The 56435-nt window shown below is 51.2% G+C and carries 62 protein-coding genes and 1 tRNA gene (2 of these 63 running past the window's edge); 14 read left to right on the plus strand and 49 right to left on the minus strand.

From position 1 onward, the window contains the following. Nucleotides 1-387, plus strand: partial view of an L-methionine/branched-chain amino acid transporter gene (yjeH, locus tag KO1_RS15835; protein ID WP_004117327.1) — the 3' portion only. The gene continues 873 nt to the left of window position 1, outside the view; the window shows 387 of its 1260 coding nt (coding positions 874-1260); the start codon falls outside the window, past its left edge; it ends in the stop codon at nucleotides 385-387. Between the two features lie 22 nt (nucleotides 388-409). Here the strand turns inward: yjeH and KO1_RS15840 are convergent, their stop codons facing one another. Then, a complete protein-coding gene (locus tag KO1_RS15840; RefSeq protein WP_004109245.1) occupies nucleotides 410-886 on the minus strand; it encodes an FxsA family protein in 477 nt (158 codons plus the stop codon). A 338-nt stretch (nucleotides 887-1224) separates the two neighbouring features. Here KO1_RS15840 and aspA point away from each other — a divergent pair, with 338 nt between their 5' ends. The 7 genes from aspA (at nucleotide 1225) to KO1_RS15875 (ending at nucleotide 9202) form a co-directional block, all read left to right on the plus strand. Next, complete coding sequence (gene aspA / locus KO1_RS15845) at nucleotides 1225-2661, plus strand: aspartate ammonia-lyase (RefSeq protein ID WP_004109248.1); 1437 nt, start codon at nucleotides 1225-1227, stop codon at nucleotides 2659-2661. Between the two features lie 118 nt (nucleotides 2662-2779). Then, nucleotides 2780-4081, plus strand: coding sequence for an anaerobic C4-dicarboxylate transporter (locus KO1_RS15850; RefSeq protein ID WP_004109251.1), 1302 nt, complete (start codon nucleotides 2780-2782; stop codon nucleotides 4079-4081). A gap of 94 nt (nucleotides 4082-4175) precedes the next feature. Next, nucleotides 4176-4499, plus strand: a complete 324-nt coding sequence (gene cutA, locus KO1_RS15855) for a divalent cation tolerance protein CutA (protein ID WP_004109254.1) — start codon at nucleotides 4176-4178, stop codon at nucleotides 4497-4499. Then, nucleotides 4475-6235 (plus strand): protein-disulfide reductase DsbD, encoded by a 1761-nt coding sequence (locus KO1_RS15860; RefSeq protein WP_064356155.1) that lies wholly within the window; start codon nucleotides 4475-4477, stop codon nucleotides 6233-6235. The genes cutA and KO1_RS15860 overlap by 25 nt, the downstream gene beginning before the upstream one ends. A gap of 41 nt (nucleotides 6236-6276) precedes the next feature. Continuing rightward, entirely contained in the window at nucleotides 6277-6852 is a 576-nt protein-coding gene (locus KO1_RS15865) for a transcriptional regulator (RefSeq protein ID WP_048257700.1), read from the plus strand. 68 nt (nucleotides 6853-6920) lie between these two features. Then, a complete protein-coding gene (locus KO1_RS15870; RefSeq protein ID WP_049593768.1) occupies nucleotides 6921-9011 on the plus strand; it encodes a DUF1176 domain-containing protein in 2091 nt (696 codons plus the stop codon). Between the two features lie 115 nt (nucleotides 9012-9126). Continuing rightward, nucleotides 9127-9202: transfer RNA gene (locus KO1_RS15875), tRNA-Phe, on the plus strand. Nucleotides 9203-9423: 221 nt separating this feature from the next. Here KO1_RS15875 and KO1_RS15880 read toward each other — a convergent pair. The 12 genes from KO1_RS15880 to KO1_RS15925 all read right to left on the minus strand — a co-directional run bounded on the left by KO1_RS15880 (nucleotide 9424) and on the right by KO1_RS15925 (nucleotide 18089). Next, on the minus strand, nucleotides 9424-10386 hold the full coding sequence (locus KO1_RS15880; RefSeq protein ID WP_064407001.1) for a tyrosine-type recombinase/integrase: 963 nt from the start codon (nucleotides 10384-10386) through the stop codon (nucleotides 9424-9426). A gap of 10 nt (nucleotides 10387-10396) precedes the next feature. Next, complete coding sequence (locus KO1_RS15885; RefSeq protein ID WP_064407002.1) at nucleotides 10397-11788, minus strand: TraI domain-containing protein; 1392 nt, start codon at nucleotides 11786-11788, stop codon at nucleotides 10397-10399. A 95-nt stretch (nucleotides 11789-11883) separates the two neighbouring features. Next, the gene (locus tag KO1_RS15890) at nucleotides 11884-12753 is read right to left on the minus strand and encodes a hypothetical protein (RefSeq protein WP_045857036.1); all 870 of its coding nucleotides are present in this window, start codon (nucleotides 12751-12753) and stop codon (nucleotides 11884-11886) included. A gap of 9 nt (nucleotides 12754-12762) precedes the next feature. Continuing rightward, a complete protein-coding gene (locus tag KO1_RS27360) occupies nucleotides 12763-12987 on the minus strand; it encodes a hypothetical protein (RefSeq protein ID WP_073971817.1) in 225 nt (74 codons plus the stop codon). 131 nt (nucleotides 12988-13118) lie between these two features. After that, nucleotides 13119-13961: a 3'-5' exonuclease gene (locus KO1_RS15895; RefSeq protein WP_064407043.1), complete on the minus strand. Its 843-nt coding sequence runs from the start codon at nucleotides 13959-13961 to the stop codon at nucleotides 13119-13121. A gap of 233 nt (nucleotides 13962-14194) precedes the next feature. Then, complete coding sequence (locus KO1_RS15900) at nucleotides 14195-15130, minus strand: ArdC family protein (RefSeq protein WP_064407003.1); 936 nt, start codon at nucleotides 15128-15130, stop codon at nucleotides 14195-14197. A gap of 76 nt (nucleotides 15131-15206) precedes the next feature. Continuing rightward, nucleotides 15207-15545 (minus strand): hypothetical protein, encoded by a 339-nt coding sequence (locus KO1_RS15905; protein ID WP_064407004.1) that lies wholly within the window; start codon nucleotides 15543-15545, stop codon nucleotides 15207-15209. A gap of 121 nt (nucleotides 15546-15666) precedes the next feature. Then, nucleotides 15667-16065, minus strand: a complete 399-nt coding sequence (locus KO1_RS15910) for an antirestriction protein (protein ID WP_064407005.1) — start codon at nucleotides 16063-16065, stop codon at nucleotides 15667-15669. Beyond that, on the minus strand, nucleotides 16058-16330 hold the full coding sequence (locus KO1_RS27365; protein ID WP_224227102.1) for a hypothetical protein: 273 nt from the start codon (nucleotides 16328-16330) through the stop codon (nucleotides 16058-16060). Before KO1_RS27365 ends, KO1_RS15910 begins: the two co-directional genes overlap by 8 nt. A 75-nt stretch (nucleotides 16331-16405) precedes the next feature. After that, nucleotides 16406-16600 (minus strand): DUF7706 family protein, encoded by a 195-nt coding sequence (locus KO1_RS29005; RefSeq protein WP_064407006.1) that lies wholly within the window; start codon nucleotides 16598-16600, stop codon nucleotides 16406-16408. A 3-nt stretch (nucleotides 16601-16603) separates the two neighbouring features. Next, nucleotides 16604-16885 (minus strand): hypothetical protein, encoded by a 282-nt coding sequence (locus KO1_RS15920; protein WP_064407007.1) that lies wholly within the window; start codon nucleotides 16883-16885, stop codon nucleotides 16604-16606. A gap of 313 nt (nucleotides 16886-17198) precedes the next feature. Next, a complete protein-coding gene (locus KO1_RS15925) occupies nucleotides 17199-18089 on the minus strand; it encodes an integrase domain-containing protein (RefSeq protein WP_064407008.1) in 891 nt (296 codons plus the stop codon). A 1031-nt stretch (nucleotides 18090-19120) separates the two neighbouring features. On the opposite strand from KO1_RS15925, the gene KO1_RS15930 reads away from it, so the two are divergent. Beyond that, nucleotides 19121-19627, plus strand: a complete 507-nt coding sequence (locus tag KO1_RS15930; protein ID WP_077265625.1) for a cold shock domain-containing protein — start codon at nucleotides 19121-19123, stop codon at nucleotides 19625-19627. A 22-nt stretch (nucleotides 19628-19649) separates the two neighbouring features. Then, complete coding sequence (locus KO1_RS15935; RefSeq protein WP_073971815.1) at nucleotides 19650-19898, plus strand: hypothetical protein; 249 nt, start codon at nucleotides 19650-19652, stop codon at nucleotides 19896-19898. A 34-nt stretch (nucleotides 19899-19932) separates the two neighbouring features. On the opposite strand, the gene KO1_RS15940 is transcribed toward KO1_RS15935, so the two are convergent. Genes KO1_RS15940 through KO1_RS15960 form a run of 5 tightly spaced genes read right to left on the minus strand, consistent with a single transcriptional unit; the run spans nucleotide 19933 to nucleotide 24577 of the window. Then, nucleotides 19933-21465, minus strand: a complete 1533-nt coding sequence (locus tag KO1_RS15940) for a conjugal transfer protein TraG N-terminal domain-containing protein (RefSeq protein ID WP_064407009.1) — start codon at nucleotides 21463-21465, stop codon at nucleotides 19933-19935. Continuing rightward, the gene (locus tag KO1_RS15945) at nucleotides 21465-21797 is read right to left on the minus strand and encodes a hypothetical protein (protein ID WP_064407010.1); all 333 of its coding nucleotides are present in this window, start codon (nucleotides 21795-21797) and stop codon (nucleotides 21465-21467) included. Before KO1_RS15945 ends, KO1_RS15940 begins: the two co-directional genes overlap by 1 nt. Nucleotide 21798: 1 nt before the next feature. Then, entirely contained in the window at nucleotides 21799-23214 is a 1416-nt protein-coding gene (locus KO1_RS15950) for an integrating conjugative element protein (RefSeq protein ID WP_064407011.1), read from the minus strand. Nucleotides 23215-23228: 14 nt separating this feature from the next. After that, nucleotides 23229-24182, minus strand: coding sequence for a TIGR03756 family integrating conjugative element protein (locus tag KO1_RS15955; protein ID WP_064407012.1), 954 nt, complete (start codon nucleotides 24180-24182; stop codon nucleotides 23229-23231). Beyond that, nucleotides 24179-24577 (minus strand): TIGR03757 family integrating conjugative element protein, encoded by a 399-nt coding sequence (locus KO1_RS15960; protein ID WP_064407013.1) that lies wholly within the window; start codon nucleotides 24575-24577, stop codon nucleotides 24179-24181. Before KO1_RS15960 ends, KO1_RS15955 begins: the two co-directional genes overlap by 4 nt. A 145-nt stretch (nucleotides 24578-24722) precedes the next feature. Between KO1_RS15960 and KO1_RS15965 the strand changes: the two genes are divergently transcribed. Continuing rightward, nucleotides 24723-25772, plus strand: coding sequence for an SIR2 family protein (locus KO1_RS15965; RefSeq protein ID WP_224227101.1), 1050 nt, complete (start codon nucleotides 24723-24725; stop codon nucleotides 25770-25772). Next, nucleotides 25772-26800, plus strand: a complete 1029-nt coding sequence (locus KO1_RS15970; protein WP_064407014.1) for a DUF262 domain-containing protein — start codon at nucleotides 25772-25774, stop codon at nucleotides 26798-26800. Before KO1_RS15965 ends, KO1_RS15970 begins: the two co-directional genes overlap by 1 nt. A 44-nt stretch (nucleotides 26801-26844) precedes the next feature. Here the strand turns inward: KO1_RS15970 and KO1_RS15975 are convergent, their stop codons facing one another. Genes KO1_RS15975 through KO1_RS16020 form a run of 10 tightly spaced genes read right to left on the minus strand, consistent with a single transcriptional unit; the run spans nucleotide 26845 to nucleotide 34737 of the window. Further along, entirely contained in the window at nucleotides 26845-27246 is a 402-nt protein-coding gene (locus KO1_RS15975; RefSeq protein WP_064407015.1) for a hypothetical protein, read from the minus strand. Next, the gene (locus KO1_RS15980) at nucleotides 27243-30014 is read right to left on the minus strand and encodes a conjugative transfer ATPase (RefSeq protein WP_168421981.1); all 2772 of its coding nucleotides are present in this window, start codon (nucleotides 30012-30014) and stop codon (nucleotides 27243-27245) included. The genes KO1_RS15975 and KO1_RS15980 overlap by 4 nt, the downstream gene beginning before the upstream one ends. Then, entirely contained in the window at nucleotides 30011-30412 is a 402-nt protein-coding gene (locus KO1_RS15985; protein ID WP_064407017.1) for a TIGR03751 family conjugal transfer lipoprotein, read from the minus strand. The genes KO1_RS15980 and KO1_RS15985 overlap by 4 nt, the downstream gene beginning before the upstream one ends. Nucleotides 30413-30421: 9 nt before the next feature. Further along, nucleotides 30422-31888, minus strand: a complete 1467-nt coding sequence (locus tag KO1_RS15990) for a TIGR03752 family integrating conjugative element protein (protein WP_064407018.1) — start codon at nucleotides 31886-31888, stop codon at nucleotides 30422-30424. Continuing rightward, nucleotides 31878-32753 carry a TIGR03749 family integrating conjugative element protein gene (locus KO1_RS15995; protein WP_064407019.1) on the minus strand — a complete coding sequence of 292 codons (876 nt, stop codon included), beginning with the start codon at nucleotides 32751-32753 and terminating at the stop codon, nucleotides 31878-31880. Before KO1_RS15995 ends, KO1_RS15990 begins: the two co-directional genes overlap by 11 nt. Beyond that, nucleotides 32753-33409, minus strand: a complete 657-nt coding sequence (locus tag KO1_RS16000; protein WP_064407020.1) for a PFL_4703 family integrating conjugative element protein — start codon at nucleotides 33407-33409, stop codon at nucleotides 32753-32755. The genes KO1_RS15995 and KO1_RS16000 overlap by 1 nt, the downstream gene beginning before the upstream one ends. Next, nucleotides 33402-33782 carry a TIGR03750 family conjugal transfer protein gene (locus KO1_RS16005; protein ID WP_064407021.1) on the minus strand — a complete coding sequence of 127 codons (381 nt, stop codon included), beginning with the start codon at nucleotides 33780-33782 and terminating at the stop codon, nucleotides 33402-33404. The genes KO1_RS16000 and KO1_RS16005 overlap by 8 nt, the downstream gene beginning before the upstream one ends. A gap of 9 nt (nucleotides 33783-33791) precedes the next feature. Next, nucleotides 33792-34163 (minus strand): TIGR03745 family integrating conjugative element membrane protein, encoded by a 372-nt coding sequence (locus KO1_RS16010; protein ID WP_064407022.1) that lies wholly within the window; start codon nucleotides 34161-34163, stop codon nucleotides 33792-33794. Between the two features lie 29 nt (nucleotides 34164-34192). After that, nucleotides 34193-34429, minus strand: coding sequence for a TIGR03758 family integrating conjugative element protein (locus KO1_RS16015; protein ID WP_064407023.1), 237 nt, complete (start codon nucleotides 34427-34429; stop codon nucleotides 34193-34195). Then, nucleotides 34426-34737: an integrative conjugative element protein, RAQPRD family gene (locus KO1_RS16020; RefSeq protein ID WP_023218694.1), complete on the minus strand. Its 312-nt coding sequence runs from the start codon at nucleotides 34735-34737 to the stop codon at nucleotides 34426-34428. The genes KO1_RS16015 and KO1_RS16020 overlap by 4 nt, the downstream gene beginning before the upstream one ends. A 437-nt stretch (nucleotides 34738-35174) precedes the next feature. Between KO1_RS16020 and KO1_RS28750 the strand changes: the two genes are divergently transcribed. Further along, on the plus strand, nucleotides 35175-35324 hold the full coding sequence (locus tag KO1_RS28750) for a DUF5431 family protein (protein WP_224227100.1): 150 nt from the start codon (nucleotides 35175-35177) through the stop codon (nucleotides 35322-35324). After that, complete coding sequence (locus KO1_RS27380) at nucleotides 35269-35388, plus strand: type I toxin-antitoxin system Hok family toxin (RefSeq protein WP_224227104.1); 120 nt, start codon at nucleotides 35269-35271, stop codon at nucleotides 35386-35388. Before KO1_RS28750 ends, KO1_RS27380 begins: the two co-directional genes overlap by 56 nt. Nucleotides 35389-35502: 114 nt before the next feature. Here the strand turns inward: KO1_RS27380 and KO1_RS16025 are convergent, their stop codons facing one another. The 21 genes from KO1_RS16025 to KO1_RS16120 all read right to left on the minus strand — a co-directional run. Further along, nucleotides 35503-36267, minus strand: coding sequence for a TIGR03747 family integrating conjugative element membrane protein (locus tag KO1_RS16025; protein ID WP_064407024.1), 765 nt, complete (start codon nucleotides 36265-36267; stop codon nucleotides 35503-35505). A 9-nt stretch (nucleotides 36268-36276) separates the two neighbouring features. After that, nucleotides 36277-36549 (minus strand): hypothetical protein, encoded by a 273-nt coding sequence (locus KO1_RS16030; RefSeq protein ID WP_224227099.1) that lies wholly within the window; start codon nucleotides 36547-36549, stop codon nucleotides 36277-36279. A 10-nt stretch (nucleotides 36550-36559) separates the two neighbouring features. Then, a complete protein-coding gene (traD, locus tag KO1_RS16035) occupies nucleotides 36560-38644 on the minus strand; it encodes a type IV conjugative transfer system coupling protein TraD (RefSeq protein ID WP_064407026.1) in 2085 nt (694 codons plus the stop codon). Nucleotides 38645-38747: 103 nt separating this feature from the next. Next, nucleotides 38748-39248 (minus strand): integrating conjugative element protein, encoded by a 501-nt coding sequence (locus KO1_RS16040; protein ID WP_064407027.1) that lies wholly within the window; start codon nucleotides 39246-39248, stop codon nucleotides 38748-38750. Then, nucleotides 39245-39793: a transglycosylase SLT domain-containing protein gene (locus KO1_RS16045; protein ID WP_406565086.1), complete on the minus strand. Its 549-nt coding sequence runs from the start codon at nucleotides 39791-39793 to the stop codon at nucleotides 39245-39247. Before KO1_RS16045 ends, KO1_RS16040 begins: the two co-directional genes overlap by 4 nt. Next, nucleotides 39793-40392: a TIGR03759 family integrating conjugative element protein gene (locus tag KO1_RS16050; RefSeq protein ID WP_406565087.1), complete on the minus strand. Its 600-nt coding sequence runs from the start codon at nucleotides 40390-40392 to the stop codon at nucleotides 39793-39795. Before KO1_RS16050 ends, KO1_RS16045 begins: the two co-directional genes overlap by 1 nt. 115 nt (nucleotides 40393-40507) lie before the next feature. After that, nucleotides 40508-41227, minus strand: a complete 720-nt coding sequence (locus tag KO1_RS16055; protein ID WP_064407030.1) for a hypothetical protein — start codon at nucleotides 41225-41227, stop codon at nucleotides 40508-40510. Next, on the minus strand, nucleotides 41224-41820 hold the full coding sequence (gene pilL2 / locus KO1_RS16060) for a PFGI-1 class ICE element type IV pilus protein PilL2 (protein ID WP_064407031.1): 597 nt from the start codon (nucleotides 41818-41820) through the stop codon (nucleotides 41224-41226). Before pilL2 ends, KO1_RS16055 begins: the two co-directional genes overlap by 4 nt. 161 nt (nucleotides 41821-41981) lie before the next feature. Next, entirely contained in the window at nucleotides 41982-42518 is a 537-nt protein-coding gene (locus KO1_RS16065; protein WP_073971816.1) for an STY4534 family ICE replication protein, read from the minus strand. A 636-nt stretch (nucleotides 42519-43154) separates the two neighbouring features. Beyond that, the gene (locus KO1_RS28220) at nucleotides 43155-43844 is read right to left on the minus strand and encodes a hypothetical protein (protein WP_126468327.1); all 690 of its coding nucleotides are present in this window, start codon (nucleotides 43842-43844) and stop codon (nucleotides 43155-43157) included. A 638-nt stretch (nucleotides 43845-44482) separates the two neighbouring features. Further along, nucleotides 44483-46486, minus strand: coding sequence for a DNA topoisomerase III (locus tag KO1_RS16070; protein ID WP_064407032.1), 2004 nt, complete (start codon nucleotides 46484-46486; stop codon nucleotides 44483-44485). Further along, complete coding sequence (locus tag KO1_RS16075; protein ID WP_064407033.1) at nucleotides 46483-47046, minus strand: hypothetical protein; 564 nt, start codon at nucleotides 47044-47046, stop codon at nucleotides 46483-46485. Before KO1_RS16075 ends, KO1_RS16070 begins: the two co-directional genes overlap by 4 nt. Continuing rightward, on the minus strand, nucleotides 47033-47785 hold the full coding sequence (locus KO1_RS16080) for a PFL_4669 family integrating conjugative element protein (RefSeq protein WP_064407034.1): 753 nt from the start codon (nucleotides 47783-47785) through the stop codon (nucleotides 47033-47035). The genes KO1_RS16075 and KO1_RS16080 overlap by 14 nt, the downstream gene beginning before the upstream one ends. Before the next feature lie 142 nt (nucleotides 47786-47927). Continuing rightward, entirely contained in the window at nucleotides 47928-48650 is a 723-nt protein-coding gene (locus tag KO1_RS16085) for a DUF2290 domain-containing protein (RefSeq protein ID WP_064407035.1), read from the minus strand. Between the two features lie 2 nt (nucleotides 48651-48652). Further along, the gene (locus KO1_RS16090) at nucleotides 48653-50734 is read right to left on the minus strand and encodes a DEAD/DEAH box helicase (RefSeq protein ID WP_064407036.1); all 2082 of its coding nucleotides are present in this window, start codon (nucleotides 50732-50734) and stop codon (nucleotides 48653-48655) included. A gap of 456 nt (nucleotides 50735-51190) precedes the next feature. Further along, the gene (locus tag KO1_RS16095; protein WP_064407037.1) at nucleotides 51191-52390 is read right to left on the minus strand and encodes an STY4528 family pathogenicity island replication protein; all 1200 of its coding nucleotides are present in this window, start codon (nucleotides 52388-52390) and stop codon (nucleotides 51191-51193) included. Next, nucleotides 52390-52914 carry a DUF2857 domain-containing protein gene (locus tag KO1_RS16100; protein WP_064407038.1) on the minus strand — a complete coding sequence of 175 codons (525 nt, stop codon included), beginning with the start codon at nucleotides 52912-52914 and terminating at the stop codon, nucleotides 52390-52392. Before KO1_RS16100 ends, KO1_RS16095 begins: the two co-directional genes overlap by 1 nt. Nucleotides 52915-52995: 81 nt before the next feature. Further along, on the minus strand, nucleotides 52996-53238 hold the full coding sequence (locus tag KO1_RS16105; RefSeq protein WP_000642590.1) for a TraR/DksA C4-type zinc finger protein: 243 nt from the start codon (nucleotides 53236-53238) through the stop codon (nucleotides 52996-52998). Further along, the gene (locus KO1_RS16110) at nucleotides 53235-54845 is read right to left on the minus strand and encodes a ParB family protein (protein WP_064407039.1); all 1611 of its coding nucleotides are present in this window, start codon (nucleotides 54843-54845) and stop codon (nucleotides 53235-53237) included. The genes KO1_RS16105 and KO1_RS16110 overlap by 4 nt, the downstream gene beginning before the upstream one ends. Then, on the minus strand, nucleotides 54835-56187 hold the full coding sequence (gene dnaB-PI, locus KO1_RS16115) for an SPI-7-type island replicative DNA helicase (protein ID WP_064407040.1): 1353 nt from the start codon (nucleotides 56185-56187) through the stop codon (nucleotides 54835-54837). Before dnaB-PI ends, KO1_RS16110 begins: the two co-directional genes overlap by 11 nt. Beyond that, nucleotides 56180-56435: the 3' portion of a hypothetical protein gene (locus KO1_RS16120; RefSeq protein ID WP_064407041.1), read on the minus strand. 134 nt of this gene lie beyond the right edge of the window; the window shows 256 of its 390 coding nt (coding positions 135-390); its start codon lies off the right edge, out of view; its stop codon occupies nucleotides 56180-56182. Before KO1_RS16120 ends, dnaB-PI begins: the two co-directional genes overlap by 8 nt.

Genomic DNA, 56435 nt, shown 5'->3' on the forward strand with positions numbered 1-56435 from the left:
CGCCTGGTGTGGTCGCAGGCGCAGCATAAGCCTGCGAGCTATCTGGCCCGCCTGTCGCCGCGACAAATTCCGCGCAATGCGCTGAACGCGGTACTCGGCTGCTGCGTGATTAGCGCCTTGTGCATTTACGCGCTCAATATCAACCTGGACGCCCTGATCGTCTACGCCAACGGCATTTTTATTATGATCTATCTGCTGTGTATGCTGGCGGGCTGCCGTTTGCTGCATGGGCGTTATCGCGTGTTAGCGGCGTTTGGCAGCGTGCTGTGCCTGCTGCTGCTGGCGATGGTGGGCTGGAAGAGCCTGTACGCGTTTATCATGCTGGCGGTACTGTGGCTGTTTTTACCAAAGCGCAGGCTCGCGGAGAGAGTCACCAGGCCGGAGTGACCGGCCCGGACAATGCTAAATGTTAATCACGACGATCGTCTTTATGTTCGAGGCGGTCGCGCTCGTCATCTTTGCGCTGATATTCACCTTCAAAGGTATCGCCGCCACCGGTTCCGGCGCTAAACCCGCCGCCCGGCATCCGACTAAAGCGCAAATGCGGCATCAGCTTTAAGGTCAGGTGCTTCTGCACCGGAGGCAGCAGCAGCAGCAGCCCCAGGAAATCGGTAAAGAATCCCGGCAGAAGCAGCAGCAAACCGGCGATGATCAGCGACACGCTTTTGATCATTTCAGCGGCCGGGCTCTCTCCCGCCGCCATCTTCTGCTGCATCAGCATGAGGTTTTTAAAGCCCTGGTTTTTTACCAGCGATATCCCCACGACCGAGCTAAAGATCACCAGAATCAGCGTCAGCAGGACGCCAAGCACGTGGGCGACCTGGATAAAGATCGATATCTCAATGTAAACGTATAAAAAAACGGCAATTAACGGAATCCAACGCACCGGCGTCTCCTTCATTAACAGGCGCCAGCGTCGGCGCCCGTAGTCATAGATATGCTATTCGCATCGAAAAGATGTTGGGCCAAAACGTCACTTTTCAATCGTAAAAAAAGCTTATTTTTTTCAAGAATAGAAAACCGGTGACTCATTTCACAGATTAATAATTCTTATAGGATTCACTACATAATAAGTGATCAGGGTGACTGATATTCGCTATTATCAGCATATGATCGTGGGCACCGGGCCGATTAAGGAAATAATCTGCGGCCAGAAAATGCGCGAGATCCCATAAATTCTGCGTATTTGGTGAATTCATAGGCAGCTTGAAAGAGAAGGTTCACATGTTAAACAACATTCGTATCGAAGAAGATCTGTTGGGCACCAGGGAAGTTCCAGCTGACGCTTACTACGGCGTCCATACTCTGAGAGCGATTGAAAACTTCTACATCAGCAACAACAAAATCAGCGACATTCCTGAATTTGTCCGCGGAATGGTGATGGTGAAGAAGGCCGCTGCGCAGGCTAACAAAGAGCTGCAAACTATCCCTAAAAGCATCGCCAACGCCATTATTGCCGCCTGCGATGAGGTGTTGAATAACGGCAAGTGCATGGACCAGTTCCCGGTTGATGTGTTCCAGGGCGGGGCAGGCACCTCCGTTAACATGAACACCAACGAAGTCCTGGCGAACATCGGCCTTGAGCTGATGGGCCATCAGAAAGGCGAATATCAGTATCTCAACCCCAACGACCACGTTAACAAATGTCAGTCCACTAACGATGCTTACCCGACCGGTTTCCGCATCGCGGTCTACGCCTCCATTCTCAAACTGATCGATGCAATCAACCAGCTTGGCGAAGGTTTCCAGCAAAAGGCCGTTGAGTTCCAGGACATTCTGAAAATGGGTCGTACCCAGCTGCAGGACGCGGTGCCGATGACCCTGGGGCAGGAGTTCCACGCGTTTAACGTTCTGCTTAACGAAGAGACCAAATGCATTCTGCGCACCGCTGAGCTGCTGCTGGAGGTAAACCTCGGCGCGACCGCTATCGGCACCCGCCTGAACACTCCGGATGGTTATCAGCAGCTGGCAGTTCAAAAACTGGCGGAAGTCAGCAACCTGCCGGTTGTGCCAGCCGAAGACCTGATCGAAGCCACCTCCGACTGCGGCGCCTACGTGATGGTCCACAGCTCTCTGAAGCGGCTGGCGGTAAAACTGTCCAAAATCTGTAACGACCTGCGCCTGCTCTCTTCCGGCCCGCGCGCCGGCCTGAACGAAATTAACCTGCCCGAACTGCAGGCGGGCTCTTCGATTATGCCAGCCAAGGTAAACCCGGTGGTCCCCGAGGTCGTCAATCAGGTGTGCTTCAAAGTGATTGGTAACGATACAACCGTCACCATGGCTTCCGAAGCGGGGCAGCTGCAGCTGAACGTGATGGAGCCGGTGATTGGCCAGGCGATGTTTGAATCTATCCATATTCTGACTAACGCCTGCTACAACCTGCTGGAAAAATGCGTGAGCGGCATCACCGCCAACAAAGCGGTATGCGAAAGCTACGTCTACAACTCCATTGGCATCGTCACCTACCTCAACCCGTATATCGGCCACCACAATGGCGATATCGTCGGCAAGATTTGCGCCGAAACGGGCAAGAGCGTCAGAGACGTGGTGCTTGAGCGCGGGCTGCTGACCGCAGCGGAGCTGGACGATATCTTCTCCGCGCAAAACCTGATGCATCCGGCCTATAAAGCGAAGCGGTATACTGATGAAAGCGAACAGTAAAGTTTCAGGTTAAACTAATCACGGGCATGTCAGCGATGACATGCCTTTTTTGTTCTTATTGATCTACTAAATTACAACAATCCAATATCAACTTGTTAATAAAACAAGGAAGGCATATATGTTTGGTGCAGAACTCGTTATTGTCCTGCTGGCTATTTATCTGGGAGCCAGACTCGGGGGTATCGGCATCGGTTTCGCCGGTGGCCTGGGCGTCCTCGTCCTGACCCTCTTTTTTCAAATTAAACCCGGCGCGATCCCCTTCGACGTCATCGAAATCATTATGGCGGTTATCGCCGCTATTGCCGCCATGCAGGTCGCCGGAGGGATGGACTACCTGGTCAGTCTCGCCGAACGTATGCTGCGACGTCACCCCAAATACATCACCTTTCTCGCCCCGCTGGTCACCTGGTTTATGACCATACTGGCCGGAACCGGACACACTGCTTTCTCTACGCTTCCGGTGATCACCGAAGTAGCGAAAGAGCAGGGTATTCGTCCCTCGCGCCCTCTTTCCATCGCCGTGGTCGCCTCACAGATTGCGATCACCGCCTCGCCGATTTCCGCTGCGGTGGTCTTTTTTGCCGGCATCCTTGAACCGCTGGGCGTCAGCTACCTGACTCTGCTGGCAATCTGTATTCCGGTTACCCTGATTGCCGTGATGCTCACCGCCATCGTCTGTAACTTCCTCGGCTGTGAGCTAAAAGACGATCCGATTTATCAGGAGCGGCTGGCGAAAGGGGAAGTCAAGCTGCGCGGCAGCCAGGTTTTCGAGCTTAAGCCGCACGCCAGACGCTCTGTGCTGCTGTTCCTGATTGGTATCGTCGCGGTAATGTTTTACGCCACCGCCATCAGCGACACCGTCGGCCTGATTAAAGATCCGGTTCTGCCGCGCAACGAAGCGATCGTGGTATTTATGCTGACTATCGCGACATTGATCAGCATCACCTGCAAAATCGACACCGGTGAAGTACTCAACGCCAGCACGTTTAAATCCGGCATGAGCGCCTGCGTTTGCGTTCTCGGCGTCGCATGGCTGGGGGATACTTTCGTTAAAGCCCACATCAGCGATATCCAGACGGTAGCAGGCGACCTGCTGCACAACTATCCGTGGCTGCTGGCGGTCGTGCTATTCTTCGCCGCAACCCTGCTCTATTCCCAGGCAGCCACCACCAAGGCGCTGATGCCCGCCGCGCTAATGCTGGGCGTAAGCCCTCTCACCGCCATCGCCTCATTTGCCGCCGTCTCTGCGCTGTTCGTTCTGCCAACCTACCCAACCCTGCTGGCGGCGGTCGAAATGGATGACACCGGCTCCACCCGCATCGGTAAATACGTCTTCAACCACGCCTTCCTGATCCCCGGCGTCATCGCCATTACGCTATGCGTGATCCTCGGGTTTATTTTTGGCGGCATCATGCTGTAAATCTCTTCAAATTCGGGCCAGATCCTGGCCCGTTTCGTTAATCCTCCCTATCTTGCGTGCTATAGTGCCTCTTTTCGCTGATACGAGGTTCACGATGACTACGCCTGATGCTGTTGTTGTACTCTGTACCGCGCCGGATGAAGCGACCGCCCAGGACCTGGCGGCCAAAGCATTGGCGGAAAAACTCGCCGCCTGCGCCACGCTCCTGCCGGGAGCGACGTCGCTCTATTACTGGGAAGGAAAACTGGAGCAGGAGTATGAAGTGCAAATGCTGCTGAAAACCGACCTTGCCCATCAGCAGGCGCTGCTGGACTGTCTGAAGTCCCATCACCCGTATCAAACCCCTGAACTTTTGGTTCTGCCCGTTATTCACGGAGACAATGATTACCTCTCATGGCTCAACGCATCATTACGCTGATCCTGCTGCTTTGCAGCACATCGGCCATTGCCGGCCTGTTCGACGCCCCCGGTCGTTCGAACTTTGTTCCTGCTGACCAGGCTTTTGCCTTCGATTTTCAGCAGAATCAACACGATCTCAATCTGACCTGGCAAATCAAGGAGGGTTACTATCTTTACCGCAAACAGATTAAGCTGACCTCCGCCGATGCGACGTTTATCGAACCCTCGCTGCCGTCAGGCGAATGGCATGAGGACGAGTTTTACGGTAAAAGTGAAATTTACCGCCAGCGCCTGACCGTCCCGGTCACTCTGACGCACGCCGCCGCTGGCGCAACCCTTACCGTCACCTGGCAGGGCTGCGCGGATGCGGGTTTTTGCTATCCGCCAGAAACCAAAATCGTGCCGCTTGGCAAAGCGCTGGCGCGCTCCAGTAACGATGCGCACGCCGGGCAACCCAGGCTGAACCCGCCGCTGCCGCTGGAAACGCGCCCGGCGCTGCCGGTCGAGTCGCCCGACCTTTCTTCTCCCGTCGCGGACAACCACAGCGCCGATCTCCCCTTTAGCGCGCTTTGGGCGCTATTAATTGGTATCGGCATCGCCTTTACCCCCTGCGTTCTGCCGATGTATCCGCTGATTTCCGGCATCGTGCTGGGCGGTCAAAAACGCCTCTCCACCGCCCGTGCGCTGCTGCTGGCCTTTATCTACGTTCAGGGAATGGCGTTAACCTACACCGCGCTGGGTCTGGTCGTCGCCGCTGCGGGCCTGCAGTTCCAGGCAGCGCTGCAACACCCTTATGTGCTGATCGGCCTGTCGGTCGTGTTTATCCTGCTGGCACTGTCGATGTTTGGTCTGTTTACGCTCCAGCTGCCTTCGTCGCTGCAAACGCGTCTGACGCTGATGAGCAATAAACGCCAGGGCGGTTCACCCGGCGGCGTATTCGCCATGGGGGCAATTGCCGGATTAATCTGCTCGCCCTGTACCACCGCGCCGCTGAGCGCCATTCTGCTGTATATCGCCCAGAGCGGTAATCTGTGGCTGGGCGGTGGAACCCTGTACCTCTACGCGATCGGAATGGGGCTGCCGCTGATCCTGGTGACCGTATTTGGCAACCGCCTGCTGCCGAAAAGCGGCCCGTGGATGGCTCACGTGAAAACCGCCTTTGGCTTCGTGATCCTCGCGCTGCCGGTATTTTTACTGGAACGCATCCTGGGAGACCTGTGGGGCCTGCGGCTTTGGTCGCTGCTTGGCGTCGCCTTTTTTAGCTGGGCGTTTATCACCTCGCTGGGCGGCACGCGCCCCTGGCTGCGTCTCGTACAAATCGCCATGCTCGGCGCCGCGCTGGTCAGCGCCCGTCCGCTGCAGGACTGGGCTTTCGATGCGCCGGTCGTGCAACGGCAGTCCCATCTCCAGTTTTCCCGTATCCATAGCGTCGATGAGCTCAATCAGGCGCTGGCGCAGGCGAAAGGCAAACCGGTGATGCTCGATCTTTACGCCGACTGGTGCGTGGCCTGCAAAGAGTTCGAGAAATACACCTTTACCTCACCTGAGGTTCAACAGGCCCTGAAAGAGACCGTTCTGCTACAAGTGGATGTCACGAAAAATAGCGCACAAGACGCGGCGCTGCTGAAGCACCTCAGGGTGCTTGGCCTCCCCACGATTCTGTTCTTCAACGAACAGGGCGAGGAGCAGCCCGCGCAGCGGGTCACCGGGTTTATGGATGCCGCGGCATTCAGCGCCCATTTGCGCGATCGATAACCGTGAGCGACACTTTAGGAGGGAAAATGGAGGAGAAGACCGTGCAACGTGAAGAAGTCCTGGGTGAAGCCATCCAAATCCTCGAAATCGAGGGTATCGCTAACACCACGCTGGAAATGGTCGCCGAGCGCGTGGCTTACCCGCTCAATGACCTCAAACGTTTCTGGCCCGATCGCGAGGCGCTGCTTTATGACGCGCTTCGCCATCTTAGCCATCAGGTCGATGCCTGGCGCCGTCAGCTTTTACTCGACGAGTCGCTAAGCGCAGAGCAGAAACTGCTGGCCCGCTACGCCGCGCTGACCACCTGCGTTAGCAACCATCGTTATCCCGGCTGCCTGTTTATCGCCGCCTGTACTTTTTACCCGGACGCTCAGCACCCGATCCATCAGTTGGCCGAGCAGCAGAAGCAGGCTTCTCTGGCCTATACCCACGAACTGCTTAGCCAGCTGGAGGTTGACGATCCGGCGATGGTCGCGAAGCAGATGGAGCTGATCATCGAAGGTTGCCTGAGCCGCCTGCTGATCAAACGTAGCCAGACTGACGTCGATACCGCACGTCGCCTGGCAGAAGATATTTTGCGTTTTGCCCAGTGCCGGATGGGCGGTGCGCTGACCTGATTCCGATATCTTAACCGATTCATCGCGCATATAATTCCCCACTCATCGATATGCTGACAGGGTTTGATATGCGCTCTCTTCTTTGGGCTGCCATTATGGGGCTGTGTTCGACACCGCTTCTGGCAGCCTCTCCGCAAGGTTTCTCTTTCGCGCATAAAGACTGGGAGCTCGCCTGCGACAACACCGGCACCTGCCGGGCCGCAGGCTATGGCGTCACCATGGGCGAAGTCAGCGTTCTGCTGACCCGCAATGCGGGCGCGGCGCAGCACGTCGTCGCCGTTGCGACCTTCGCGCAAACCGAACGCGATATTCCGCCCGACGCCACGGTCACTCTGTTCATCGACGATCGCGACAACGGCGCCCTCGAAGCCGTCGACGAGAGCCATTTTCGCTTTGATGATAGCCAGACGTCGGCCCTGATTCAGGCCCTGGAGCATAACGGCAAAATTGAGCTGGCGATTAACGGCGAGCGCAAGGTGCTGTCCAGCGCAGGCAGCAGCGCCGCATTTCTGAAAATGGATGAGTTCCAGCAGCGCCTGGGCACCGCCGATGCGCTGATGCGTCAAGGAGATGCCGGCGATGACAACGTTTTGCCGGCGGCGCCCGCGCCGGAAATCATCGCCGCGCCGGTCATTAACAATGCCGCTGCCGCGACGCTGACGGCAAAACAGCGGCAGAAGCTTCTTCCGCAGCTAACCCCCGTGCTTAACAGCCATTGCGACGACTGGCAAAACGCCGACATCCCGGCCTCCGAGCGTCAGCTCACCGCCACCCCGCTGGATAAAAACCACACCTTGATTCAGGCCCTTTGCTGGCGCGCGGCCTACAACGACGGCTACGCCATATGGGTGGTCGACAAAGCATTTATGACTCAGCCTCAGCTGATCGCTACCGACGCCTCCAGCTATGGCGATGGCGTGCTTACCTTTTTCAACAAGGGCCGCGGTATTGCCGACTGTATCAGCGGAGAAGAGCGCGTGTGGGACGGCCGGACCTTTGTTCAGAGCCTGAAATACACCACCGGCGACTGCCGGGAAATCGCCCCCGGCGGCGCATGGATGTTGCCCACTTTCGTCAGTCAGGTTATCCCCAGGCAGCAAAAAGAAGCCGATAATAATGCGCTGAAAGCGCTGTATAACGCCGTGTTAAAAGAGCAGAAGGTCAACCCTGAACTGGATCTGAATAAGATCGCCGAACAGTTTCCCCTCAGCGGCAAGGTCAGCCATTTTACGCTGACCTACGCGGACGACTCTCTGGTCTCGACGAGCAAACCTTCCGCCGATATCAGCGATGATGAGTGGCAGGCGTTTCTCCAGTCTGATATCAGCGCCGACTCCGAAAACGGCAAAGTCAGCTTCACCCTGGTGGATCTCGACGGTGACGGCAGACGCGATTTAATTATCGATAGCTACGTCGGCGGCACCGGACTCTTTAGCTATACCGGAGTCTTAAAACGCAACGACGACGCTTTCGAAACGGTCAACAGCGACGATAGCGGCAACGGCGATGATTTTGACGCAGGGGTTCCCGGCGCGCTTTTTTCCCTTAACGGCCGCGGCGCCAACCAGTGGAGCCAGTGGGTACGCATTAATGGCCAGGTTTATGCCCTCTGGTACAACGGTCAGTTTGGCGAAGATAATCTCTATTTATTGCGTCCGTTTGCCCCCTCGGGCAGTAGCGCGCCCGCGGTGACGATCCGCTATCGCTACACTCTCAATGACATCCGCTCGCCGGAAAAAGGCCAGCCGCTGACGCCCGCGTTAAGCGACGGGGAAAAAACGGATCTGCTGAAGTCGCTGGAGGTGATGCAGAGCAGCCTGCTTAAGGATAAGCCGCAGAGCGACGGCGAAGCCCCAATCTGCCCTATTCCTCCGGGCACGTCGGCCGACGATGCGGAAAGTTACTATAGCGGCGTGGCGTCTAACTATATTTATGAAACCGTCGCCTATATTCCGGTCTGGCTGAATGATAAATGTTTTATCGGCACCATCTTTAGCCACCACGGCGCATACCGTCACGGCGTCGACGCGGAAATTACCATCAGCTCGCCGCGCGATGACGAAGACGTCGTCGGCGACTACGCGATCTCCGGACTTCGCCACGCGATCTCAGTGACCAGCGGCTGGAAGAACCGCGAAGGCGATAACGGCATGATGTAATTTCCCGCAGAATAGCGCGCTCAGACGCAGAATTGCCGCAAAGTTAAGCAACCGGTAGATAAATCGAGAAATTTGATTGACGGAGCGTACGGATTACGGTTTAATGCGCCCCGTTGCCCGGATAGCTCAGTCGGTAGAGCAGGGGATTGAAAATCCCCGTGTCCTTGGTTCGATTCCGAGTCCGGGCACCACTATTCAAAGCCGGTTGGTCAGATTTGCAAGATGCAATCCTGACGGACACGAAGGCGAGCCAGTAAAAACACGATGTAACGCTGTTACTTGTGGTTGAAAAAAGGCTCTTGGAAAACAGACTTGCTCCAACAAGTCTGTTTTTTCGCGTCTGATATTTACAAGAAATCTTTTCAATGTCAAATAATGTAAGTATTTGACGCCATTCCTGAAGCCTTCCTCACTACATCAATTCGGTTTCCAGTATATCCCGCAGGCTATCAACACTTTCATCAATGTATTCCAGCGTTGATGTGATGCTGACATGACCCAGCAGTTTCTTCACCGCATACAAATTGCGCTCAGGTGATTTCATCATGTGGGTTGCCACCGTATGGCGGAACCGGTGTGGCGTGATCGTAAACTTACATTCCCGGGATAAACGGCGAAAGAACGCTCTCAGCGGGTACTCGTTCATCACCTCCGGATACTTACTCTTTCTCATCAGGTCGAACCAGCCCACATTGAACACCTGATCGTCCGACTCCATCCCAGCCTCACCGGCTTTTCTCACCAGTTCCTCCAGCGACGGATACAATGACGAGACGATCGGAACCCGGTGTTCACGATGGTTTTTCGCCCCCTCGATGTTCAGGTCAATCCACCGTTCCTCAAGATTAATGTCGCCCAGCCGGATATGCAGAAGCTGATTTTGTCGGATAGCGGTATAACGAAACACATTCACCACCGTCAGCCAGAACCACGCCGGGAGTAGCGCATTTCTGCGACAGTTGAACATACTGCTGTTCCCCTGCCTTCCCTCTGTTTCCAAATACTGCTCCATCAGCCGGTACATCGCGTCCATTTGCGTCTGTGTCAGCGTCTTCTTCTTTTTCGTGCCCGGGCGAACAACCGCGCCGTTAAAAGGATTTTCGGCCTGCGGCAACAATCCCTGCTTAATGCCGAAATTAAACAGCGCCCTCATATGCGCAACTTTGTTGTTCCACGTCCGGGTCGCACAATTCTGGTCGTTCAGCACCGTATGACGCCATTTCAACACCGTCAGGTGATCGATCTTAGTCGGGTTAAACGATGTGAACCCTTCAAATGAGCGAACCACTTTCTGGTAGCTCCACTCCGTCGCCGGTCGTAATGATTTGCTGTAAAAATACTGTTCAGTAAGAAGCCCAAAGGAGACATCATTCATTAGAATATCCTTATATAACAATCAGTAACGGGTTATCCCCAGGATTGTTATCGCCCGTAAAAATCTTACTGGCAAGTATCAGATAGCCACTCAGTTTCTGAAAGCGCCCTTCCCGTTGTTCATTCTGGTACAACTGGCAGGTATACATCGTGCCATTGTCCTGCCGATGATGCCCCAGTCTCTCAAATGCTTTCTGAAGCCTGGCTTTATCCTCTCCTGGCGCGTTCGTCTCCGTCAGATACTGGTGAAAAATCCCCGGCGCACGCAGAAACACGTAACCGGCGACCAGATGAATCCGCCCTTCAGGCTTGTTCGGAATCAGACTACCGGAACGGCATCCCGTGACCAGCCATTGCCAGAATACCTCTCCGGGATCGTTCAACTCGGCCGATGGCGGGATTTCTCCGATTTCTGCTGCATCAACGCTGGCGAAGCCCATCATTGCCAGCAACGCGTCAGTATCATCCGGCTCTTGCTGCTCATCCGGGAATATCAGGTCAGCATCCGACACAGGAGCAGGTTCCGCTACCGAAAGGATTTCCTCTTCGGAATACGACGCAACCAGCTCCGTCGTATCATCAGATAGCCCGGACAGCAACGTGCCACCCTGCAATGGTTCAGCCTGAACCGGAACTATTGTGGCCGGTGCAACCAGTGCCTCACTTTCTGGCGCTCCGGCAGTGAGGCGAATAGCTTCCGTTACAATAGCGTTGACCACACCCGACTGCGCCCGGAAGCCAGTCAGGTACGTTGACAGGGTCTTGATGGCCTCTGGCCAGCTGCTCAGCCAGACAATCGCTTCAGGAGGAATAACCTTCCATGCCAGCATGGCACCAAAACTCTGCAACCGTTCCGGAGACGGTTCCGGCGCAAAACGAAAGCGATAAGGTTCCGGAGGCGTATCCAGTAGCGGAAACCAGCGTTTGCCGTTCTCCAGCTCGACGTGAAGATGGCAAAGATATTCAAGCGAATGCAACATTGCCGCATAGACCACCACCGCATTCCAGGCCGCGCTTTGCGCCGCCTGTTCTTCTGGCGGTGCGCCAACCGGCAACATGTAACTTTTCGACAATCGCGCCGCATACGACACCGTTTCCAGCATATAGTCAGCCATCCCTCCGGGACGGGCATACGGCCCACTTTCCGTAAGAGGAAATTGCTGCATCAGCGCCATGCAATGCTCCAGCGGAGCAAGGTAATACTGTCGATACATGTCTTTCGGCAGGGAGGAATAATCCCAGAGCGATTGCAGCCACTGCTGACGCCGGGTTGTCACCAGCAGTTCGCTGGCAGTCATGGGCAGAAAGTAGCCAGGAGGCAAAGAGGGTTCTATCGCCTTAACGGTCGGCGGAGCATCCGGGCGTGAACGCCCCGGACGGAGAAAAGATTTCAGATTCAACATAGCAGAAGCCTGTTAAGTGGAAATTCCGCTACGTTAAACGCTGGTTCTCATTGGGCAATCAACAACTCACAATTCGATTTCGAACTTTTAACCTGTCAGGCCAGCACGCTTCTGGCAAGATCAACAAGGTTCATTTTCCTGTTAGCTTCATTTTTACTGTTTATCAGTTTCAGGAAATAGTCGTGTTCAAAAATAATTTCCCTTTTGCATACCGTTTCCTGTTTTGAGTTCGCAATATTGAACTCAATACTTTCAGACAACGTATGTTGATCAACATGGCGACGATGTCTGATGAAACTAAAACTCAAATCGCAGAATTTTTTATCGTCCTTAATATCAATTTGCCCATTGGCATTCCAGGTTAAATCTGGTCGTCTGGTTAAGAGTTCTTCGGTAAATTTTGCATCGAAAAATATCCGTCCTCTCAACCGCTTAGCCTGCATCATGTATGCAAATACCCAAGGTATATTCTGCCGTGTTGCTCCCCTGTAGCGCCAGCCTTCAGCCGCACGGTATTCTTCAAGCATCTGTTTCGCCAGGGCAAATGAGATCCTCATTCCAGTTCCCTTTTCTAACAGGTAAATAACCCGGTCAAATTGCTCAATTAAGGTTTGTTTTATCAATACAGCAAGTTCACTACCCGCCGCTCGCCGATCATCTTTCGTTAGATGCTTATTCTTGCTGGCATATGGGCACCACTCATATTCTTCCTTATCAACACGACCTTTCAACGGTACAGCCACGGCACCGGCAGTCGGGAAGAAGTGCTTCCCATACGGCGCATCACGCTCAAGCATTCCTATAATCTGGATCGGGTTGTCACAAGCCGGGCAAACCGCAAACCATCCCTGGTGACCATTAATTGGCTGATACCAGGGAGCCTGCTTTTTCGTAACCTGATCAAAGTTCTCCTGGGTAATCTTGTGAACCTGCTGTGTATCAACGGAAATTTTGAATACATCCATTGTTATGCCTCATGACGGGTATCCCAGCGCAGTATGGTTAGCGATAAGACACCACCAGTCCGCGCCAATTTCAGGTACATGGCCGTGCTCCTCTGCCACCTTCAGACATGAGAGTATCGTTTCAAGGGAAACGGCGAAATGATCATGACCATTATCAAGCACAAAAACTGCACTGCTGTCACAGCAGTCAACATCAATATGAGTACGCGTTACAGCAAGAGTGTTATCTTTCATCAGTAAGACCTTTTTATTGGATAAAAACGAAAACATATCCCGATGAGCTAAGTGAACAATCAAAAACTCTATCCCCAAAAATGAAAAATGCCCCCGCAGGAGCATTTCAGGTAAAAAGTGAACCGTTCCCCCTAAAACTCTCGCATTTCACACTGCAACTGAGAGTAATATTCAGCAATGGCATTCACGACTTGTGCCGTCATTACAGCGTCGGTCACGGCAGAATGTGCCAGCCCGGTCCAGGTCAAGCCAGCCTGACTGGCCGCATTGGCTAGTGATATGGTGCCGTAACGGTTGGTAGCACCATAGTACCTGGCAGAAAGCATCATTGCGCAGTGAGTTGTCAGGGAACCCAGCCAGTGAGCAGGATCGTTGTGCGCTGCCGCCGTCTGCTTCAAGATACGTATATCAAAACTAGCATTGAAAATTACCAACGGTCGCTGGCCGATATGGAATTGCAGTCGTTCTGCCACATCAGACCAACAGGGAGCATCGACCAGTGCTACGTCATCAATTCCATGCACTGCTGAGGCTTCCGGACTGATACTCACGGTAGGTTTCAAGCGGGTCTCATATACTACGCAGCCCAAAGCATCTACCAGGCCGATTTCCAGCGCCTCAGCCTTAGCATCGAGTCCTGTTGTTTCGGTATCAAGAAAAAGAGGCTCCTGACTGAGCCAGTTATGTGCCTGTACGGCGCATCGCCCTCTTTCGCTTTTCAGTTTGGCCTGTATCGCCAACCGGGCACTCGCCTGCTGCTGTTTTTCTGTTTGGGGGCGTTTTTCGCGCATGGGGATGCAATCAGATATTTTGTAAACTCCATATTTACCGCCATAACTGCTTTTATACCATTTTACCGGCACTGCCCCGGGAGCGGGTTTCATCCTGAATTCATCACGAAGCCGTCCTTTAGTGAAACATTTATTCTCCACCAGAGCCGCATTTCGACGGTCTTTTAAATCATCATTATTCATCATCCCTGACCTCTGTTTGTTTAAATGAACGTTGTTTTTGCTGCCCAAGGCCCCGGACTACCTTGTATCGGCAGTGATAACGCGCAGTCTGGTTAAACAAAAAGATAAATTCCGCTATATGCGAATTGTGGTTTTCCATAAGGATGTTTCCGTAAATAAAGAGGAAACATCCCTCAGGGGAATGTTTCCCCTGAGAGGTGACGGGTCGATTAAATCAACGTTGGTAAAGTTGGTTACGCTGCCAGCGCCTGCTCCCGCAACACCAGGTATTCAAATGCTTCCCGGGCAAAGCGAGCGGCACGAAATACAGCGCGGTTGTCTTCCTTCAGCGTTTGCAGCCACGAGGCAATATAGCTCTCATGTTGCAGGTCGCCATGAATGCCAAGTTCAGCACACAGAAATGCCGATCCCATCTCCGCTATCAGCTCCTCAAATCCATAAACCGGATCGCCGAACTTCTTCGAAGTGGAAACAATGCCTTCACGCGCCAGTCGCGAAGCGTGCCCGGTGGAATGCACCAGTTCATGCAACAGCGTACTGTAGTAGTCTTCCGCCGAATCAAACTGAGCGGCTTCCGGCATCATAATGTGGTCAACACCCGGGCGGTAATAGGCACGATCCTGATGACGATGTATCACAGATACGCCGCTACAGGCTGCTATCTGTTCTGCCCGGGTGATACGCTTCACGTCGGGCAAAAACGGTATTTCCGGATAAAGATTGTCGGGCAGGTTTTCACACTGCTCAACGTTGAAGAGGTGGAAGCTGGTCATAAAACAGCGATCCCGCATGACCACCTCGCCGTTCTCATCAAACACCGGCTGGCCGCTGTCATCCGTTGCCTCTTTCTGGAACGGTTTAAACAGTGTCACCAGCGTCGATTTTTCACCTTTCCGGACATGACCACCGGCATCCAGCGCCTGTTTGAACGTCAGCCAGCGATTGGAATAAAATCCCTTATCGGCAGCATCGATCCATAACAGCATCACGTTAATACCGCTGTAGTTCCGACCAGTGATGGCATTAGCAGGCAAACCCTCTTTTCCGGTTTGCCATGCTTTACGCCAGGGCGTCGTCCCGTTCTCCAGCGCCGTAATAATCTTATCGGTTACGGTCTGGAATAAATCCTGCCGTGGGGCAGATTTACGGTGAGTTGTTTTCTTCGTCATATGCCATTCCCGTCAATAAAAAAACGGGGATGGCTCCCGAACGGGGAACAATCCCCGTTTGGGTTAAAGTAAAAAGTCAGTCCATCGCAGCCATAGCTAACGATTCATCCAGGCCAACCTTGAAAAAATGATCCCAGGTTCCCGGGCACACTGTTCTGGCAAGCTCCATAACCTCATCGAAAAGAGCCTTGCATGAAGGGTGCGCATAACGCGGCAAATCGCCAACACATCCCCGTGCAAAAGTTCGGGCCAGACTGGCAATCGTCCACTGATTATCCGTGAAGTTATCCTCATCCGGTTGTGTTCCGATATCCAGACGTTCGAATGCGGCCACAACCAACAAATCACCTTCAAGTTTTGCCAGCTCGCATAAATCTTCAGCAGAAAATACGCTATTTGTCTGGTCTGTCATCATGGTCAGTTCCTCAATAATTAAAAAGGAACCGTCCTCCCCACCGGGAAACGAGTTCCCTGTAGGGGCGATATGGATTGATGTAATCAGGCAGAAAAATCCCTGCACGGGCTAAAGTAAAAAATCAGTCTATCGCGGCCATAATCTCGACCGATTCAGAGTGATCCAACGCGTAATCACGTAAAGCGTGGTAAAGCAGGATATCGCTGTCCTCTTCCGTCGTATTGGCGATCTGCCCGAGGGCAAACAACGACAGCGTGATGCCAAAAGCCTCTGCCGTCATGGTGCCTTCATAGCCATTCCCAGCCACGCTGACGCCATAAGTCAGACGGGAGTTGGGGACAAGATAGAATCCGTTGTTTGACAACGCCCGACCTTCCCACCGGCTGGTTTCTTCATAATCATCACCCAGACGCTTAGCCCACGCTAAAAACGGAGCCACGCGACGTGGAGTGTGCAGATATTTCAGAAGAACCAGGCCAAAGGGAACAGGTTGCATGTCAATCATCGTTACGTTATCCATGACATATCTCCCCGGAAGCCAGCACGCTGTTAACGCGTTCCTGCAAACGCTTCCTGGCAGAAAGAAAATTTCGCCGGTCACGTTCAGTTGCACGCTTGCAGTTGATATCCGCTGTGATTTCCAGTGCCATAATGGACTGACTACGCCAGGAAGCCCGTTCATCATTCCCCACGCAGGCACTGTAATGAACAATCGCCTGACGGAATAATCGCTCAGTCGTATTGCGATAATCCTCAACCGGAAGATAAGTGTATTTCGATGTCATACTGATATCCCTGTGAATAAAAGCAGGGATTGCTCCCTGACGGGAAATCAATCCCCGCAAGGGTCAAGTTAAGATTTAAGCAAGGCAACCGTACTGGTGCCTGAAGCCGTGTTCCGTCAACGTTCTTTCTAATTTCCGGACCGCATCAAGCATTTCATCGCATTCGCTGTTAGTCATGACAAAGTCACGCATCGTGTTCCATGTCAGACTTTGAGTCAGATGCGACAATGCCAGAGCTTCGTCATCAGTCAGTTCAAGCTGAAGTGTCATCTCTTATTCTCCCAGGGTTACAACCAGCACATCATCAACATATCTGGCGACAAAGTTTTGCGTCCGTCTGTCGGTTTCGTCTCCCAGACGGACAAATAGCGTCAGCGAAAATGTCACCTGCTGAGAATCAGGATCTGAACGATGGCTCCAGGCATTCTGCGCGGCTTTAATCAGCGCAAATTGCCGACGTTCCCACTGGGAAAAATCAAACACTTCAATAGTGTGTTCCCAGGCCGGGAGCGTGATAGAAACAGGCATAAATGCCAGAGATAAGCGATTCGTCATCGGTGTATTCCTTACGTAAAAAAGGGAACACCGATCCCCTGTGGGAAGCGTGTTCCCTTAGGGTGAGTGACAATATTGATAGCGGAGAATCCGCTGTGGTCAGAAGTGTACCTTCATCGCGAAAGCGACCGTTGTTTTCAAAGGCTAAACAACGTTACCGCCCGAAGGCATCGTCTCTCAGGTCATGACGATTTTGGCTGGTAATCACCCGAAGGCGTCCCTCTCAGATTACCGGGACATTGGCTGTTGTCGGAGACAACGGGTTAGCGTTTAAATGCTATCGCTTATATTCCACAGAGGCAAGTGGGTTTAATTATTCCTCGATATCCGGTTTATTATAGACACGTTCAATATAACGCCCCCGCCCATCACCGTGCCCCAGATCCATAGACACCATTGCTTTCGCCTCATCGTCACTCATTCCTTTACTTTTATGATATTCCATTGCTTCACCCGCCCAGGCATATCGCAGACTATGAGGCGCATATTTCCCAACTAATCCCGCATCTCTGACAATATTTCGATAACGATCAATCGCTGATTTCAGATCCGGTTTATCAACCAGCTTACCATTCTGTTCAGCAGCAACTTTCAGAGCATGATTAACAGCACTTAGCATTTTATCGCGATCTATAACCGTCGTATCTCTTGGCCGTCCTCCTTTTGTACCAAATACGATTCTGACACGATCATCACCACGTGATAAAGCACGTTGCCAGGTTTTTAATGATTTAACAGATTGCACCGCTTCTTCTGTCCTCAGGCCAAAACAACGAGCAACCTGCATTGCAGCTGCTACGCCAACGTCTTGCTTATCTGAATAAGCGAACGCTGCGAGATAGCGTTCGCTACTAATTGCGACTTTAGTACCGTCACGACTGGCATCGGATAATCCGAGAGCTGAATTACTTAATTTCTCATGACCAGGATCGGCAAGTTTTGTCCGACCGGCAACGGTCAGAATATTTCTGATTGCGGCCATCTCATTCTGCATTGTTCTTTTAGATATCCCTTCGGCCTGACGACTCTTCACATACAGCTCAATATGATTGGCTTTTATATGTTTCACATCCCGAATCTGAATATTTAATTTAGCTATTCTCTCCGCCACACGGGTGGCGATCTTTGAACGATCCGCGATAGTCTTGAACCCACCACCTCCCTGCCTTGCCAGTGTAACCAGCTGCTTACTTAATTTCGACATACTTGTCCTCCTTCACTAAAAAATACAGATCAAGCTCTTCTTCCGAAATAAGTAAACGAGCGCGATCTATATTCTGAATATTCACACAGAGCATGAGTGATACATATGGCCCCGACGGCACGGTTAAGTTTTGCGCTTCCTGCGTCTCGACTGGTATCTGTGCATCGGGGTGACAATATGTTGAGTTTTTACGAGGTTCCCCAGCTCGCAGAGCTGTTCGCGGCGTATGCCGTCCTGACGTTAGTCAGACTACCTCCATACGTCAGCTTTCACTGACATTGCCATCGATACCGAGTCGAATTTTCTCCTGAAGTTGATACGCCTGCTCTCATGGTTTCTCCGTGAATGGATGCGTTCCGTGATAAGACGTTATGGTTAAAAAGTGTGCTTAAAGATGCTATTTCCCCAGTCTGAACACCGTGACTACGTGTGCGTCAGACTGTACAGAGTGCTGAAAGACCGCATTCCGTCTGCTAAGACGGTGCCCTTTCGCGCAGCGTCACTTGGTATCGCTAACGCTTTTACACAAGTGACGCTGCACATATCCCGCCGCCAAATGCTGCTCTTGCAGATGCCAAATGTTCCAATTGGCATAGCAACGAGCCGCAAATGTTGCCAGGATAAGCTGGACGTAAGCCCAAAGGAAAAACAGCTTTAAGGATGTCGGGCAGACTTTGTTGCCCTGCGTTGAAGTGTACCTTTATCGCGTTTGCGATCACCGTTCTCAAAGGTTAAACGGTGTTATCGCCCGAAGGCATCGTCTCTCAGATTACGACAATTTTGGCTGCGGCCACCCGAAGGCATCAGTCTCAGGCCGCGCTTCTTTCCCTATGATATTGGCTTGCGATCACCCGAAGGCGCTTCTCTCAAATCGCTGGCGCAGTTCCGATTGCGCTGAAGCATTGGCTGTTGTCGGAGACAACGGTGTAACGCCCGGAGAATAAATCTTTCTATGAAATTCTGCAAGGTGTTGCATTAATTTTCGTCATCTATTAGTCTCAGTTTATTATGAAAGTTATAAGGATATAGCAATGGATGGCATCGTTAAGTGGTTCAGTGAAGAGCAAGGATATGGATTTATTACTGATAAAGCCAATAACGACTATTACTTTCATATTTCTAATGTGAAAGGGACATTGATTCCTAAAAATGGCCAGTATGTCTATTTTGATATTGAAGACAATAAAGCCAAAAACATCAGCCTCACACGTAAAAAAGAAAATACATTTAAAATCCTATCATCTGATTACAGAAAAACCATTTTTGATTTATATAAAGATACATTTACGTGCATAACCATTGCTGTTTTAGGCGTTTTTTTAATTAGAAATAACTACCACATTACTGGGTGGCTAACTTATTCAGTTGCATGTGCACTAGCCATACTAGCATCCTTTACCACCATTAAACTAGTTGAGAAAAAACGGAAATCAAAAGAAGCAAGCAGACTCAGCTTTATAGTCTTTTTGCTTTCCGTTGTTTTTTCAATAATAATTTTAGTAAGTGGTTTATTAAAAGGTGTAAAGGAATTTTTATAACGTATTAAAAGGAAATATTTATATGGAAAATGAAAATAAGCCACCCAAACAATCAGATATCTGGACTATAATTTTCAATGGATTAACCGAAGCCATAAAAATAATCTTTTCTATCGTTGTTGCTATTGTTTCTGTTGGAAGTAAAACTTCCAACTCCAATACCTCAACAACTGATTCAGAAGACTATCACTCTGGTTTTCGTAATGGTCATAGTGGGCCGGGATATTACGATAGCAATGACCAAAAATTAAAGCACTTTGATGATGAATAACAGGTAGTAGAGTAAATCGACTACCTGTGTAGTTTTATTTATTTTTCCCTGCTGAAGCGCCCTTCGTAGCAACAGTTTTAACTACTTCACCTGCTACGCCAGGACCTTTAGCCCCTGCTTGTTGCGATCCTTCCGAAGCTTTTGCAATAGTCGATGAAACAACAGCACCTATCTGCGCACCACTCCATCCAACGGCCCCAAACCAAAACATAGGCAACATCACATACATCGCCCCCAGCACCAGATTCATTATCCAGCCATCCGAGCCGGTACTGGCAAGCCAGTTATTGAAGCTGTTCGTATATCCCTTATAGCTGGCGTACATCAGCTCGATGAGTTTGTCATCCAGCCAGCCGCCAAGCTCCCACCAGAACGGGACAAATATCAGCGCAAACATCGCAAAAGTAATGGTGACCACCACCTTCGGATCGTAAGCCCCGAACAACATGACCAGTGGGATACAAACCACGATAGCCATCAGCAAAACCGCGTGAACCATCGGCAGCGCCTGCCTTAGGGCATCAAATGCCGGAAGCTGAGTTGTCTGAGCAGAAAGCGCACCAAGACCGCTCAGCGCCTGCTTAATGCCGGTATCGATGCCCGTTCCCTGCCCCTGCTGATTCCCCATCATGTAAGTATCTCCCCCTCCGGACAAGTGCGTGTTCTGCGGACTCACCAGCCAGCGCAACAGGCTTTCTTCCCAGTTCCCTGGATACTTTGCCTTCATCATATTAACCGTGCGTTTATCGAAGCTCTCCAGCAGGCGGCTTTTCAGCCCCTTACTCGATGCGCTCCACCACTCTTTGCAGGTCGGATAACCGCCACGGCCAACGTTGGGGTAACCACTGTCACGGCTTTCGCTATAAGGCCACGCAGCCCGGGGCATCGTTGAGGTGTAATAGTCGTAATATCCTCCGGTATTCAGAAAATAATCAGAACCGATCCAGTTAACTGAATCTACTGTCTTTGCAGGCAAGCTTGTATTCACATTTTTCAGCTTGTAATACGACTTCGCATAGCACTGGCTGGCAAACTCCTGTACTTCCTCCCGGATAATAGGATCAATTAACTTAGTGTGTTGAACCTCAAAACGTAACAACCGAAAATCATTCCCGCAGGGGATTGAGGCGATGGCCGCGTGCGTCACCCCTTTGGATAGCGAATGCACCAGATACCACCACGCCGGGATTTTTGCCGTCTGGCCGTTGAATTCTGCAATCAGCGGCCCATAGCCGGATTCATTCGGTTTAGGTACATTCACGCCACATTGGGAAGAACGGGTACGATCGAATTTCATCGTTGTGATATCGATATCCTGCATCGGCATCGCACAGAACATGATCATCACAAACGCGACATACAGAACGTGCTCCATTCGCGGCAGCGCCAGCGCCCCTTTATTCCCTTCATCATCCCCCTCTTCCCGAACCTTTAGCCAGACACCGGCAATTTTAAACGCCAGCGGAATAGCAAAAATCCCTGTGGTGGTAATTATCATCCACAACGCGTTGTTGATGAGCCAGCCCATCAGGACCAGCACCATTTCCAGATAGCTGTCAGCCGTCATCACATCCCCCAACGCAAGCTGGTGATTTCAATCATTACGAACAGGCAAACCGTCATGATTTCCAGCCGCCAGACCTGAAAATGCCGGGTACAGTGACGCAGGAAATAGCTCCGGACACGGTGCAGCCAGAAAAATGTGATGGCCGTATACAGCGCCAGCCGCCAGAACAGGAGCGGCGTTTTTATCCGGAGCAGCCACGCTTTCAGTTCTGCTTCACTACCCACGAAGTGCAATAACGCGAAACTAAAGCCCCCAAAGGCCAGGATGGCAACAATACAGATCAGTGAAGCCCGCAATATCCGCTGCCAGAGCGGCTTACGAATAACATCCATATTATTCCTCCACCTTCTGGTTCAGATTCTGCATGGCGTCATCATTCTGCTGCACCGGCTGACGCAGGCCATGATCGGCCTCGCGGCTTTCCTGTCGCGTCAGTGCAACAAGAATAGAGTTGTTGCTAATTGCCTTGCGGATCTCCATTTCATTTTTCAGCGCCATCACCTCACGGTCGAGGAACTCCAGACGTCGGTCGGACTCGTTAAGCGCCATTGTCTGATCCGCAGCATTCGGCTCTGACTGACCGGCCATCAGCATCCGACGCATCCCGAGCGCTGTAGAGATGGTTTCTGACATAGCCAGCTCGCTGGCAAGACGCTGTACCAGCGCAGCATTATCCGGGTCATCCTTCAGTGCCTGAATAACACCGCGAGATACGACCATATCCCCTGTTTTCAGCGTCGCCAGATTAGTTGCATTGGGCGTCAGGTTTCCGTTGACCAGCTTCACAAGGATTTCCTGATTCTCCTGCGTGGTCTCTTCCAGCATCGGCGAAAAACCGACGCCGGCAGTTGATGCACCAGGTTCGTTTTCCACTCCGCCACTGCTGCAATCGCTGGCCTCGGAACAGGTCCGAATCGCCCTGTCGCCCAACACCTTAACAACGGCTTCCGCCGCTTCTTCGCTGGTTTTGTACTTCTTACACAGAGAGCCGTTACAAGATGAACCGCTGACGCCACCACTGCTGGTGACAGGCTGCTTATTGAGAATGTTAAATCCGGCTTTCGCCAGGTCATGAGTCGGTTTGATAGCAGGCTGGCCGCTACCGCCGCGCTTCTGCCCGCCAATCCATTTAACACCTTCTTTGCCGGTGGACGTTTTTAGCTGGTTATCCGCAGCCACCGCATCCGGCGTCGTGGAGACGATATTCTTGAACTCCTCCCCGATTGCCGCCTGCGTCCACAGGCTGGAATACGCATAGTCCGCCATTTTCTTTGACATGCTCTGGCAATTGAGCTGGGCTTTATCAAATGAGACATTGGCCTGAAGCACACCGTTGGTCAGCAGTTCATACAAGCCCGGATTTGCCCGCTGAATGATCATCGCAGGCAGGCTGGCCACTGCGCCAGTAGCGCTGCTGATCACGTTACTCATCATGTCTTTAAAGCCGCTGGTTACGCCATTAAGCTGATTTTTAACGGTGGTATTAATATCAAAATTGCCGCACATCAGATCGCTGTTCCAGCTAATCCCCATGCCCAGTTTTTCCATATTGTTGTTGCTGGGCGGCTGCGATATCACTGTTCCACCGCCGATGGTGTAAAAGAGATTATCGTTAACCGCACCTTTCAGCCCTTTGCTGGTATCGGAGCTAATCACATCATTATCCAGATCGAAAACCGCCCGGGCCGGAAGGCTCAGCGCAAGGCATCCCATCAGAACACTTGTGCAAAACACGTATTTATTGGTCATATTCACTCTCCCTGTTATTGAAAATCGACGCTGTAAAGGAACGTCTGACCGCGACGCTTACAGCAGCTGTAGGGTTGCCATAGCGCCCAGGCATAATTGCCATCAGTTGCGATGGGATTGGGGCTGTCCGGAAAGGCCGCACAGGATGTGGACAGCGACGGCGTGAGCTGCTGCCATTTGTGGTTGCGGGTACCTGTGTTTTCCATTACTGGAGAAGGAGGCCAGTAGCCCGGGCTGGCACTGGCCGTCATGGGTTGATAGACGTGAATTTGCCCAGTACGGGTGACAACATCTGCCGCACGCTGTGCGACGACCGCTGCCGCTTTATAGTCATCAACCTGAGTAACAAACCCGCTGCGGGGATAGACGTTTCCCCACATATTGCCGCCGATTGTGGAACCGATTTCTCGCAGCCCGGGCGTCAGCGCTTCCGGATAAAACGACTCTGGCAAACCCGAACGCCACATCACCGCATCGAGGGTACTGAGCAGATACGGCATCATCGCCATGGCAGAACCGGAACAGGTATACCCCATCTGCCCCATAAACCGGTTAAACACCGGCGCGGCCAGCGCCGGGTGACCGATAACATCCGCATTTTTAAATTGCAGGTTATCTTTCCGCCCGGCGCGTTTTTGCGAGTTCGCGCCACCACCTTCGGCAATACCGGAAAGACCCGTTCCCAGAAACGACATCTCCGTCCAGGGATTACTGCCCGTCTGGTTGTAGCTGGAAACCACGGCGTTGGGGATGTAGTGGCGAACTTTGGTGGAAGTTCTGACGATACAGCTGTAGGGCGTGCAAAACAGCCAGTAACAGATACCAACAATCTTGTATTCCAGACACTGGGGGGACAGTGAGCTGGCAATGAGCTGCGCGGAATTAATCGCACCGACCGCGAAGGGTTGAGCTGCGCAACCCAACGCCAGCGCAATCCCCAGCCGGTGTCGTCGAAGCGGTTTCATCATCGCGCCCCCTGAAATTCAGCCAGGCGGGCTTCAGCTACTGCAATATCCGCTGTGCCGTAAACCACGTAGCGATCATCAAATACCACGGCGGGATACTTCGCCAGCTTCAGGCTGTACGCCTGAAGTACGCCATGGTATGCCTGCGTGATTTGCTGCTGCTTTTGCTGCCAGTCCGGTGAATGGATGATGTTTTTTGCAATCTGCGCCGCCTGTACAGGATCAGCAGGCAGCTCACCAAACAGCTGACGCTGAATGGTATCCGGCGCATCCAGGTAAACCACCTGTCCGCTGGTCGCATTCAATGGGGGATGATGGCTGTCGGTGTAGACGACTGTCGCTGCCGGTGCCTGAACAGCAACAGCCAGTAGCGAGATCAGGAACTTTGAAGGTTTCATAACGCACTCCTGTGAGGGGGAAAATCACAGGATGCGCGGGGTCACAATTGATGGCAGCAAACAACTAGAAATAAAAATTAAAAAGTTTTATCCTGTTTAAGTGACTCTTTTTGTTAAAACTTAACATTTTTGTAAGGACACCTTTTTGAGCAACGAACAAAAAAAGAAAGTCGGGTTAATGCTTGGGAACGGATTCACTATTGACCTACTTAGCAAAATGAACAAGCTTGATATAATTGATCCCTCAGATCTATTCAAATATGGTGATATGGTAAAGTGGCCTGCTACTGGTGAACCTGGTTTTCTTTCAGCTCGATATTGCCCAAATTTATGGCGATTAGGAGCAAGACCAGGGTTAAACCGAACTGCGTCATATCAAATAATAGAAGAATTAATTACAGTAATAAATTTATATGCAACTCTGCCTCCCGAAACAATAAAGAAGAAAAATCAGGCGAGTCACACCCCTCTATCTAATATTTATATCTATGCTTATCAAGAATTAGTTTCATACCTGAGAGAGCTTTTCATTAATTACAATGAAAAGATTTCCGCTAATGACCTACGTAATCTCGAAAGTGGTTGGCGAGATTACTTGATGAAACTTGATAAAAATGAAAATATAGAAAGAGTTGATATCATAACCTATAATTATGATATTTATCTCGAACGTTTACTTGACTTACTTAACATTAGATTCGACATCCCCAACATATCAGATGGAAACTCTAAATTTAAAATATACAAACCCCATGGCTCAATAAGCTTTTTATATGATGGTTATATGTCAAAGGACAACTATAACATTCAAAAAGAGTTATCCTTAAATAATGGGGATATATCAAAGTTTGAATGCCGACATGAAGATTTGAGTTTATATATGCCTCTTATTCCTATAATACCTCCAGCAGGAGAAGCGCATCGATATGCTCAAAACTGGGCAAACTCTATCAAAGGCTCAATAGAATCAACGATGGAATCATATAACCCAAACGATGATTTCTTCATTTGTGGCATTTCATACTGGCACGTTGATCGCGCAGAAATTGATGCAATAATCCGTAAAATCAATAGTGACGTTAATGTCAGGATGATCAATCCAGGAAACGTCGATGGCTTAAGTGCTATACTTGGAATGGTATTTAATAGTTATGTTCATCATTCATCATCTGAAGTCCTAAAGGAGCTTGCCTAATGGAAATTTTAAAGCGTGATTCAAACAGCATTAATATTGCCTCCTTTTGGGAAGGTTTTTCATTAGGTAAATTTAATTTTGATCCTCCTTATCAAAGGGATAGCGTTTGGGATGAAGAAAAACAATCTTTCTTTATAGATAGTATACTACGTAACTATCCAATCCCCCCTATATTTCTTCACCAAAAAATCGATGATGATACAGGAAAAATCACGTTTGAAGTTGTTGACGGAAAACAAAGACTCACAGCAATTGTTAATTTTATCAATGGTCGAATAACATCGGCAAGTGAGGAAGAAGATGATGAATTGACAGGAGTATTTTTTTCCGATTTATCAACATCTAAATATGCAGAAGTTAAAAAATTATTTTGGCGATATCAGATGCCTATAGAGTATATTGATACTGAAGATGAAAGGATAATTGATAGTATTTTCGATAGACTGAACAGAAATGGTGAACGACTTAACGGACAAGAGTTAAGGAATGCCAAATATCACGATACTGATTTTTACAAAAAAATCGTCGAATACTCACAACGTGAATATTGGCAAAAACTGCTTGAACACGTTGATAAAAAGAGAATGGAAGACAAAGAGTTTGTATCTGAGTTGATATTCACAATCCTTGAGAATGAAGTATTTGGTGCAACTCAAGACATAATCGACGGCCTTTATGAAAAGTATTGTACAAAAGATGGTGATGAAACAAATGAAGCATTTACCATTTTTGAAAGAACAACTGACTATTTAGTCGCCATGAATATTGATTTCAAAAATCATAAAGCTAGCGGTGTTAGTCATTTATATGGGATTTTCAGTTATGCACTTTATTGTAATACCAATGACATTCCCGTAGAAGACGCGTCAAATAAATTATCTGCCTTCTTGGACAGCCTTTGGGAAAAAGACATACAACAAAACGAAGAATTAAGAAGAGAATATAGAAAAACCATGAGTTCGAGTACCAAAAGCAAAACTCAGCGCTCACGTAGAATTGAAGTTCTTTTGAATTTACTTCGAGATTAAAATGATAAAAAGCAGGAATGAACTTCATTCCTGCTTTTATCACACTATCTTTCATTATTCTTCATTGAAATCTGAGATAATGCCTGTACAAGATAAACCACATCCACCGCATCTGGCACATTAATATACCAGCGCACCCCATGCTTGTAATCCTCCGCCCCCGGCCAGCGCAGACTGCCAGTAACTGTCAACAGCAGGTTAACCGTTCCTGTCTTACCCACCACCTGAACGGCCAGGCAGTTATGCCCGGCCACGCGATGAGGTGAATAAGTAAATGTCGCCTTCTCCCCTACCCGCTGACGGATCTGGCGGCATAATTCCGCCAGTTGCGCATGATGGTGCTGGCTAATTCGCGGATTACCCTGTGGCGGCGCATCAAACAACACGCCGGTATTGGAAATATTACCGTCCACAACGTCCAGAACCGTGGATCTGAAGCGCATCATGCCGCCTCCTTCGTGGCAATACCACGGGCGATATCGAGTTGGTGCGCAATACGCTTCGCTGCATCCAGCTCGCTAATACCGTGTTCAACCATCAATGCCCGACGTGCCGCCTTCTCATCCTTCTCAGTCATGCCCAGCGCCAGATACAGGCTCGGCGGCACAGCCCGGAACAGCGCCTCAATGCGGCTTGCCAGTACCACGCCTTCTGTATAACAGCGCGGTGTTTTGGTCGCAGACAGCAACATCGCTTTTTGCTCAGCAGTCAGCTTTTTAAACCGGGCTATCTCTTCCACCTCTTCCGGCGGCATTACCAGACACAGCCACCACTCAATCATATTGAGCATCTTCTTGGCCGTGGCCGGGAAATCTTCCAGGTTCTGCGTTGCCAGCCACAACCACGCACCGAGCTTACGCCACATCTTCACCACCTTAACCACATACGGGGCCAACAGCGGGTTCGTGGTGATCATATGCGCCTCATCGGTCGGGAAGACGATCTCCCGATCCAAAAACTGGTCACGTTCAGCGATATTGTTGATGGTATTAACCAGCGAGGTATAGGCCACGGCCAGCGGCGCTTCATAGCCTTCACGCGCCAGAGTTCCGAGGTCAATCAGCGTGACATCCGCTTCCGGCCAGTTCTGCCCCGGGCGGTTAAACAGCTCGCCCAGGAAGCCCTGCATAAATACACCCAGCGATTCCCCCATATTCTGCGCCCGGGCGCGGCGAACTTCGGGGCGGGACTCATCCTTCGCGAAGGAGTAAAACGCATCCTGAAGGTCGGCAGTGATCATCTGCCGGTCTTCATTCCAGGCTTTACGCGCCCCGGCCAGAATCGCCTCGCGCATCATGCCCCGGTCGGCACGTTCCAGCCGCGCCTCTTCCTTTGCTTCTCCACCGGTTACCATCAGACGCGCCACAATCTCCAGCTCACCCAGAATATCGCGCTCTTCCTCCGCATCGCCATCGTCCGTTTCATCTACCTCTATACGGTCACTCAGCTCGCTTTCATCAACGGTTTTCACCGGCGCTTCAATCAGCTTGTATGCATCGGCGAACGGGGCCAGCGAAATACCACAGCCCGGTTTGATGCTGACTTTGTTCACCGACAGCTCCAGCTCCGCGCAGTAGTCGGCAAACAGGCCAAACGAGTTACCCGCTTCAGCAATAAACAGACGTGGCCGGTGAATCGCCATCAACTGGGCAAACAGGCTGTTAAGCGTCGCCGACTTACCGGAACCGGTCGGGCCAAACAGGACCAGATGCGCATTTTTGGAACGGTCGGCGCTGTTAAGCGGATCGAACGTCAGCGGCGCACCGCCCCGGTTAAAGAAGGTAAATCCCGGATGGCCGGTGCCAGTGTCACGGCCAAATACCGGCAGCATATTTGCCATATGCTGAACAAACGTCAGACGGGTGTACCAGTTCTTCTTATCCAGCGTCGGGTTAAAGCACATCGGCAGCGCCCGAAGGTAACCATTCAGCGGCGCAACATCGAATTCCGGTTTCACCGGCTGTAACCCGGCGTTAAGCAGGATCGCCGTCAGATCGCGCTGGCGGCTGTTGAGGATTTTCAGTGACTCACCGGAGAGAAAGAAGGTCATGCTGGCGCGGTACAGTTTGTGCCGTTCACCCAGATAGCTTTTAGCCGTATCGGCATCGGCTCGCACACGTTCCGATTCGGTATTCTCGCCAATGGCGTTTTTCGCCAGATGGTTGAAGCGCTCTTCCAGCACATCCTGCGGCTGCACGACCAGCGTCAGAGAAATCACTGTCCCTTCCGGCAGCAGATCCATCAGCGCGTTGATGTTCTCCCCTTTACGGGTTTCACCAGTGAGATGACCGACCGAGGGGGCACGACGGATACGATCGATACTGACGGCTTTATGCGGTCGTTCATCGAACCACCACACGCCATTCTCCACATCTGAGCGCGGCGGCGTAAACATCAGGGTTTCGCTGAAATCATTAAGCACCGGCAGCTCGCCGTTGCGGGTGTCAACATGTGCCGCCGTGCTGTATAGCGTGTCCTTATCCACCCAGTCAGGTTCGGGGTTAAACCAGCGCAGCAGCCAGGCATGGATCTGCTCGCCATTCTGCCTGGCAGTCACAATCCCCGCCCCGGCCAGCGCAGAAGATAGTCGCTCGCAGACCTGATTCAGTTGCTCTTCCGGGGAATACGGCTCAGAGACACCCGGATTTACATAGCGATAAATCACCATCCGGGTACGGCGCTGCTGGCCACGCCACGGTGCGCCGGTGATGGCCTTATCGATAAACAGACCTTTCGGCACAGCAATGCCGCGCATATGACGTTCCATCTCATGCAGGTACGCTGCTGTGAATGCCGTTCCCTGCGCCCACGGTTTAACATAGCCACGCAGTTTATCGATGTATTCCGTCACATCGGTTTCATCCTGGCAGAAGAACTGCACGACCCACGGATGGCTGTCCCGCTCGTCAAAGCTGTCCTGAAGCGCATCTTCAACGATATCGCGGATCTCTTCCAGACGTTCACCGGTGCGCCCTTCGGTTCCCACCGGCACCACTTCAAACACGGCGCCCACCGAAACACCGTCATCGAGCAGCAAGCTCTGGCTTTCCGGCAGGTATTCCACCCACGGCAGGAAGTCGACAAACGAGGCGTTATTGGGATACAGCGAGCGCACGCCGTCCTGCGTCAGCCTGCCACTCTTTTTCTGTGACAGCAGCGCCGGTTCATCAGCCACCGGCTGCGGCTGTTTTTTGGTGAATAAACTGAACATCAGAGTGCCTCCAGTCGCTCGCCCGGCAGCGCATACTGCACCCGGCTGTAAAAAGAGAAGACCGAGCTGTATCCCGGCACCGGCGCTGGCTCATTTCCCGCCATATGCGGGTAGATATAAATCACCATATCCGGGTTGGGCAGGCGCGGGAAAAGCTGCTGGATTTCATTGTGAGCATCGCGGGTATAGCTTTCTTCCAGCGACTGACGGGTAGCCAGATCCGCATCGTTAAGCCCCCGGCGTAACACGCTCCGGGCTTCTGTCGTGGTCCGGGCGCTGCTGGCTTTGTTCTGCCACATATCCAGCATGGTACTGTCGCCGGGCGGCAGCATTTCATCTTTGGAGGTACTGCAACCGCTCAGCAACAGCGTGACCAGCATGAATAAACCGTATCCTTTCATGGCGTCTCCTTAATCCAGCTCGTGTTGCTGGCTGACATCAAAATCGTATTTGACCTTGCGGCCCTTCTCTTCGTAATCAATCGGGATCTGGCGGGTGATATGCACCGCAACATTCGCACCGGGAGGGACATAAATCGCATCAAACATCTGGCCGTATCGCGCTTTCACCCATTCCGCAAGCTCGTTCGTGCCGCCTGATAACGCTTTCCCCAGCGCAGCCTGTCCGGCGCTGCCGGTAAGCGTACTGGTGATGGACGTCCCGTCAGTGGTTGTCGTGGTCTGGCTTTCGGACATGGCATCAGAGGCCGCACCGGCAGCAGACAGCGCAAATAACGTGGGGAGGTAAGTTGAGGCATTGCTTTTACGGTCACCGGAAAGGCAGGGAATACCGTGCTCATCGGACAGCCAGCCAATACTGCCGCCATTGGATTTCCCGTTGCTGCCATCGCTGGATTTTGCCGACTGCGGCACCGTGCGTACCGTGCCGTCAGTAAAGACAAACGTAATGGAGTGAACTTCACCACGTACACAAGACAGCACCCAGTCACCGGTGGCCGTACCGGATACAATCGCGCCTTCGACGTCTGGAAGCTCGATACCGTTGGCGGTCAGGTTCTCTTTACCAATAAGCACCTTGAAGGGATAGGGATCGGTAACTTTGCCATCAATCGGTACACGCCCCAGCAGGGCGGTCATAGCCTGGCTACCAACCAGCGTGGAGTTCTCTGGTAGTGTGTAGACGGGCAGATCGGTTTCCTCGATGCTCTGCTGGTTTTTCGCGTTACGATCCAGTTCCGCTTTCTGGCGGGTGATCTCGTTGTCATTCAGCCCACCGAATGCTGTAGGGAACTGGAATGTGCCGGTGCCATTGGTCGCAACTGCCGCGCCGGTCACCGGTTTACCGTTACGATCCAGTTGCACGCCATCCTGCGGCTCAATCCAGACCGTGCCTTGCGCCACCGTTTCGGCCTGCCCTGCATCTTCCAGCCCCAGCCCGACGGGTAAATCACTGCCTGCGGGGGTATTGCTACCCGCTCCCGGGCCGGGAACCGTATTTTTCAGTGATTCCAGCAGGCCAGCCAGCCGCTGCTGTTCAGCCTGAAGTTTTTGCTGTGCCTGGGTACTTTCCTGCTTAACGGCATTAACTGCGTCATTGATACGCCCGTCCACGTTGCTGCCTTTATTTCGCAGACGGGCGTTTTCTTCGGCCAGCGCGGCATTCTGCTTCTCCAGATTCTCCTGACTGGTCTGAATCGTTTTAATTCGGCCAACCAGCGTACGTAACGTATCCTGCGGTGTATCGCCCTCGATGCCGAGAATGCGCAGTTCTTCCTGGGTCAGGTCGGCCACAGTAGCGTTATCCGCCGAATCCTGCGTCTGTTTCGCGCCACCGCAGGACTTCACGCCGATCATAACTGCCGACAGCAACACCACTGGCACAATAACCTTCAGCAGGGTATTCGATTTAATCTGCATTGCCCTTCCCTCCTTTGCCTGTTTTCGCCTTCACTGGCTCAGGAAGAAACGCGGCATCCGGACGCCCTTTGGTCACCAGATACACCGTCGTGGTATCTTCCGGCGTTCCACTCGCGCCTAGCCAGCGATGCTGGAATGTCGCGCTGTAAAAATTGCCCTGAAGCCGACGCGGATCGAGAACCACTTTCTCCGCACGCTGATTACGCAGGGTTAGCGCCACCACGCTGTAGCCCTGCAATCCCCATGCGGCCAACGGCCTGACCTCAACGGATTCTGACGGCAGCAATGACGTAAGTTTGTCCGGCAACGCAAGCGAAATAGAATGCACGCCGGGCAGCGGCTCAATCGTTCGTGACGGTGCGTACAGACTTTGCGCGGCATAGCGGGTCAGGGCCACCGGCAGCGGCGTGGTGGATTTTTTCTCTTTCGGTTTCGATGTGGACTGTCGTTCGCCAGCTGTCGGTTTTTTGCTGTCGGTCGCTGCAACGTCATCGTTCCCCGTCGAGCTGGAAATCTCCCCCTGATACACCAGACTTACCGGCTCCAGTACGTTTTTACCCTCTTCGGCGCTGATATCCAGCAGGATCATCTCGCCGTTCTCCACATCCTGAAGCACCAGGCGGGTACGGGCAAACTGTGCCCCGGGTTGCAGGTACACCGCGCCGCCGGTACTTTGTACGCGCAATTTCCCCTTCAGCTCAGGCGGAAATCCCACGCGCACATTGCGGTTCACAAAAACAATGCGCTCCTGCCCGACATGCAGGGATACCGGCAGCGGAATACGCTCCCACTTCACCAGTTCAACCGCCTGCGCTGGTAATACGGCAAGACAGGCCAGCGACAGTAAAAATCGTCGTAAACTCATCAGTTAAACACTCCCTTTTTCTCTTCCTTAACCACCGGGGCCGCCTCCAGACGCTGCGGCGCTTCCGAGAGACAATCCAGCGCCAGACCAAACGGGTTAGCCTCCGGATTTTTATCCCAGCGCACCACTTTCAACGGATAGCGCACCAGTGAGCGTTTAACCGGCTCGGAGTTAACATATTCATCGGTAACCAGATCCAGACGAACCTGCCAGTTATCGCGGTCAATAATGGTGACGCTGTCATCCCGATAGCCCCGCTCAGGGATCTCCGACACGCCGCGTACACGATCCCGCGATTCCCCCAGGTCCTTACGCTGCTTCGCATCCTTATGCAGCAGTTCCTTACAGGTCGGCGTCAGGTAGGCCGACAGCGTCTCGATACGATATGGATAATCAACGTCGCCATCCTTCGGCCAACTGTTTAACTGCTGGAAAATATAAAAGCTGAAGGCATACACCGTTGAGGGCGGGATCTCCCACCACGGACGGGAGCTGCCGGAGCGGAGATCGGGAGGATTGTGAATGGTCAGATTGCGCGGAGACATCATCCAGCCAAGCATGGACAACACTAACAGTACCAACATAACCCCACACGCAGTGCGGAGCGTCCGGATATGATTGTCCCGGGCATTCAGGGCATTTTTAAACTTACTCATGAACGGCCTCCTGACGGCGAACCACAGGACGCAGACGGCGTAACGCCAGTACCTGGCTGTGTTGTATCAGCCCTTTTGTTCCCATGCCAGAGTGGCTTAACAGCAGATCCAGCCTGCGATAGAGGTAGTTTTCCGGCTTGCCGCGCTTAAAACGCGCCATTAACCTGCCGCCAAAAATAATCGTGACCAGCGGCATCAGCATCGCCACGGTCGGAAAGGCTATCCAGCCGAGAAATGGCAGAACAGGTATGGCGACCACGAGGCCGCCCAGTACGCTGAACAGCGCGGTAAATCCCAGTTCCGGCGTGGTGAAGCCACGGAACACCACCGGCTCAGCATTCAACCTGTCAGGCATAAATTCGATAGTCGCCATAATCCATCCTTAGAGCAGAATTGTCGCGGCTTTAGCAGCCAGCCAGATAACCACAACAATCAGGACAACACCGACGACAACCAGCATCCCGAACTTACCCCAGCTCGATTTCCCGTCACGGACTTCGGAAAAGGTAGCAATAATGGCGTTACCGACGGCCAGCATGGCAACCGCCGCAAGAATTAATCCGCCCAGCACGATACCGTCATTGAGATATCCGGAGATCTGACCGTAGAAAGAGCTGTCAGTGCTGCTTTTCGGACCTTCAACAGTGGGTAACCCCGCCCGGGCAGCAGAAACCCCAGTCAGAGCAACGGCCAGACCCCGAGTACACCAGAGACGAAGAGAAAAACGCAGAGAAGATAATGCAGAGCAAAACATAGTGATTTCCTTAATAAGAAAAGCCAGGCCTAGCTGGCAAAGAGATAGATAGCGATAATGATGAGAAGGACTGAGCGGATGGCAAAACGTACCAGAGCCTGCTCTTTGATATGACCTGTCGCGTACCCCCGATAAACATGCAGAAAACCCCATCCCACCCACAAAATCAGCAGGGCAATCAGCGCACCGATAAACACTTTGCTCAGCAGTGCGGGATCGGCGTTACCGCTTGCCGCTTTAAATGCGCTGGTCTGGGCATCGTTCACGGGCGACGCTCCATCCGGTACTGACCGGTGAGAGAGGCCGAAGGTACGGGTTGAGCACGGGAAGGTTCCAGGTAGATACCGATCCCCTGGCGAATCGCCTTGATGTCCTGCGTTGCCCTCAGATAATCGAACCAGAAGCGCCCGTTCTGTCCATCCTGAACGGCGACAACACGGGCGCGTTCCAGCGCGGCCTGCACCTGATCCAGTTGCTTCATTACCAGCGCCAGCTCGTCAGACTCAGCGGCCTGAACGCCCGACGTCAGCATAATCCCCAACAGGCACCATGCCCGGGGTTGTGTCATGCGCATGTAAACCTCCTTCAATGCGATTGCATGTACGGAGGAAGAGTGGCGAAAAGCGTCCTGATGGGCAGTAAGAAAACAGAAGTGGAATTTTGAAAATTATGGAAGGGGTAAGGCATGGCGCAGAATGCGCCATCGGGGTTCTTTGCCACCCCGGCGCAAGCAGGTTTGCGCTCCCGGCAAGGCCCGTCCGGAAGCCAGAAAGACGCGCAGGCTTGCTATTCTGGCTTCCGGACCGGGCGCAGTTATGAACCAAGGTAATTCTGGCGAAAAAAACATGTCAGGGATTTAAAAACGGTGCAGCTCGCGGGACGTTATGCGGTATTATTGCGCTGGCGCTTGAGGCTTTTTGCCTCGCGTGATGGCATGAACAACATTGATGTGAGGCAGAAAGATAAAAGCCCCGAAGGTAATTTTTCAATTAACCACGAGGCTCTATCCGTATGTCTAGTCAACATCAGGATAGCCTCTTACCTGCTGCAAAGCAAGGAGTAGAAGGCCATGAAACAACGCACCACCCTGGTATTGTGTCTGTTAATAGCGTGTCTCACGCTACTGGTATTCACGTATCTGACCCGCTCAACGCTCTGTGAGTTGCGAATACGGGACGGGAACAGGGAGGTTGCTGCATTTCTGGCTTACGAATCTGGTAAGTAGCTAACCGGTGGCGGGGTTCGCCCCGCCATTTCCGGGGCTGGTGACGTCTGGCATGCTGGCCTCCAGGCGCCTTTCTGAAGGGCTACCCGAGTCCCGGGTGGCCCTTTAAATGAACTACAAATACTTCTTAAAGCTTCCCATCGTCACCGAAATCGCCAGCCCCATCAGCAACGCAGCCGGTAACAGCAACAAGTTCGGATATACCGCGAACGGCGCAGAAAGATACAACACACACGGTATATACATCGCTGGCTTAACTAAGCGTTTGGCATGGTGGTATAGAAAACTCGACTCATACGCCGCACCGTAGCGACGCAGATCACGTCGTACCATCCCATCAGCGATCCCCACAATAGCAACCAGGATAAATAACGGCACTGACAACACCAGAATGGTGACCCGCATCAGAAAGACCAGCGACACATACATTGTCGCCATCAGATATTCATATGCGACCTGCACCGCCCAGGCACTCCAGGCATTTAGCTCATCCGTAACGCCATTGCCGCTTCCGGCAGTCGGCGTCTGAATCGACTGCAACCAGCCAGTAAAGCCGCTGTTTACAAATAACCACTGATAACCCAGCACGATCCAGCTCTGTACGGTCACCACCGGCGATGACAGCAGCAAACTTTGCGTAAATCCTTCAGCAAAATAACCGCTTTCCGTCTGCATAACGGCACGACTATGTTCCGCACCCTGATCCGGCCAGAAGAACGCGATACCGATATATTCCACAATCAGGCTGAACAGCAGCGATACCAGCAGCATCCCGATAATGCGCCACGGCGTATCCCACAGCAGCACGGTGAAAAAACCATGTGGCTTTGGGGGCGTAGTGGATTGTACCGGAGCTGAAGATGTGTTCATCTGCGACATAACATCCCCTTAATGCATCGCCAGCGGCTCCATCTGGCAGTTCAGCAACATCTCTTCCTGCCCAACCCAAATCCACAGGGTAACGATATCCGTGAGCGTATCAACGGTGGCTTCATATCTCGGGCGATAGCCCAACGAAGTCAGACGCTCAATAATTTCCGGGATCTGAAGTGACGAGCAATCCTGCTCGCACAAAACATCCATCACATCACGCGGGACTTGCAGCTTATTTTGTCTTGAAGACGCCATAACCGCTTCAACCCGATAACGTTGTTTCATCATGATTTCCTTTTCAAAAAGTAGCTGCATCGTAATCTCCCGGTAACGCACTACCCGACCACCAGGCATCGCTGGTCCGGTAATTTCGCTGCATATAGTCGGCAATTTGACCAATACTATCCGGCATCAGGGCATCCGCGCCAGCAGCGGGTAGTGGCATACGGATCTTCCACAACCGACCACCTTCCAGTAAGGCAAACGCCTGTCCTTTCGGCAGGTTAATTACGTTTGCAGCGGTAATTAGCGGCGTACGCACTGTGCTCACCCTGTCCTGAGTGTTCGAGGTAAAATCGCTGCCCATTTCCGGGTTCGAGATATCGGTGACACCGGAAACCAGCGTTTTGGTATAGACCTCCACTTCCGGCAGTTGCTTCGTCATCAACTCTGCCGTTTCCGTATGCCGTACCCGCAGCATCACCAGGCTGTTAAAGTTCCCCACCACCTGCGCCGCTTTCGCGGCGTTGCCCAGCCGCGCTTCAATATCAGGCAAAGTCTGGGTATAGGCCGTCACCTCGATACCCGCCCCACCGCCCTTGTTAATGAGCGGGATAAATTCATCCCCCATCAGCTCGTTAAACTCGTCACAGTGCAGGCTGATCGGCGTCTTCTTACCCTCATCACTGGGCAGACCGTCATTCACGCCAAATTTGTAGATATGCCCCGCCACGGAGACCAGATCGGCAAACATCGAATTGCCCACCGCCGCCGCGACTTCCGGATCGGACAGCGCATCAAGACCGATATACACCACGCCCTTCTTACGGATCACCTGCTGCCAGTCGAAGATAGGACGGGGATCGGACATATCGGTGTAGTTTGGTGAGATCAGTTGCGCCGTCTTACCGGAGGTCAGTTTCTCCAGTAACGGCAACAAACTGGCGACAATCTTGTCATAATACTTCTGGTCGTAGCGTACCGACGACCGCAGGCCATCGAGCACCGGATCGTAAACTTTCTTCCCCTCGTCGCTGTTCAGCACCTGTTCAATCGCCACCACCCGTAGCGAACGCCCTTCCATATGCCGGGGGATATCGCGCTCATCCAGAATTTGCGCCAGATTCTCCACCTGTTGCCACAGTGCCGGAGTGTGCTTCACCATCCAGGTTTCCGCATAGGTCTCAAACAGATCGCCGATATTGTTAACGTAGCGCTGGATCAGGCCAAAGTCCGGGCGTTGCCCCAGTACAACCAGCGCCCGGGCAATAATATTGACGAAACGCCAGGCGAACTCTTTAAATGCGGCGCTGTTACCTTCACTACTGAGTTGACCAGCAACACGCGAAGCCACTTCCGAAATACGGCCAAAGCGCCCGACCGCGTTGTAACGGGCGCTGATATCCGGCCATCCCAGATGGAAAACATGAAATTCACCAGCACGGCCTGCTCGGTGTGACTCGGCATACATGCGCTTCAGTAGATCGGCATCGCCTTTCGGGTCGAAAACAATGGTGACGTTGCCACGTCGAATATCCTGGGTGATCAGCAGCTCGGCGAGGCGAGTTTTGCCGACGCGCGTAGTACCCAAAACCAGCATATGCCCGACACGCTCTCCCAGGCTCATTGAGACATTAACTTCATCAGGTTCGATGCCATGCAATGCGGGATGACCACCGACTGGCGGCAATGGCCGAACGGGATTCAACGCCGAATCACGGGCCAGCAGTTTACACAATGCGGGGAAGCGATGCTCATAGTGCTGCTCAAAACGGCGTGCTGCCTGATATAACGCAGGAGGATTGATGTAACCCGCCACCTCCGGACGCAGGGTATCGAGCAGACGTTGGGTGTGCTTTTGCTCCCACATAAACCCTTTACCCAGAAATAACCGCTGATTGCTCACCGGCACCTCACTACTTGTCACAACATAACGGGGCAAACGCCGGATATTACGCCGGTAACGTAATACCCGTAACCCCTGCTGAGTCCGTTTCACCGACAGCACGGCAAACCCTGCCGCCGTGACATAGCTGACTGAAGGTGCCAGCGCCACCGCCCACGGAGCCGTCACGCAGATATAGCTGGCGCAGGCGGCAACAATGGCGGTGTTCAGCTCCACCGCAGGCCGCAGCATAGCTTCAATAACATAGCGGTCGCTCATTTTTTCCTCCCGTCATGACCAGCAAGAAAAATTAGCCAAATCAGTAAATTCACCGCGACCAGGCCGATCAAAAGACTGATGTCATCCAGCGGTAATCCTGCCCTCATTGCTCCAGCCCCTTCTCGCTAATCAGTACCGGATAGTGAGAAATCCCCAGCCGAGCGGCCAGATCGCTACCGGAAACCGGAAGCAACTCCAGTCCGTTAGCCTGATGCTGCAAATCATCCCATGCCGCTTTGCTGGCGACATTCACCACATAGCCCACGGAATTAAGCTGAATAAGCCGATCGCGCCGCAAAGACAGCCAGCGCCGGGAAAGATCGTCGTCACCAATCAGGAAAATCGACCGCATTCCGGGCATAGAGAGAGAACGAGCTTCCAGCGGCCCGGGCGAAAGCTCCGGGGTACGAATGGGTAGTACCGATGCTTTGTCAGGTGTTGACAGTGTCAACACCTGCGAGGTGGATGGGGCTTCCTCCTGATTGTTAATACCGGCAAAGTATTCAGCCGTTGACTGTCCGCCCAGATCGGCGACAACGGTCAGCTCTGCCTGACTTATGCCCGGAAACAGCAGTGCGAGAACCAGCGGAAAACGCATCATCATTGTGTTCCTCCCTGATTGAATGCCAACGCCTGTACGGACGGCTGCAACGTGCCGAGGTGACGTGACACGATGGCCTTATAGGTTTGTGCAGGTTTGCCGCCTGCCGGATGGTGGTAGCACCCCGCAGCCGATATCCAGCTCCCGGGACTACGCTCATAACAGGCTCGCAAAATGCGAGCGGCTACGTGCAAATTGATATAGGGATCAAATGCTTCCCAAGTGGATGTGAAATAGTGGCCGTTCCAGCCCAGATTGACCTGCGCAATACCGACATCAATACGTTTGAGCGGATAGCGCCGCATAAAACCTAACAGCGCCTGGTATGCTTCGTTCCGGGAGGTGTAGCGATACCCCTTCCCGGCAACATTAATTGTCCACGGCCACGGACGTACGCCATGCACCAGTTTGCGGGATGTCTCCGTCAGCGCCACGCTGTACAGCGCTTCGGCGGGAACATTTTCCGCCTGTGCAACCCGGTGATATCCTTCCGGAACAGATTGCGCCGCCAGACATTCCGAAACGCCAATGAGCATCGCCAGACACATCAGTTTACGCGCTGCCATCCCTGCGCCCCCTGTTGCAATACAACCGGCATCAGCCCGTTGCCATATTTCAGCCACATGCCATTGTCATGGTTCAGCGTTACCTGGCGGGATTTCACCTTTTCAGCAGGGATATTGTGTTTCTTCGCCCAGTTTCGGACCGCCTCATCCTTACCACCGCTGCCAACCAGATAGATATCCAGCGGCTGGTTCGATTTCATTAATTGGGTCAGCTTGCGATCGCAGGCCGGGCAGTTATCTTTCACAAACAGCGCCTGACGGGCGTTACTGACTTCACTCCTCAGATCCTGAACGGGCAGAACGCCGGGATAGACCCGCATCCACGCACTGTTCACTTCTCGCTGAAATGCCAGCTCCGCTTCAACCCGCTGAAATTCCTGCTTCACCGTCAGCTCGGCAAAATGACGGCGTTCTTCATCACTACGCGCCTCGATGCCCAGCATCGTCAGGGGATCTAACCCCGGAGACAGCACGCCGCGCCGTCCTTTTTTCAGCGTCTCATAACGCTGCCACTCTTCCGCTGTCAGCCCCCACTCCTGTGCACTCCGCGTCATTTGTTGCTGTTCCAGCGTCTGTAACAAGGTATCCACCGTCTGGCTGTTTCCCTGAATCACTGGCGATACGGCAAACGCGACTGTTGACACTGTCAACACTCCTGACAGCAGCACAACATTAAACTTTTTCATCCCGACCTCCTTATCGCACCGTCAACGTCTGGTTTTTCCCCGCCACGCGAAACTGGGCCTGCTGCCCTGAGATCGCCAGCAGCGTCCAGCCCTGACGGGTTTCACCCGGTTCCATTAACGTTATTTCTGTCAGTTGCGTTGCCGATTGCGGCGCTATCGCGGCAAAGGCGATCCCTCCCCGCCGTTCGATACCGGTGAGGACGAAGGGTGCAGTAACTGGCCGCTGTGCTTTCTGTGTGGGCTTCTTCTTTACTACCACCGCGCCAGACGTTACGGCAGGAACAACGGCAGCGACGCTGGCCGGACGCTGATTCAAAACACGAACCTGCTCCTGAAGAGAAGACAGCCCGGTTTTAAGGGCGGCAACCGAAGCAGCCTGCTCACTCTGTTGCTTATCCAGCGCATCAACCTTCTGCTGCAAAGCAGCAAGCGCCGGTTTGTCAGCCATCCCTCCCAGTTGCATTCGTGACTCTTCAAAATGCTGTTGCAGCGTTGTTAGCTGTGCCTGGAGTGGCGCTATATCCGGGCTACCCTGCAACGCAGTTTTAAGCTGGCTGACCTCGGCGGAAAGCACCTGGACGGACTTCAGGCTGATAAATGTGGTTCCGCCTAATGCAAACAAAACCAGCCCGCCTAAACCGTAACGGACTATCGCCCAGAGTTTGCTGCGTGCTGGTCTGACAGACTCTTTCATTTCCGGTATCTCCATGAAACTCGCGGACTCGTTCATTTCAGCATCCTCTGCGAAGCCGGAGCAGTGATGTTGACGGGTTGAGCGGGTAGCGGCACAGAGACCGAAGTGGCCGACGTTTTCACCGCTTCCGGCGGCAAACGATAGCCATCGCGTAATGAATGGCAGACGATCCGTTGTACAGAATCAACCTCAAGCTGCCAGGCCGATCCGGCCAGGATTTGTAACGCCTGACTCAGGCGCATTGGCCCCAGTTGATAATGCACAGCGGGCAATATCTGGTTGTACAGCACCCGGTTCGCCGGTGTCGTACTGCATAACGAGTACCCGGACTGGCGCAGGGCATAGCGCATGGCATCCGCCACGGTCGGCGATAATGATGCGGGAATACGGATATCTATGGTTTGCTCTAGCGGCGCACGTTGCGCAGCGCTCGGGGAAGTATCGATCAGCAGGTAGCGGTCATAGCGGACAACTTCTGGCGCGGCACCATACACATCCAATCGGGCTGGCTGGACGTTGCCATTCAGTGCCGTTGGATGAGGTTGCGTATCAGGTTGCTGGAGCTTTTGTGTACAACCGGCCAGGAGACTGGCAGTCAGACAGACAGCCATTGGGATATGAAAATTCATGCAGGTTCCTTAGTCAGACAAAAGAGGCCCAACTTTGCGAAACCAGCAGTATGTCCTCAATGAACAACTGTTTTTTCCGCGCAAAAAAAACGCCAGAAAAATCTGGCGCTAATGCAACTCACAAGGAGGGTTATAACGTGGGGATTAGCTTCTTTCTATTATCAATATGCGGAGTCGGCAGACTCAGGCTTTTCAGCTTTATAAACCATATTTTGCCCCACTTTGATAAAACTGATTTTAATCAGTCTGGCCCGCAGTGACGCTCTTGATTCACCCGCATGATTACCTTTGGTCAAAGTAAACACATCGGCAGTCAGGTTACTGAGCTTAAAACCGATAAGTACCTTTTTCTCTTCATTCACCGCATTCTGGCAGCGTCTGATTAAAGAAGTGGTCTGTTTACCCGATACAGTGACATCAAAACGCGTGTATTCAGGTTTTTCAGTTGAGCCATGTAACGCGTTAATCGTACAGCTCAGAAATGAACCCGTAGCGGTATTAATTTCGCGAATATTGCTCAGGTAACCCAGCCCATCAATATGTAAATTAAAGTAGCTGGATTGTGGTTTGGATTGTACCGGTGCCGGAGCTGCTGATTGAGCTGGAGTTGCTGATTCAGCAGGAACGGGAGCCGGGGCTTGCTTGTTGGCGCTGCCTTTTTTGGGTTTAGCGGTAGTGGTTTTAGATGCTGTAGACATGATGTTTCTCCTGGAAAAATTCGATAAACGGAGAAACATCCCAGCCGGGTGTTTTCCCGCTGGGGTGTCAGGCCTCGAAGCGACGCTGACGATCTGTGGTTGAAGTATACCTTTATCGCCATTGCGATCCCTGCTTTCAAAGGTTAAGCAAGGTTACCGCCCGAAGGCATCGTCTCTCAGGTCACGACAATTTTGGCTGGCAATCACCCGAAGGCGTCCCTCTCAGATTGCCGGGACATTGGCTGTTGTCGAAGACAACGGGGTAAGAGAGGACATTGTTTTATGAGTACATACAGAAATCAACGCAATAATTATTTTTGATAGAAAAAATTTGGATTTAATCGCAGGTAAGGAAGTGATGAAAACGTCAGGGGGTGCTTATAAACAAATAACATTGATATTCTGCATCAACCCAAAATAGCCATTCATATAAGGTTGTCTCTCAAGAGCGAAAAACAGAAGTACAGTAAATTAAGGAAGAGTAGTATTCACTGCGATTATAAAACCTTTCCATTTGATAATATCAAAACTGTGCAAAAATGAACTAATGCATCCGCTCTCCTTCCATAAACCCACAAAACCAAAACATCTCCATACTGATTTTGGCCGGATGCAGAGATAAAAACATGAACCAGGTCACTCTTGGGTAGCCTCTCGTATAACAGAGCCTCGTGTTAAGTATTCACCGCCTAGAAGGGTGTAACGGTATGCTTGTAGATGGTCATCACGCAGAGGAAAAATTCTCATAGATGATTCCGTTATTTGACGATCTAAAAGCAGGCCGCAAGATTTCAAAAATGATAACGCGTTATCAATTTTTGAATATCCAATACCAATTCTTTCGTAAATAGTTGCATACGACACCTCAGTAAAGCAATCAGAATTAGAACGTGCATATAACAAATATAAATATAGTCGTAATGCGTTTAATTCATAGTCATAGCGATTTCTAAAAGATGAAAAAATAAAAACATTTCCATTGTCATCAATTAGAGGTTTCACCGGTATTTTTGTCCACCCCTTATATGCTGTGTTGGATTTGAGAGAGTAAAATTTTTTCCTATCTCCGGTAATTAAAATCAGGTTATAAGCACATAATTGTTTCAAACCTCGACTAACGAGGGTACGGCTAAGTCCAGCCATTTCTGTCAATTCATCGTAACTCAAGCTAACAGCACCTTTGTTTCCATGTGTTCGTATTTTGATGGCAAACACAATATACAGCTTCATTGCCGCTATATCAGAGGATGGCCGTTTATCATTAAGGTTTTTTAAACCTGAATATCGCATAAAGAATGCAGGTAACGCAGCCCAGTGATAAATCATCTCATAGCATCCTGAACAATATTACGCAGATAAGCATGATGCTCATTGCCAACAGTAGCAATGTAAGCTGGGGTGCATTAGCTGCAAGCAAACGTACCAGTAAAAGCAATTTATCTGTGCTCATATAACATCCTCCGTTTAAGTTGGGATGAGTATGCCCAGCAGAAGCGAGGTAAACAAGCCACCAATATATAGTCTTTCTAGAAAACACCGATTATAAAAATTCATCTATCATACTGATATTAATGGTTTTAATATTTAAATTATAGTCCATGGCAATACCATTACAGTACACAGCATCGAACAAAAAACAAACAAATTGGCAAATTAGATATGAGTTTGTTTGTGGAGTTCAAACAAAAAAGGCCCGATCCCATCCTGGTATCGAGCCTCTGAACCTGTACCATGGGTTCATCGTCTATGTCACTTCTCCGGGCCAGAGCCTTTTTTGGCCGACGTGTAATCTCACGGAGGGTCACGCCTTACAACCTCATCCAGGTAACAAAATGGGTTGCCATACTGTCCAATCGTCCGCCTGTAGGTACGAAAAATCGGATTACCGCAGTCGCGGGGTACTTCAAAGCCATCAGCAAAATAGCAAATTCACGCCACGCTTCCAACCAAAAACATAAAGTCAGTCAGACACTTTTCTTTGCCGGACTTTTCCGCCGACGACCAAGCTTCTTCGCCCCGACATTCACAATCCCGTTGCAGTCAGGGTAGTTGACACATCCCCAGAATGCGCCTGATTTCCCCGTACGCTGCCGCGTTATCCCACCGCAGATCGGGCACGGCGGAGAAGGCGGTAACGTGATCTTAACGGTCTGCTGCTGCCCCTTTGCCACCAGTTGCATTGTCCAGGCTGACTGTTTCGCCATAAAGTCATCCAGCGACATTCTACCTTCAGCGATATCATCCAGCGATTGCTCCCACAGCGCCGTCATACCCGGATCTTTGAGCTGTGCCGGTAACACCGCCATCAGGTCAGCAGCTATAGGCGTCGCCAACAGATACTTGCCTTTCTTCACCACAAAAGCGCGCTTCAGCAACGTTTCAATCACGCCTGCCCGGGTCGCCTCAGTTCCTAGCCCCGCATTCTCTTTAAGGATCTTTTTAAGACGCGGATCGGTAACGAATTGCGCCGCATTCTTCATCGCAGCAATCAATGTCCCTTCCGTATAATGCTCCGGTGGTTTTGTTTGCTGCGCCTTAGCTTCCGCTCCGATGACCTGGCACACACTCCCTTTAGCCATTGCAGGTAACCGGGCTTTGTCACCGGCATCGCCTGCATCCTCTTCAGCATCCTTACCAAACAAACTCTTCCAGCCAGCAACGACCACAACCTTACCGCTGGCCTTAAATAACTGCCCACCACAATGCAGCGAAACCCGCGTGGCATCTACTTCATGGTTCGGCAGGAATTGGGCCAGATAATGCAGCCGGACAAGCTGGTAAACGTTGCGCTCCTGCTCACTCATTTTTGCCAGATCACAGGGCTGCTTTGTGGGGATAATACCGTGGTGCGCGGTGATCTTTTTGTCATTCCAGATGCGGGAAACATACTGCATATCAAGCCGCGAGATGAGCGCAGATAAAGCAGGATCGCTTTGCTGTATGGCGGCCATCACCTGCCCGATCTCACCACGCATGGATGTCGGCAGATAGCCGCAGTCGGTGCGAGGGTACGACGTCGCTTTATGGGTTTCATACAAAGCCTGCGCAATATCCAGCACTTGCTGGGCACCATAGCCAAAACGGCGGGAACAGGCTTGTTGTAGCGTACCAAGATCAAACGCCAGCGGAGCGGATTCTGTTTCCCTTTTGGTCTCAATCTCTGCCACCGTCGCCTGTCCGGTTTTCTGGCAAAGCTGAACCACCTGCTGCGCAGCCGTTGGGTTAATACAGCGTTTTTCCTCATCACAATACGCCGCTGCTGGCACCCACTGCGCCTGAAATGCAATCCCTCCCGCCGCCAGCTGCACCACGACATTCCAGTAGGGCTTCGGGACAAACTGCGCAATATCACGATCGCGTTCCACGATCAGGTTAAGTGTCGGCGTCTGCACTCGCCCCACGGATAAAACGCTGCCGTAGCCATTCTCCCGGGCCTTGACCGAATATAACCGCGTCATATTCATACCGATTTGCCAGTCAGCCCGGGCGCGGCCAAGACCGGCTAAATAGTAGGGTAAAGTCTCACTTCCGGGCTTTATCGCCGCCAGAGCAGCGCGAACGCTGGCCTCATCCAGTGCCGAGAGCCATAACCGCTCAACCTTTCCCTGATAGTGGCAATAATCGAGGATTTCACGGGCAATTACCTCTCCTTCCCGATCCGCATCGGTGGCAATCACTACCGCATCAGCCTGCTTCAGCAGTTTCTGGATGACGGAGAACTGAGCCGCTGCATCCGGTTTAACCTGCATTTGCCACGTTGTCGGCAATACCGGCAGAACGTCAGTACGCCAGGGAACGCCGAATTGTTCACCGTAGGCATCCGGGCTGGCCTGTTCCAGTAGGTGACCAAAACCCCAGGTGACACATACGCCGTTTCCGGTCTGATAACCCGGCATTTTCTTTGTCGCACCCAGCACGGCGGCAATATCCCGTCCCTGACTGGGCTTCTCACAGAGAAAGAGCTTCATCGAATCGTCCCTTCCGCCACGCTCTTCATATTCTCAAACAGCTTGCTGGTATAAACCGCCGTGGCATGAGAGGCCAGCCCGGAACGAAAGGTGATGTACATGCGGCTACCTGAACCGTTTTTCTCCAGCTCGACCTGAACGCTGTCGTTGGTATTCTCGCTTCCCCAGTCACGCCCCATTTTGTAGTAGCTACCGGGTTGCCCATCCCATACCCATGCCCCATCGGCTACTGAAGCGGCTGTCCACCCTCCACTTTGTGTACCGTTGTTACGTAGCTGCGCTACTTCTTCCGCCGAGATAAAGCGGTAGTAGCGTTTTACCCGCGCAGCTGCCGTATCAACATCAACGGGAACACGGTATTCCTGCGCTATTTTGTGGCTGGCCTGCGGTGCGCCTTTCGACAACACCACCGGACCACTGTCTGCCGGTGCGGAACCGACTGAGAAGATCCCACCGCTAATCTGGTTTATCGCACTGTTGACACTGTCAACACTCGCACACCCACTCAGGCAGGTACTCAGGACGAACAATCCGGTAAAAGCGGTTTTATTGCTGATCATCCTGCACCTCCTGCTTTGCTATTTTCTCTTTGCGTGACTGGCGTTTGAAGGCGGCTTTCAGCGCCTTGATACTTTCGGCGCTTACTAGCGGAGAAAAGCGGGAACGGCGGGTTCCCAGCAGGATCGCTCTGTCTGGTTCCCCAAATTGTTCGATAGCCTGTCGGGCAACATCATTGTTTGAAGCTATATCCTGGCGGGTAACGGGATGAGAACGGTAACGCATGGCTACAGAGAAGATACGACGAATTTGATGGCTGCCGCGATGTAACCAGGCTTTGCGCTCTTTCAGCGACATCAGACCGTAGTGATGTGCCTGGAAGACGCGCAGAATAAGCTGATCGAATCCAACAAGGAGATAAACGCAGCGGTATCCCAGAGGAGTATGGCTGTGAACGCCAATATTTAGCGGCGCGGTAGAGGCGACTCCGGAAACAGAAGCGTTAGCAGGCAGCATCGCCATCAGGGCATCGATATCGTTCAGCCATTTCTGAAGCTGTTGGCTGGCCGTTTCCAGCAGTGTTTCCACTTCGACCAGAGCAGCATCCGCCCACGGATTATCGGCCAGTGAATCACGGTTAATCCGGGAAATGAGCCGGAAAAACAGCGGCATTCCGATGAGTGATGGCTTCCCATCCGAGGCAGGCCGCCCACTCCAGGTGTTAATGGCGTATTGGGTATGCAGCTCGATGCGCAGCTCAGAATGCAGCGCACCGGCTTTCTTGTCTAACTTATCTGACATGATCATCCATCCGTATAAGGGGCACGAAATGGAAATAGTCAGGGATTATCGAAATCCATCACAATAAGAAACTATAAACAAAAAATAACTAATTTTTTTCCAACTAAAATCAGTAACAGTAAAGTTTACAGCGGTGTAATTTTCACCTGTTATAGTTAAAATGAATTTTCCCTTTATGATGCTGTGTTAACATTTCATTATTATCCCAAGTTGGCAATCCATTTACAAGCACCCCCTCAACAGGAATATTAGAATAGAAGTTCTCTACAATAAACCGCATAAACATTCTTATGCACAATGGTGTTTTAACAGGGATTCTACAATCCTCATGACTAATATGTAAATGCACATCTGGATGAGCGTCCTTCTGTTCATCCGGCATAACGGAGAAATCAAAACGAAGTGGACTTCGATTAAATATCCCTTTTAAGTTGATTGGATAACTAGCATTAGGGTTCGTGATGTGTTCCTCCAAAACATCACAACTCTCTACCAAAAGAGTCTGCAGCCTCATAATAATATCATCAATATCCTCTACACCGGAAACATCAATTGGAGATGGATACCAACATAATCTATGCCCTGTAACCTCATTTCTATCGAGTGTATAGGAAAGTTGCAATAATGAACCATCAAATAGTACAAGGGTATACTGAGAGCATGATAAAAGTGTAATATACTCAGCCAGACTTGAAAATTCATTATCCTTGAAAACGATATTTTCACTATCCCAACTAATTAAAACCTTACCGCCTTTCATTTGACGAACACAAGACCGATTCGACCCAAGAGTTAAACCTGCCTTATCCCACTCAAAGCATAGTTTATTCAAATGACCGACCATTGCCTCAGGCCTAATTATCATTTTCACTCTCCAAAAAGGCTTCTGATATCATCAGGAACATCATCAATTGCCAACTCGCCACTTTCTAACATTTTCTTTATTCTTTTTATCTGTTCGAAACCTGTAATCAGCTCATTACGCTGCTCTTCACTTTTATCCCCATATGTATTATCCATTGCATCCATATTCTCGGAGCTTGGATAATTGAACGACAATCGATAGTTATTACTGACAACATTATTATACTCATCAATCAGTATATCCATACCATCCCCTACTCCACAAATACGTAGCCATGCTTTAGTTCTTGTGATTGCTGTAAAAAGGGAGTTTCTCTTTTTACCTAACTCATACCCCCCTTGATAATATTGAGAATTCATCACGTACACCATGGCTGCCTCATTTCCCTTAGCTCGATGAATATGAGTAATAGCAATAGAGTTATCTTTAAAAATAACATCTCTGCTAGTATCTTTTCCAACAATATGACAATTGATATTTAATTTTCTTAGTTCATAAGTTAGATATGCTGCTTGTCTGGCCATTGTGTATGGCACTGGAAATACAACCAATATATCACTTGCCTCAAGCTCTTGATTTTCAATGTTTTCCTTTATCTGGTTTGCAACCCATGCGGCTTGATCTTCATTGGTGTTATATTTGTTAACTATAATTGCATTATCAGGTTCTATTAAATCATAAAAGAAATCAGGTGTTCTATCCCTTGCCCTTTGTAAGGTAACTCCTGACCCAAGCTTTAGTGTCCCACCAACTGTCTCAAATCCAATATTATTCCAAAATGAAGGTTCTCTGAACATCTTCACCAAACCATCTTGTCGATAAATACCTAAACCAAAAGCCAGCGCTAAAGTGAGCGTCCAAGGTGGATTTCGATAACAAATGGGCAATAAAACATCTTGTTGAGGTTTATCTTTTTCATTTTGTAATGTAACAAGAGGAATCGAGTTTGCGTCAGTACCAAACAATTTTTCAGGGGGTAACATCTTATACTCCCCCAAATTTTGCAATTCATCATACGCCCAAACGATTTTGATAGGTTCTTTAGTAAACTTATAAACCAACTTGAAAAATTCTTCAGGAAAATCTTGAGCCTCATCTATTAGAATATAATCATAAATTGGCTCAACATGTTGATTAGAGATGAAATCTAATAACTCTTTACAGATTCCTTTAAATGCGTCATCTCTACCAAATTTTGCTTCGGCAGCAGACCAACTCATTGGATTATAACCTAAATGTTTACATATTTCAGAATATACTCCTTGCTCAGCCCCTCCCCAAGAATGCTGTATAGTTAGAAAAGAATAATCAGGCTCGTCTTTTTTATGATCAAAATAAAATTTTTCAATTAATCGCTTAAACTGCTGATAAAGAGTTCTACTTTGGAAAGTTACAACTATTCGTTTATCTTCTTCAAATGCATGCAGATAAGCAGCCTTCATTGCCAAAATAATAGTTTTCCCAGAACCTGCAAGTCCTCTAATTCTTTGAGGTTTATCAGGGCTTTCAATTGCAGCTTTTTTTTGCCATGAATCAAGATTAGCAATTTCCTTTTCAATTTTTTTCATTACCCCGCCATAAGAATCATCACGTGTAACGTTAGTCCTTTTCTTTGCCGGTTTTAAAACATCAGTTTTTTGAATCGTAGCATTTATTTGTTTAAAAATACCATCTGGGATTTTTTCAAAAGAAGATATTTTCTTTACTAAGTTACTAATTGTTGAAAATGAATCATCAGACTCATCATTATCCCTAATAGAGATCACCCTTATTTTAAAGGCAAGCTCCCTCCTATTCAATAACTCCTTCTGTGATAGGAATTTTTGGAAAACGCCACGATATAATTCATCTTGATAATTAAAAATAGAATCAATATCAGCTTCACTGAAGTTTGTTAAATCAAAAATAACCACCCCATGCTGGAGAGTAATAAGCATTGCATCTGTTAGCATTGCTTCATTACCAGAATCAAACATTGGGTAACCGATATAAAGAGTTCCTTCCACTTCAAGTTCTGAAAGGCATTCGACTAATTCATCAACAGCAACAGGATTGCTTTTCTTACCAAAAACTATATCTAACATAATAGCCTCTACATGAAATCAAGCCACAAACATAAAATCGGACATACCATATGTACCCGTGTTACTGGCACGTAGCTATATAATTTTTAAATGAATTACCAATCAACTCAACAATTTTCTTCCATAGATATGCCACCTCCACGCGACAAATAGACCTTACTGAATCAGTTTTCGGCTCAAAAGTTATCGCCAAATGGTATAAGTGAGGTGCAATTGTGTCTCCCTTACTCACCAATTTTGCAGCAACCATCCCGTGAAACATCAGCAATAACTCGCCAAAAGGTTGAGGCCAGCGTCAAAGAGATGTTTTTCGTTCTTGACCTTCACATCATCGTCATTTAGTAAAGCATTTATCTTTAAATAGCGCAGTTTCTTAGCGAACTTTTAACCGCCATTATCATCCATTCCTTCATTACTTCCACTCCAACAGTGTTGACACTGTCAACATAGCTCACTTTATGACCTGAAATAATTTCCCCTGATCTCAGCCATCACACCAGACACAAACTCTCTGCGAGCACGTTTGACCTCTGTTTTTCCACCGAGTGGTGGCGTACTAACCGTTTTTTGCTTTACAGGCGGATACACAGCCCCTACGTCACCAGTGTTAAACTGCCCTTCCCTCGCCCGTTTCAGGTTTGCCAGCAGATACGCCGTGACGTTCCTGACCTCTGTCGCTTTCATGCGGCCAGCCAGATCGTCCAGAATCCGCTGTCCCAGCCCGTCAGGCAGCGCGTTAAGCTGCTGCTCCAGCATATCCCGGTCAGGCGTGTTCAGCCGTTCGATAATCGCTGTCGGCCATGACAACCGACTTTCGCCCCCTACGTACGTATCTTTTACACTCTGTGTAAAACTACGTACGTAACGGTTCGATTTTCGAACTAAGCCGCCATCCTTTGATTTCCGGCTTAGTTCGGAATCCGAACCCGGTAAAATATCCCCCTTCAGACAGCTAAGTTCGGATTCCGAACTCTGTGATTTTTGACCTGGTTCGGTTTCAGAACCGGGGGTTTTCTTCTGCCGTAACGACACCATTTCCTGCGGAGTTTGTGGGGCAGATAACCGGGCTTCGATCAGCGCAACGCGTGAGTGCCGGTGGCGCATACGGGTATCGGATTTGATTTCATGCAAAACGGCCAGCGCTGTCAGGCGTATTGTTTTATTGGTGTGTCGGCAGGCATCAGCAACGGCATCAAGCCAGCCAGGATCGAAGTATTCCGCGTCAAACAGTCCCAGCGGCTCGTCGTGCTGAGCATAGATATTGCCGCGAATGCGTCCGGATTTATCCCTGACACGCTTGCAGAGACTCAGCCACCCGGTAAGGCGTAGCATTAACAGCGCCCGGCTGACCGTCTCCCGGGAGGCCTTATCCGAATGGGGAAGTGCCAGCTGACACTGCAATTCGTCATAGGTCGGAAAAACAGCGCCCTCATTCTGCTGGGCATACAGCCGGATCATCACCCACGCCATCTTATCCAACGGCGATAACCGGCTATCCAGAAATAAACGCCGGGGAACGGCGTCATGCACGTTCCCCAAAAAAAGCAATCCGCTCTGCTCATTACTCTGCTCACCGGACTGCGCCTTTTGCTCAATCCGGTTGTGCATCTTCGCCAGCGTACGCTGGATAACATCATCGACGGGAATAACGGCCATCAGGCGGCACTCCATCCTTTGGTTAGCGTCCAGACTGAAGTTAACGAAATGTCCTGCTGCTCGGCGATTAACATCATGGCCTCCAGTGCATCCAGCGATTCCAGGTTATCAACGTTCGATGCCTTCCACTGCTGCCACACCGCCAGCTCCTGTTCTTCTGTCGGGATCTGGCTGCGCCCCTGCCGGGTTACAACACCGACCAGGCGTCGCCGGGAACTGACCTCCGTCGCCGTCAGACCGAAAAAACACTGCATCAGCTCGATAGAGCCGCCCAGCGTTAACGCCCTGTCGATCCGTTGCGTCCGGGTCTGCTCACGACGGGCCTGCGCCAGCATGGTATTCAGGTTGGTGTGGTTGATGCGGAAGGTCAGAAGCGATACCTGTGTATTCACCAGATAATGCAGATCCTCGACGGTCAGGCTGTTTAGTTCCTGGATCTCTTCCAGCGTTAACCCCATCGCCTCACAACGGCGGATATTGCCCGACTTCAGTTCCATAACTATCTGCGTTAACAGTGCATTCATCGCGCACTCCCTCCATAAATAATCGCAATATCAACAGCCCATGCCAGAAAACAAAGCAGAATGACGATCCATGATGTGGCTTCAGCTTTCATCGTATCCTCCATATCCAACACGCCGCCGGAACTCAGCAATGGTCTGGCATTCAACGCACAGCCTGACGCCCGGAACAGCTCTGCGACGGGCCTCCGGGATCTCATGTCCGCAGAGTTCGCATTCAGCAGACGATATCGCCGGTGATATCAATGAAGAGCGAATCCGCTCGACCTGGCTATCGACCATCAGTTGGGTCACTTCCTGCGCCTCATCAACCCAGTCAGCTTTCATGCTGCACCCTCCCCGAATGTCTGGCGTTGCAGCTCTCGCAACCGGCGCACTACCCTGATTAAACGCAGGAATTTCACCGCATACATATCATCAAATAATGGAGCATCTAACGGGCCAGAACTGGATGCACCGATAAGAAACCCGGTTAATATCGATATAGGCATATCCGTCGCCTCACCGCACAACGTAGCCAGAGGTTCGCCATCTGGGTTTGATGAGAGGGAATAACCCGCACCCAGGAGAGATTTATTTTCCTGAACAGCATCTTCAATCCCCATCACCTCCGCCAGTTCGAACGCCAGGCGAAACGCGATGTCCTGTAGATGTTCAACATCATCCTGTAACGCCGGGATATGCCAGATGTCAGTTACCGGCTCCAGCCCACTTGCGGCAAAAGTAATGGTGTTTGCTGGCGGTTCCTGAAGCTTGCCATCACCAGGCTCTGGAGCAACGCCCGGAAGAGCGTCGGGTAATTCAGATGTCGAATCTCCGGGTATATTCCCATCATAAAAATCCAACTGCTCTTCATCGGGCGGTCGATCAATATGAGCGGAGGAACTACCTCCAGTAGTGGCGGGCTTTTTTCCCGTTGATCCGGAGTCGATGGTGACAGAGGGTGGCTCCGCAGCCGGTGGTGGTGAAGGCTCATCATGGGTTTTGTCTGCATCCAGAACATGCTGGGGAAGCGGCTCCGGCGCTCCAAACAGTTTGCGCCGGTTCTGTTCCTGCGGATCAAGCTCAATCAGCCAGCTATCGTAGGTCAGTTGCGGATCGGGCATTGCCTTCAGCAGGGCCGCAATCAGCTCTTCTTTAAAGATGTCGGCTGAGTAGTGATCCGGGTCATCAAAAGCTCGACAAACACCGCCAAAGACATCATTAAATTCCTGTTCCGGAGGTAACGCGACATTCTGGCTGAAGGCTTGCCAGGCTTTTTCCGCCGCTGTTCGCAGCGCGATAAGCTGGGTGATCTGAGGCCGCCCCATACCTGAATTAAGCAAGTTGGGCATCCATGGCCAAAGGTGTTCGATTGTCGCCATCATGCGACTGATATTCGAATGGTGAACCGGATAACCGGCCTCTTTCAGCAGATCGGCCAGCTCACGCTGACTCACTTCTCGCCCCAGTTGTTCCTCGTATATAGCTCGCGCCTTCTCGATGCCAAAAGCTTTATCAATAAATGACAGCTCACCACGCACATCATTCTCGGCCAGATGGCCGATAACGCACTGCAAACGTCCGGGCCACGGTTTCACGATGCACTGAACACGGCGAAAACGCTCATCGCCAGTCTCTGCATACAGTTCCGTCAGGATGGAATAGCGAGTGTTGCCACCGTCGCTGAAGATATAAACATCTTCGGGGCTTTCCGGATCTCTGGTGACTTTTGGCACCGAATCCAGCCCCCGGGCGCGGATCGACGCTTTGATATCTTCATACTTCGGGTTACGGGAAGTTCGGGGGTTATCCGGATTAGGCCGCAGTTGCTCCAGTGTCAGCACCATTGGCATTTCATTTACCGGCAACAACACGGCAGAGTTTTCAGTGTTCGGAGTACGACCCCGCTGGAGTAGCTTTTCACCCAGTTGGCTGGATTTCTTAGAAGTCATAGCGACCTCCTGTAAAATCCTCGAAACGGGTAATCTCCGCCTGATACTTCACTTTTACGGTGCCAATCGGACCGTTACGCTGCTTGCCAAGAATAATTTCGGCCACACCCGGCTCATGCGTATCGGCGTCATACACTTCGTCCCGGTAAACAAACATAATCAGATCGGCATCCTGCTCCAGCGCTCCGGAATCGCGCAGGTCACCATTATTCGGACGCTTATCCGCCCGGCTTTCCAGTGAGCGGTTAAGCTGTGACAGCGCTACTACCGGACAACCAATTTCTTTCGCCAGCGCTTTGAGTGAGCGGGATATTTCCGCGATCTCCTGCGTCCGGTTCTCTTGTCCTGGACAGCGCATCAGTTGCAGATAGTCCAGCAGGATCAGGGATGGGTGACCGTATTTACGGATATTTTTTCTCACCCGGGAACGCAGGAGCGCCGGTGTCATATAGCTGGAATCATCAATTACCAGCCTGCCTTTCCAGTCTTCAAGCAGGACTTTCATTGCTGCGCTGACCCGCGCCCAGTCTTCATCCTGCATATCGCCATTGCGCAGGTGTTGCAGAGGCACACGCCCCAGCATGGCGGTAAAGCGCATCAACAACTGCTCAGTAGGCATTTCCAGGCTATAGACCTGCACCGCCATATCCTGACGCTCATTCAATGCGCCTTCGCAGAACGCCAGTCCCAGCGCCGTTTTCCCCATCGATGGGCGACCAGCCAGTAGTATCAGGTCACTGGATTGAAAACCACTGGTCATACTATTCAGTTGAGTAAAGCCGGTAGGTGTGCCGGTAATGAGATCTTCACTACCGCAACGTTGCTCTAATCGGTTGAGGAAGACTTCCAGTGAAACAGGTAAATCAACGTCACCATCCGGGGATTGCTGTTCGGCAATGGCAAAGATACGGCGCTCAGCTTCATCCAGTAATACCATCAGGTCACTTCTGGCATCACTGGCCTGCCCGACCAGATCGTGCCCCAGTTCCAGCAACTGGCGCTTCTGGCCGTAGCTGGCAACATACTCTGCATAAGCCACAATATTGGCCGCACTGGGCGTATTTTTGGAGAGTTCGGCGAGATAGGCAAAGCCACCGCACTGTTCCAGAGTGCCCTGCTGCTCCATTGATTCGGCCAGGGTGATCAGGTCGATAGGCTTGTTCTGGAGTAGCAGCGTCTGCATTGCAGAGAAAATTACGCTATGCGGTCGCGAATAAAAGCGGTCAGCAGAGACAATCGTCGCAATATCATCCCAGCGATCGTTATCGAGCATCAGACCGCCAAGGACGGCTTGCTCGGCGCTGATTGAATGCGGAGGCAATATCTGTTCGGCGTTATTCATGCTGGCCTCCGGCACTACGACATTCGACCAGAGCTTTATTCAAACGGGCCAGCCAGGATGGGGAGACAAGAAACAGCGGCCAGCCATCACGTTCGACATCAAGATAAACCGCAGAACCAGCGGAATAACCGACCTCAAAGAAACGCCAGTCACGGGGGGAATCAATCTCCATATCCATGCTGAGATCAACAAGCTGGTTATCCGGCATCAGACCCCATACTTCGAGCTGGAATTCACTGCAATCCCAC

It is taken from the genome of Klebsiella oxytoca NBRC 105695, from assembly GCF_001598695.1.
GTDB lineage: Bacteria > Pseudomonadota > Gammaproteobacteria > Enterobacterales > Enterobacteriaceae > Klebsiella > Klebsiella oxytoca.

Bases quoted from the DNA above. Each gene is read 5' to 3' on its own strand.
- KO1_RS16000 (WP_064407020.1), bottom strand. From the start codon at position 33,409: ATGAGTAAGTTTAAAAATGCCCTGAATGCCCGGGACAATCATATCCGG.
- KO1_RS15895 (WP_064407043.1), bottom strand. From the start codon at position 13,961: ATGAATAATGATGATTTAAAAGACCGTCGAAATGCGGCTCTGGTGGAG.
- cutA (WP_004109254.1), top strand. From the start codon at position 4,176: ATGACTACGCCTGATGCTGTTGTTGTACTCTGTACCGCGCCGGATGAA.
- KO1_RS15860 (WP_064356155.1), top strand. From the start codon at position 4,475: ATGGCTCAACGCATCATTACGCTGATCCTGCTGCTTTGCAGCACATCG.
- KO1_RS15955 (WP_064407012.1), bottom strand. From the start codon at position 24,182: ATGATGAAACCGCTTCGACGACACCGGCTGGGGATTGCGCTGGCGTTG.
- KO1_RS15885 (WP_064407002.1), bottom strand. From the start codon at position 11,788: ATGTTGAATCTGAAATCTTTTCTCCGTCCGGGGCGTTCACGCCCGGAT.
- KO1_RS16030 (WP_224227099.1), bottom strand. From the start codon at position 36,549: ATGATGAAACAACGTTATCGGGTTGAAGCGGTTATGGCGTCTTCAAGA.
- KO1_RS16070 (WP_064407032.1), bottom strand. From the start codon at position 46,486: ATGAAGCTCTTTCTCTGTGAGAAGCCCAGTCAGGGACGGGATATTGCC.
- traD (WP_064407026.1), bottom strand. From the start codon at position 38,644: ATGAGCGACCGCTATGTTATTGAAGCTATGCTGCGGCCTGCGGTGGAG.
- KO1_RS15985 (WP_064407017.1), bottom strand. From the start codon at position 30,412: ATGAAAGGATACGGTTTATTCATGCTGGTCACGCTGTTGCTGAGCGGT.
- KO1_RS15940 (WP_064407009.1), bottom strand. From the start codon at position 21,465: ATGACGGCTGACAGCTATCTGGAAATGGTGCTGGTCCTGATGGGCTGG.
- KO1_RS16045 (WP_406565086.1), bottom strand. From the start codon at position 39,793: ATGTGTCTGGCGATGCTCATTGGCGTTTCGGAATGTCTGGCGGCGCAA.
- KO1_RS15925 (WP_064407008.1), bottom strand. From the start codon at position 18,089: ATGTCGAAATTAAGTAAGCAGCTGGTTACACTGGCAAGGCAGGGAGGT.
- dnaB-PI (WP_064407040.1), bottom strand. From the start codon at position 56,187: ATGAATAACGCCGAACAGATATTGCCTCCGCATTCAATCAGCGCCGAG.
- KO1_RS16010 (WP_064407022.1), bottom strand. From the start codon at position 34,163: ATGTTTTGCTCTGCATTATCTTCTCTGCGTTTTTCTCTTCGTCTCTGG.
- KO1_RS27360 (WP_073971817.1), bottom strand. From the start codon at position 12,987: ATGAAAGATAACACTCTTGCTGTAACGCGTACTCATATTGATGTTGAC.
- KO1_RS15850 (WP_004109251.1), top strand. From the start codon at position 2,780: ATGTTTGGTGCAGAACTCGTTATTGTCCTGCTGGCTATTTATCTGGGA.
- KO1_RS15900 (WP_064407003.1), bottom strand. From the start codon at position 15,130: ATGACGAAGAAAACAACTCACCGTAAATCTGCCCCACGGCAGGATTTA.
- KO1_RS28750 (WP_224227100.1), top strand. From the start codon at position 35,175: ATGTCTAGTCAACATCAGGATAGCCTCTTACCTGCTGCAAAGCAAGGA.
- KO1_RS16110 (WP_064407039.1), bottom strand. From the start codon at position 54,845: ATGACTTCTAAGAAATCCAGCCAACTGGGTGAAAAGCTACTCCAGCGG.
- KO1_RS16025 (WP_064407024.1), bottom strand. From the start codon at position 36,267: ATGTCGCAGATGAACACATCTTCAGCTCCGGTACAATCCACTACGCCC.
- KO1_RS15870 (WP_049593768.1), top strand. From the start codon at position 6,921: ATGCGCTCTCTTCTTTGGGCTGCCATTATGGGGCTGTGTTCGACACCG.
- KO1_RS15970 (WP_064407014.1), top strand. From the start codon at position 25,772: ATGGAAATTTTAAAGCGTGATTCAAACAGCATTAATATTGCCTCCTTT.
- KO1_RS15990 (WP_064407018.1), bottom strand. From the start codon at position 31,888: ATGCAGATTAAATCGAATACCCTGCTGAAGGTTATTGTGCCAGTGGTG.
- KO1_RS28220 (WP_126468327.1), bottom strand. From the start codon at position 43,844: ATGATTTATCACTGGGCTGCGTTACCTGCATTCTTTATGCGATATTCA.
- KO1_RS16055 (WP_064407030.1), bottom strand. From the start codon at position 41,227: ATGAACGAGTCCGCGAGTTTCATGGAGATACCGGAAATGAAAGAGTCT.
- KO1_RS16095 (WP_064407037.1), bottom strand. From the start codon at position 52,390: ATGGCCGTTATTCCCGTCGATGATGTTATCCAGCGTACGCTGGCGAAG.
- KO1_RS15945 (WP_064407010.1), bottom strand. From the start codon at position 21,797: ATGGATGTTATTCGTAAGCCGCTCTGGCAGCGGATATTGCGGGCTTCA.
- KO1_RS15935 (WP_073971815.1), top strand. From the start codon at position 19,650: ATGGAAAATGAAAATAAGCCACCCAAACAATCAGATATCTGGACTATA.
- KO1_RS16075 (WP_064407033.1), bottom strand. From the start codon at position 47,046: ATGATCAGCAATAAAACCGCTTTTACCGGATTGTTCGTCCTGAGTACC.
- KO1_RS15905 (WP_064407004.1), bottom strand. From the start codon at position 15,545: ATGATGACAGACCAGACAAATAGCGTATTTTCTGCTGAAGATTTATGC.
- aspA (WP_004109248.1), top strand. From the start codon at position 1,225: ATGTTAAACAACATTCGTATCGAAGAAGATCTGTTGGGCACCAGGGAA.
- KO1_RS16020 (WP_023218694.1), bottom strand. From the start codon at position 34,737: ATGCGCATGACACAACCCCGGGCATGGTGCCTGTTGGGGATTATGCTG.
- KO1_RS16085 (WP_064407035.1), bottom strand. From the start codon at position 48,650: ATGATAATTAGGCCTGAGGCAATGGTCGGTCATTTGAATAAACTATGC.
- KO1_RS15920 (WP_064407007.1), bottom strand. From the start codon at position 16,885: ATGACGAATCGCTTATCTCTGGCATTTATGCCTGTTTCTATCACGCTC.
- KO1_RS16040 (WP_064407027.1), bottom strand. From the start codon at position 39,248: ATGATGATGCGTTTTCCGCTGGTTCTCGCACTGCTGTTTCCGGGCATA.
- KO1_RS15880 (WP_064407001.1), bottom strand. From the start codon at position 10,386: ATGAATGATGTCTCCTTTGGGCTTCTTACTGAACAGTATTTTTACAGC.
- KO1_RS15960 (WP_064407013.1), bottom strand. From the start codon at position 24,577: ATGAAACCTTCAAAGTTCCTGATCTCGCTACTGGCTGTTGCTGTTCAG.
- KO1_RS15910 (WP_064407005.1), bottom strand. From the start codon at position 16,065: ATGGATAACGTAACGATGATTGACATGCAACCTGTTCCCTTTGGCCTG.
- KO1_RS16105 (WP_000642590.1), bottom strand. From the start codon at position 53,238: ATGAAAGCTGACTGGGTTGATGAGGCGCAGGAAGTGACCCAACTGATG.
- KO1_RS15890 (WP_045857036.1), bottom strand. From the start codon at position 12,753: ATGGATGTATTCAAAATTTCCGTTGATACACAGCAGGTTCACAAGATT.
- KO1_RS15930 (WP_077265625.1), top strand. From the start codon at position 19,121: ATGGATGGCATCGTTAAGTGGTTCAGTGAAGAGCAAGGATATGGATTT.
- KO1_RS15975 (WP_064407015.1), bottom strand. From the start codon at position 27,246: ATGATGCGCTTCAGATCCACGGTTCTGGACGTTGTGGACGGTAATATT.
- KO1_RS29005 (WP_064407006.1), bottom strand. From the start codon at position 16,600: ATGACACTTCAGCTTGAACTGACTGATGACGAAGCTCTGGCATTGTCG.
- KO1_RS16100 (WP_064407038.1), bottom strand. From the start codon at position 52,914: ATGAATGCACTGTTAACGCAGATAGTTATGGAACTGAAGTCGGGCAAT.
- KO1_RS27365 (WP_224227102.1), bottom strand. From the start codon at position 16,330: ATGACATCGAAATACACTTATCTTCCGGTTGAGGATTATCGCAATACG.
- KO1_RS16005 (WP_064407021.1), bottom strand. From the start codon at position 33,782: ATGGCGACTATCGAATTTATGCCTGACAGGTTGAATGCTGAGCCGGTG.
- KO1_RS15950 (WP_064407011.1), bottom strand. From the start codon at position 23,214: ATGACCAATAAATACGTGTTTTGCACAAGTGTTCTGATGGGATGCCTT.
- KO1_RS15995 (WP_064407019.1), bottom strand. From the start codon at position 32,753: ATGAGTTTACGACGATTTTTACTGTCGCTGGCCTGTCTTGCCGTATTA.
- pilL2 (WP_064407031.1), bottom strand. From the start codon at position 41,820: ATGAATTTTCATATCCCAATGGCTGTCTGTCTGACTGCCAGTCTCCTG.
- KO1_RS16065 (WP_073971816.1), bottom strand. From the start codon at position 42,518: ATGTCTACAGCATCTAAAACCACTACCGCTAAACCCAAAAAAGGCAGC.
- KO1_RS16080 (WP_064407034.1), bottom strand. From the start codon at position 47,785: ATGTCAGATAAGTTAGACAAGAAAGCCGGTGCGCTGCATTCTGAGCTG.
- KO1_RS16090 (WP_064407036.1), bottom strand. From the start codon at position 50,734: ATGTTAGATATAGTTTTTGGTAAGAAAAGCAATCCTGTTGCTGTTGAT.